The sequence below is a fragment of the Aquimarina brevivitae genome (assembly GCF_004216895.1).
GTDB classification, from domain to species: domain Bacteria; phylum Bacteroidota; class Bacteroidia; order Flavobacteriales; family Flavobacteriaceae; genus Aquimarina; species Aquimarina brevivitae.
This window is the reverse complement of the sequence record NZ_SGXE01000004.1, coordinates 140373-198043: the sequence shown is the minus strand read 5'-3', so window position 1 is coordinate 198043 and position 57671 is coordinate 140373. Positions and strand designations below refer to the sequence as shown.

Here is a 57671-nt window from a genome sequence, read left to right as displayed (position 1 = left end):
TGGTTTCCTGACTGTGTTGCTGTAGGCCCGTAATTTGAGATATATTATCAGAAACACCAATAGGTGGTATGGTTTTGGTAAGTTTGCCAGCTTTGTCATAGTAATTTAAGGACCAGGTGTGATAATTTACTTTATAACGTACAAAAGCGGGACCAGGATCGGAAGAAGATAGAACTCGGTTGCCATATTCTAACTTAAAGTTTTGATATGAAGGGGTTTGACCAGTAGATGAATATACAATCATTTGATTGTTTACTATCTTTAAACGATAGGGTGTTGTAGTAGTCACACCGGTGGAATAATCCGTGGTGGTAAAATATCCCAGCTCTAAATTATCAATCGTTATTGCACTAGTAGGAATGGTATGGCTAGGGCCAAGTTTTAAATAGGTTGAAGCATTGTTACCAGTCCAAAGCCAATTAACATATAAATTGTTATAATTATCAACCGTAATTGTGGATTGAGAATACGCTGTTGGTATGCCTGATGAATATAGAAATGCGTGATCAGAGAATGATTCATCATTAAAGACTACATATTTATCATTACCTGCATTCATGTAATCTTCTAAAGGACCGGTAAGTGTCTTGATTGTACCGTTCTGATCAAGGTATAAGTCGGTTACAGGACTCCCTTTTGATATTCTATAGACATTACCTCCTTGCATGTTTCTTCTTTGCACCGATTTATTTGTTCTGAGGTCGGTTATAATGGCATCATTAGCGTTAATTAGCTCTATGTCTAACCCTGTATACCCTTCAGGTAGATGAATGTCCAGATATCCACTTTCGTTAAAGGAATACACAACTTCCATTTCGTTTTGATGCTCTCCGTTTACTCTACCGCTTAGGGCAGTAGCTAAAACCTGGCCATTGTGATCTGTATATACTACAGATTCTTTACCGTCTGCATCTTGTACAACAGTTTTTTTAACATTTAACTTAAGTTGGTTAGACCCATCTTTATTCCAGTAGTTTTTGCCAAAAAGGTAATACATTTCCTGCGCGGCTGGCAGCTCATGTGCGTATCCATTGATCCACTCATCTTCTGCATTTTTGTTGCCCCCAATCGATTTTAGGGGTTGGTTAAGTTTGTTGGGGTCATATACGGTGCGAGTCATCGGATATTCCACTATATCATGGTAGGGATCTGGATGATTTGGTCCGTAATACTTACCCAGATCAGAATTGGGATCAACTTTTGCTAATGCGTCGAGATCAGTATTATAATCATTAATACTATATGAGTTACCATTTTCATTACGTGTAAAGTTTGTTCTATATAATAAACAATCACTATTACTATCCGGCACTGGCATGGTGGAAACTGCAGGTCTTCCACCTTCGTCATAAAAGATTTCATTAACCCAAACTTTATTAGTTAATATATCCCTGGATTGAGTTTGGATGTTTTTTCCCATAACATCGAAATAAGAAACACCTTCTCCTACTAACTTACCAGTAATATCATAAGTACGGCTGTACGAATAATTCTGATCGTTGCTCACTATATCACAGGTTAAATTGCGATCAATATATAGATGTGCTCCAGGTAAAATAGTGGCATTAGTTATTCGTATTGAAGAAGAAGCAACAACAGTTTCCTGAATATTGCCAGTTAGTTCCATATCTGATTGCGCATAGCTAATTATACTTATCAGTGATAGGAATATGGATATGATTATTTTTTTCATTTCTTAATATTGTTTAAGATAAATTAGAAGTGCTAAGTTTTTTAATTACCGTTGGCATAGTTTAACCTGTGTTCATTGATTTTTTTGAAACCACCTGTTAAACCTGGTCTATTACCCACCTCTTGCCATACTTCTGTTAATTGACCTACAGCGTTATAAAAGTACCTTGTGGCAAAACCTGAATTATTGATAATTTCCGTTAGATGATCTTTATCATCATAAACAAAACACTTTATACCTGATTTTACGGCCGGATGCATTCTAAAATCATCAATGTATCCGGTACCAGAAATTGTTACGTTTTGGCCTGAAGTCAAATCCAGATAGAAATTATTTAGCTTCCAGTTACCTGCTTTAATGGTTTCGTCAGGGTTATTATTATTTACTGTAAACTCCGCAGAGCCATAAGACCAAAATGAAATTTTATATTTACCTGTTTCATAATCATTTGTTTTTAATGCATTCCAACTTCCACTAAATGAAAAACTATTTTTTCCTGTATGAGATTGGATACCTGTTCTACCGATTGCTTGATTCATTTCGCCTGATAATCCATCATTTTGGTAATCATAATCTTCAAAACTGGCATAATAGAAATTCTTATATTCTGTATTACTTGTGGCAATAACTTTGGAGTTGTCATAATTATACTTTGTAGCGACGTAATCCCCATTTTTATCTTCAGACTCTAAAATAGCAGAGTACTTATTGTATCTTTTAATAGTATTTGTTTTTAACCAACCACTATTAGTAGGAGGTTCCTGATTATACCACCAGTTAAAAGATGTAGCACCTACAGGATCAGCTATAGTACCATCACTATTTAATCCTGTACCAGAGCCAATCCAACTATAATTTTTATGTTTTCTCCACACACTGTTAGGAGCATTAGTCTCATTACCCTTGTAATCCCTATAAATCCATTGATCATACCAGGTTTGTATGCTAGTCGCTAAAAGATCATAAGTGCCAGTTTGCTCATTTTCGATATAGGAATAAGAAGCAACTGTTTGATCTAACATATTTGCGTTTTGCGGATTTACTTTTTTACTGCCCATAGTTGGATATTTTTCCCTAGCCGGCACTACAGTGCTTTTTAGGGTAGGGTTTTGATTAACTGTAACGTATTGCGTAAGTGCAGTGCCTGTATACGGATCTAGATCTTCGAATAATTCTGTAGTTATGCTAGAGCCAGCCTTTACCTCTTTTTTCTCTAAAACGACAGGATAGTGATTCACGGTTGTAGACCATAAATCAGCATTTTTTGTACTGTTATTATTGCTGCTAATTGATTTATAAAGTTGAAAGGATTCAGAGGGAACAAAACCAGAGTTTTTATCTAAGGTTTTATAGGTATTTAATTCTTCATATGTCCTTTTACCCTTTGAAGATTTATGTACGACTGACTTTAATAAACCTGCATAGGACTGAAAATCATCAATATCAGTATGAACTGCATATATCGAGTTGTAATTTAATCTGTTTTCAAAATTTTGTACATTTTTATTTTTGTTAATCCGAGTACATCCGTTATCCTCAATACATCCTTCATCTCTATGGGTATAATACTTGTAGATAGACGTCATTTGTACTTCATCCTTAGCGTTCATTTTAGTAACAGTAACTTCAGGATACATAACAATTGGGCTAGCTAAAAAGAATTGATCTCTTACTTGCATATCGTATACTGGTTCATAAGGAATGTCTCCTTTTTGATAGGTATAGGTGGTTTTCCAGGTATTAATATTGTCTGTTAAAGCTATTTCACTAACTCTAATACCAGCAGAAGTTTTTGAGTTAAAGGATCTGAATGATGCGGCTTCCCTTTCATAATTTGAACAAGAACTTGGGGGTTGTTGGTAGTATGAATCAAAGGTATAGCCTTGCGAAATGTCTGCATCAAAAGAGGCTTCTCTCGTACCATCAGTGTTTGTTTTTACATTGGTAACCGTAGCTAAACCAATAAAATTAGCATCTTCTATATAGGCACATTCACCATCGTTGCAGACGGTACTTATGTAGCTTTGCCCACATCTAACCCTATCAAGGGTATAGGTCATTTTAACAACATCTCCCACCTGAAAATTATAACTACCTATATAAGCTTTAACATAGAGATTATTCGCGCTAGAACTATAAAAATAGGGTCGTATATCTAACCAATCTCCAGAGTCGTCCGTGGCACTCAAAGATTCGTATTCATCGGTTTCATATTGTATATTTATGCTTGAGCCTAGAGGTAATTTTATGCTACTTAAACTCCAGGCAGCTGGATTATCTTGATTGTATCCCCAAACGTTGTGAATATCGTGACTCCATTGCGGGTTATTATCATACACAAATTCATATGGCGGCACAATATCAGCTCCTCCTTCACCATGAGTATATATTTTTTTTAATGCTAGTTTCCCATTAGCATCGGTGTTAGGTGAATTAGGGGCCAAGCTATAGTCATAGTCCATATCTATTACGCTAATTGCATTGTCAATAAGATTTTGATTTATGTTTTGATCATAATTGTCTAAAATATTGTCTTGTTGATTAAGATTAAGTATGTGATTCTTATTCGAGATAGGATCGTAGAATGTAAAAGAACTTTCTGCAGCTAAAGTTTGTTGATTTTGTTTAGACACAGTGGCAGCATCTTCATTTTTTAATAATACTATTTGATCCAGTAATAACTGTTTTTGTACTGGCATTGTACTATCATACCCTGCATTTTTATCGATATAGGTTACCGGAATCCCTTTAGCATCTAGTTTTAAGTCCTTAATAAACAAAGCGGTGTGTGTATTAGTATTAACCTTGTCCAAATAATAAACATCTTTGATACCCCACATGTAGGAGTAAGAAGAGTTATCGTGTTCTATACTTAAATCCGCAGGATTGCGCCAAACCATACCATCTGACCATTTTCCATAATCAAAGTTGACCCAATATCCATAATCTCCTTGATCTACCTTTTGATTGCTGTTATAATCAAAATAATCCGGACCAGTAACTCCTGTTAGCAACCAGTGTGTAGCATATGCTGGTTTAGTGGATTCACTGTACTTGCTACGAGGGTTGTCTTTATTATGGTTGTTCCTTACTTTAGTTAAGTGGTTATATACAGGGAGCATATAATGATACGATATACCATCGGTTGAGGTAACTACAAAACCTGCAATAGAGGTGCTTTGTACACTTTCAGGTTTAGTAAATCCATCTGGCATCCTTAAATTGGGATTAGCTTCGACTTCATCAAATGTATAATATTGGATAGATTTTCCTGATTTTTCATCTCCACTTACAATTTCTGAGGGGTTGACAATAAAATTTTCCAACGAATTTGGATTTAAATTATCACTAAATATTACCGGATTGATTTGTGCCCGGTGATTGATTGATGATCTAAATGCAAATTCTGTTTTTTGAAACCTGTTAACTTGATCGTTCAAGCTATAATACCTCAATTCAGATTCAATAATATCTGAAGAATCATAAGGGGCAAGATTAGAATTACCCATAAGGTGTGGAGTCATATTCCCATAAATGCCTTGCCCTGTGACAGCATAATTGTCATATTCTGTTGCAGTTATATGATTGACATTATCCTCAAAATTATCTAGTTTTCTATAATATTCAAACCCGTTTTCTTCCGGATTTTCAATACAACGGTTATAATTACTTGTTACATAAACTGGATACAAATCTTGTCTGTCCTGTTCTGTGCAAGGAGTTAAACGACAATAATTTTCAACATCATTCCAAGCTTGTAATTCTGCATAGTTTTGGCAATAAGAAGATATTAGATTATCGAGATTAGCTGAAGGCTTATAAAGACTTCCTGTGGAAACCTGATTTTTGGATTCGTCGAGATAAACTCTAACCTTTTCATATGTATAGCTAGCCACAATTAATGGGATAGTATATCCACTTTGATCAATTGTTAGATCATCATTCTTTACTGACGAAGTGAAAGATTTAAAACCTGAACCAATTGAATATTTAGAATTTCCTATTTTAGTTGAAATACTAGCGCCTAATGAATAAGAAAATGTGCCTTGAGTTGTCAAACCTACACTTCCATAATAGTTTAATCCACCTTTACTACCTGAATAGCTAAGATTTCCATAGCCTGCTAAACCAGATTTATTATTGTAACTTAAACCTATTGAACTATTAAATCCATTAATGTTAGATCTTAGGCCAGCATTTAAGGAGAAAGAGTCTTCCATTGGGTTTAAGTTAGTACCGATGCTAAATGGACCTTTTCCATAACTGATACCAACACCGTCAGTACCTATTGTAACGTTTATATTTCCTACACCAGCAGATATAGAACCTCCAAAGCCTCGCAAATTACCCCAAGAGGCACCCAAACCTATCGTAACTCCTTTAAGAGGAATTGTAACGTTTATTGTATGTTGTCTGTAAGTTTCTCCTTCATTCCAGTAATAATCAAAGGTATTGACTTCTTTCCAGTCGTCTGGCAAGCGATTAACACTTCTGTTAATAGCACCTGGATTTAAAGACCAACCGAGTCCCACCCAAGAGGATTCCTGATCTGTTGAAATACCTGCGTGATAGGCAAGTGCTAATGGATAGCCGCCATTACTTCCAGGAATATTAACTAAAGGCATGGTGTATGTTAAATCACCTGTACTTAAATTGACCATATCCGTAGCATCTACGGGTTCAAAAGCGGCTGCTTCTGGTGCGTTAGGCCCATTGTTATTTGCCCATAGCTGATTATAGGGGACTAACGTATTTAAAAAGGTCAACACAAAGAACATTGCAATTGCTCTATGAGAAGTTTTAGGTCGGGTGACCAATGACTGATGACCATTAACGGATGACCGGCCCTTCGACTGCACTTCGACAAGCTCAGTGTGACATCTCAGGGTGACATGACGGGAGTCAGGTGACCGGTGACCGGTGATGTATGACTGATGGCCGGTGATGGCTGTTATTAATTTTTTGAGATAGGATATGCCTTTCATAGTGCTATTAAAAAAGTTAGTGTTCCTCATACTTATTTTTTGTTTTGTTGGGTGACCGGAGACGGATGACTGATGACCGGTGTCTGATGACGGGGGTCTGAGGTCTGGTGACTGTTGACAGATGTTTGATGACGGGGGTCTGAGGTCTGGTGACTGTTGACAGATGCTTGATGACCGATGTCCGGAGTCTGATGTATTATTGGATATATTGGATTTTCGTTTCATTAGGTACTAAGCGCTATTTCTTAGTGGTTCTCGATACATCCTGAAACTTGTTTCAGGATACTCGAACTGACTATTTGTTAAAATTCAATTTTGGTTCGTTACTAAATATTTTTGCAGGGATCTTAAATTTTACCTCTCCGGTATAAAAACCAAGGTCCTCTATACTAAGTGTCATAAACTCACTATTTGTTACTTCATTCTTTCTGGGATATACGATCAAAATCGTGGTTGCTCCACTCATACCATACATCCTGGGATATATAAAGTCTGCCATAGGGATGGTATCTTTTTGAGCGGTGTACAGATGCACTTTTTGATCCATACTAAAGGCTAATTGGTTAACCATAGCGCCAAATCGCTGTTTATCTGCCGCTACATTGCTCAATAGTTCCTGGTTGTTCTTGGACATTGATAGATTGAAATACAAATATTTGCTGTACTTAGCTCTTAGGCTATCAACTTTAACTTGACTTTTATCGGCTCCAAGCTCCTGATGGACTAAAAGGTCGGTGGGTTTGTATACCAGAGAAAAGTCTACTCCATTAATTGTTTTTTGATGGAGGTATTCGTTTTCGGGATCGTTCAGGTACTCCCACATGGCTTCTGTGCTATCAAAGGTTTGGGTAGTGCAGGAGGAGGTAAGCAGTATTCCTATGCTGGCCAAAAGCAAAACTTTTGTAGCTGTGTTAAGCCTTAGAGTTACATATGCCATAAAATGTTTATATGCTGTCAATATTATTTTTGTTTTTAATCGTTCTCGATACATTCCGAATGAAATTCGGAACACTCGAACTGACAATTTTAATTGCTAACTTCTGACCTCAGTCACCCGTCATCTGACTTTATTTCCCTTCAAATTCTGCATTGAGTTGTGTCAGCACCTCTTCGGTGAGATCTGCACCTTTTTCTCCATACATAATCGTTCCGTTACCGGTAGCGCCAAAGATGACTTTATAGCCTTTCTTTTTGCCATATTCTTTGACAAAATCATTGATGTCGTTGATTACCGTTTGGGTCACTTTTTTATCTTCTTCTACCAATTGCTTCTGAACCGCTTGTTGGTAATTGTTAATTTGTTGCTGTTTATTAGAAAGCAATTGCTGCTTTAGCTCTAATTCTTTTTTAGAAAGCTCGCTACGTTCTTTTTCATAGGCTTTCAACTCATTTTGCCAGTCAGCCAGTAAACTGTCAACATTGGCTTTCATGGTTTTGGCTTTTTCGTCGAATTCAGCTTTTACAATTTTTGTTCTCTTATATCCATCTAATAATTTATTGACATCTACGTATACCAGGTCTGATGAAGACTGCAGGTAGAAAAATGAAAATATGGATGCCGCTAAGGCTAGTATTGAAATGGGTAAAGCTAATTTGTTCATAGTTGTAGTTTTGGTCTGATGTCCGATGACGGGTGACGGATGTCAGAGGTTTATTGTTTGGTTATAAGTTTTTCTAATTTTGCTAAGCGTTCTTCTAGCTCTTTATTTTTATTACGTTGCGCGTTTAGTTCTTTTTCCTGTGCAATGGTATAGAGTGTTAGCTCCTCAATCTTTTCTAAAAGTTTCATATTCATCACCCCTAATTCTACGCCATTGGTTTCTAGCTCTTTGGCAGATGGGATATTTGGTAAGTGCCCTTTTTCGGTAATGTGTTGCTGTACTTCTTCAATAGTCAACAAATCATATTCTTTGGTAAATACATAATCTGGTGCAGGTACGGATAAGTCGATTTTTACCTCTTCTGCGTGGATATTACCTTTTACCGTGAGTTTAGCGTCTGGGTTGGTGGTACCGATGCCTAGATAACCATTTGTTTTGAGATACATATGGTTTTTATCAAATCCACCAGTAGCAGAAAAAATAAGACCACCTCTAGTAGGATGCTTTATAGCAGCATTGGTATGACCTGCTCTATGGAATGATAGTACAACATCACCAGCGTCTCTATTTTGTAGTTCTAATGTATGTTTACCTGGTTGCCAATGTGCTCCGCTAGTTATCTCTCCAATGTCACCGTCAATACTTGTCGTTCCCTTAACATGTAATTTTTCTTCAGGAGCATTTGTGCCTAAACCTATAAATTCATTGGCAGTATTTATAGTCATAGTGTTCCAATTACTCCCTCCGATATTTGGGTTTTTTACTCCTATACCAAAAATATTCTCTCCAAAGTTTTCAGAAAAACCAATATTTACTCCAACGAGGTTACCATCCTGCCTCATTTCAATTAGGGGGTTATCAGATTCATTATTATTGTCTTCATCTGCTTCGATGCGTAGTATTGCATCGCCAGAATTTGCTGCACTCACCTCTAATTTAGCTTCGGGGGACATTGTCCCAATACCAACGTTACCATTAGCCTCAATGACCATTTTATCACTGGTTGAATTTTCTGTAATCGTTCTAAATCGTACAATTTCTCCACTTTTAGATCCAATATGTAAAGTACCACTCCCATAAATCTCATTGGAGTCCATGATCAAAGAGGAACTACCGGTATCTGAAATGGTGAAAAAGCTATTTTGAGGTTTCCAGTTACCACCTAGGGTACCACTTTCTTTGACTTCTAATCTTGCACTAGGCGCATTGGTTCCAATCCCTATATTACCATCAGGATTTAAATTCAACACTGAGTTGGCACCGTACGAAAAATTAAATGGTTCATTATCCGGAAGGTATAATCCATTACCGAAACTGCTAACACTGAGAAATAATTTCTTATTACCAGATACTAACCCTAATAAAGAAGATCCAGTAGTAGGGCTTACTAATTCTAATACCGAAGCGTCGGAGCCATACGTACCCTGTACAGCATTTGCTCCTATGCTTACTAAGTCCTTATTAGCATAGATCATATTGCCGTTGGTGGTCCATTCTTGCGCAAAGGAAGATAAAACGGAAAGGAAAAATAGGGCTAGAAATAAAGGCTTTTTCATAATTGATTTTTTTGGGTCTTTTAAAGAGTTATTGCTCCTACTGGTGATCACCAAATTTTATTTTGATTTTAATAGCGTGTTTAACTTTTGTTCTAATTCTTTAATTTTTTCCTCTTGTTGCTCCAATTTCTCAATCTTTTTTTGCTGCTCAATAGTATATAACGTCAGTTCCTCAATCTTTTCTAAAAGTTTCATATTCATCACCCCTAATTCCACGCCATTGGCTTCCATTTCCTTTGCTGATGGGATATTAGGGAGGTGTCCTTTTTCGGTAATGTGTTGCTGTACTTCTTCGATAGTCAACAAATCATATTCTTTGGTAAATACATAATCTGGTGCAGGTACGGATAAGTCGATTTTTACCTCTTCTGCGTGGATATTACCTTTTACCGTGAGTTTAGCGTCTGGGTTGGTGGTACCGATGCCTAGTGCACCATCGATATGTTGATTACCAACGCTATGGACTACCTTTGCCCAGGTACCCACACCATCTTTATTGGTGCTTCTAAAATACATTTTAGGAGCTGTAGCGTGGTTTTTGATAATTAATTGTCCATTATACCTGTAGTCGGGGTTATTAGAGCCGTGGTTCATATTGATACCCCAAAACCATTGATTGGATTCGGGTACATTGGCCCCATCAAAGCTTTGATAAAAACCGCTTTGCCAAAGGTTATTCCAATCTGTTGCATCATTAGGATCATCTACAAGTAATTTTCTACTTCTTGTAGTTCCTAGGACATCTAGTTTTTCACTGGGGTTATTGGTTCCGATTCCTACGTTAGTATTATTAGCGACTAAGGTGTTGTTATACAATTGAAATTCGGGTCTCCCTGAATTGGATCTCGATAATTTTAATACCGCTTCTTCGGTATCGCTATTATCAGAAGCAGTTATATCTAAGTCGATTCCATCCCCACGGTCATAAGTATTAAAGCGCCATCTGAATTTATCTTTATAGTTTGCAGATAGAATAAGATTATTTGAGCTTGAATTAGCACCATAAATATCTAATTTAGCTTCGGGGGACATTGTCCCAATACCAACGTTACCATTAGCCTCAATGACCATTTTATCACTGGTTGAGTTTTCTGTAATCGTTCTAAAACGTACAATTTCTCCACTTTTAGATCCAATATGTAAAGTACCACTCCCATAAATCTCATTGGAGTCCATGATTAAAGAGGAACTACCGGTATCTGAAATTTTCAAAAAGCTACCAGAAGGATTCCAATTGCCGCCAATTGTGCCCGCACTTACTATGTCCAATTTGGCTTGAGGGCTATCAGTACCAATACCTACTTTGCCATTAGAAGTCATAGACATAATATTGCTCCAAGTACCACTGTTATGTCTTCCTTGAAAGTTTAGTAAGGTTTGTCCTCCAGGATCGGAATTGATTATTCTATGACCAAATCCTGAACCGTAACTTGAGCTATACCAGAGAATAGACTTGCTGATGCCAAAATTTGCATTAAGATTATCAAAGGAAGTGTCTTGCCCAAAAACTGAGATTGAGACGAACACCATTAATAATGAGAAGTATTTTTTCATTCAGATAATTATTTTGATTTTAACAGCGTGTTTAGTTTTTGTTCCAATTCTTTAATTTTTTCTTCTTGTTGCTCCAGTTTCTCAATCTTTTTTTGCTGTTCTGCTATTTTTTGCTCTTGGGCAATGGTGTACAACGTCAGTTCCTCAATCTTTTCTAAAAGTTTCATATTCATCACCCCTAGTTCCACGCCATTAGTTTCTAGCTCTTGGGCTGAAGGGACATTTGGTAAATGACCTTTTTCGGTAATGTGTTGTTGTACTTCTTCGATAGTTAATAGATCGTAGTCTTTGGTAAATACATAGTCCGGTGCTGGTACGGAAAGGTCTATTTTTACCTCTTCGGCGTGGATGTTTCCTTTTACGGTGAGTTTGGCGTCTGGGTTGGTGGTGCCGATGCCTAAATAACCATTTGTTTTGAGATACATATGGTTTTGATCAAACCCACCAGTCGCTGAAAAAATAAGACCACCTGTAGTAGGATGTTTTATAGCAGCATTGGTATGCCCTGCTCTGTGGAATGATAGCACAACATCCCCAGCATCCCTATTTTGTAACTCCAAGGTATGCTTGCCCTGTTGCCAATGTCCTCCTGTAGTTATTTCTCCAATGTCACCATCTATACTAGCAGTCCCCTTTAAGTGTAAGTTTTCTTCAGGGGTAACGGTTCCAATTCCTATAAACCCATTGGTGTTAATGGTCATATGAGTATTAGAAATACCTGAACCAAAATTCATTTTATTAACTGACCAAAGTCTAAAATCAGAATTATTTTTTTCTAAAGCACCTATCCCAGTTACTACAAATTTAGAACTACTACGCACATTACCAATGACCTCAAGTTTATCATTTGGTGAAGTAGTACCAATACCTACGTTACCCATATTTTTAAGTGTCATAATACTCGTTGCACCTACTGTACCGCCTTGAGAAAAATGAAGGTCATTGTTTAACCCGTGGTTGATATGAAAAATAGAGTTACCATTATTCGGTACAAATGATATGGAGGATTGATTATCTCTGTTCATCCAAATCCGTAGATTGTTAGATGAACGTACTTCTAATTTAGCTGCAGGGTTAGAAGTACCAATCCCTACGTGTCCATTGGTTTTTATTTTAAGCAAAGACTCGTTAAAATCATTTTTTCCAAAATCAAAACCGTATCCGTCGCTAATCCTAAATCCAAAGGTATTTTCTTCAGTATTGTTTCCTCCGTGCTTTAATGTAAAGTAATCTCCTATTCCGCTAACATATCGTGATTCAATGAGTGGTCTATTCCACGTTCCATCCTGAATTTTAAATATAAAATCCGTGGTGATTTCATCTACTCTTCCCGTAGAAGTGTTATTGCTTACTTGACCAAAAGTAGGGGTTAAGATTAAAAGCGTTAGTAGTGTTAAAAATTGTTTCATTTGAGATGGAAATTGTAACTGATTATTTATTATTAATAGTTTTAGTATTATGTGTCGCGACATCAAATAACGTTACCCCGATTTTTAAAATTTAACATAGGGTTCTTGCCTTTATGTACATATAAAGTTGATTTTGAAGCTGTTTTTGTTACAAGAAACAGGGAAGTTTTACTTGCGTATTTCATCATTCCGGGGCGAATTAAGAAAGGCGCAAAAATAAAACAGCGAGGGTAAAACCGCAACTATTTAGCGGGTTTGTTAAGGAAATATTAAAAAAAATCGATAAGTAGCCAATTATAATAGATGTATGGTAGGTTTTTGTCTGTTTTTAGAGTAAGCTTAGGTAAAAGTCTTACGCTTTAATTAACGCGTTGCACTAACAGCTTGCATTGCAAGTAAGTAACTCGGGTGCGATAGTTTTTTTGTTTTTCAAAATGTGCGTGGATGATATTACCAAAACTGTATTGTTGCTCTAAGGCGTAAATTACATTTCGCAAGGATTTGTAATCGCCCTCTAAGGTAAACTGATAGGTAGTAGTCACTTTGTTGGTCTCAGTATCCGTAAGGATATGGGGGGTGTCAAAATTTACCACCATAACCGATGTCGCTTCTGATACCTCCTGCAGTGTTTTGAGCAAATTATTTTGGATAGAGCTGCCGGCTACCTTGTTTTTGGCCAAAATCGCATCGAGCTGCTTTTCTTTTTTAGCTAAAGCAGCCAATTGTGCTGGCGCTGATTGATGGATTTTTTTTTGCTGTTGTAACTCATTGATATGAGTACTCAACGCTATGGTTTTGGAAAAACCAAATATATAGGCAATTCCCCATAGTAGTAGTAGCCCTGCAACTAGTAGTATATTTTTATTCTTCTGGGTCATCTTTTATCCTTATCTCAATGGCAAAGGAAGCCTTGTTCGTACTATTTTCGCTATATTCTTTGGTGATGAGCTGATCCACAAAAGCTAATTGTTCGATTTGATGAAGCCAGCTGGTAAATGATTCTTTATCGATGGTACTACCTGAAATTTCGATAGTATTGTTTTGCACCGTTATCGACTTATCCGGTCGGATGGTTCTTAACAGCGGTTGGTAGTTAAAGGAGTTTAACTGAATCGTAGTTGGTAATCGTTTGATCACCTGATCCGTGTACCAGGAACTCTTGGAGTATCCGGTATTTAAAATACTGGTTACAATGGCTTCTTTTTTGGCTACGGCTTCTTGTTGCTGTTTACTGCTTTTGGTTTGCGATGTGATTACCTGTAATTCTTCTTGTAACGCCTGGGATTTTTTGTACTTGGCATTGAACATTAAAAAATTGATGGTGAGCGCCAGTAGTAATGCCCCAAGTCCGAATTGTAATGCTTTTTTAAAAAAGTTTTTTTCTTTGGTTTCTTTTGCTAGCGCCTGATTTTTTTCAATAAGGTTGCCACTAAATTCAATCTGTTGGGTGAGACCGTTGAGCAAGGTAGCAAAGGGTAGGGCGTAGGTAGCATCTAAGTACATTCCTTGCAATCTATAAATTTTCTCAGCCTTGAGTTCCTGAGGTTGTAGGGTGACTAGTTCTTCATTGTCGAATAATGCAATTTTGTTATAGGATGCAACTGTTGTTTCATTAAGATGCTTTCCTAACACAGCTAACTGCAACGCACCGAGATGAACTGCCGTTACGGCAACCCCAAACTCCGCAAAATGGGCAATGAGTTCATTGACATAGCTTTTGCGGCAAACGGCAACAAAGGCATTATCCGCAGTACGAAGCACCTGAACATAAAAATCTTCGGTATTTAAATTAGGGTAGGTTTGTGCAACACTATCCTGATCATCGTCATTAGAGGTAACGGATTTAGAAAGGATATTATCGTCATCTATGATCAATTCGATTTCTTGTCCCTTTAAGTGCTTAGCAGCGATATCCTTTGCCTCAAAAATAAAGGTATCGGTGATATCAACCTCGTCTTTTTTCAACTGAATTTGCACGCCAATACCTATAGGTGTTCCTTCCGGACGGCGGGTATAGGCCACAGCGGTATACTTTTTCTTTAGTATGTTGTTAAGAAAGGGTATTTTCATACATGTTGGTTGAATAGCATTTCGCTAAATTCTTAATAGAATACTGTGGGTTTGATTATTACGTTCAGCCTTCTTTTGGTATCCTCGCGTACGCGTTTGCTAAAAAACCATTTGATGATCGGTATTCTTGCTAAGAAAGGGACACCGGATCCGGAGTCGTTTTTTATTTTCTGTTCGATGCCGCCCAGAATTGCTACATCATTAGCCTGCATCCGCATAATAGATGAAAATCGTCTACTGTTGATATCTGGGGGAGCGCCTTCTGCTATACGCTCGCCACTAAAGTTTGATTGGATAACCTGTATATCCAGAGTAATTTGTCCATCACCTGCTACAAAGGGTTTAAATTCCAAGGCTAGCTCAGCATCAATTGGCTGGTAATTAACGATCTCAGAAGTTTGTGGATTTTGAGAGCCAAATATGTTTTGACTGACTACCTCGTAATAGGTCGTTTGTCCACTTGACAAATAGGCTTTATGGCCATTTAAGGTACTGAGCTTTGGTGTGGATAATATTTTTACATTCCCATTAGCTTCCATGGCTTTGATATCTAAATAGAAATTGGGCACTACATTTCCAATATTTAAAGATCCAAATCCATCAAACCCACCAATGATGCGGTTAACGGTTTCTGCACCTAATCTAATATTTGAATCAGGGAAAGATACGCCCTCTGTCTTAGATGGCTCGCTACCAATTCCGAATTCTACTCCAGTTTCCAAAGTAGCAGTTCTGTTTACCTCTAAGATCATTACCTCAATAAGAATCAGAGGCACGGGTTTATCGATATACGAGATGAATTTTTTGAATTTTTCTACTCGGGCTCCAGGTCCACTGACTACAAAACTATTAAGCTCGGTATCTATTTTTATATCTAATCCGGCAATCACATCTGCAGGAAAAATATCCGATATCGACCCTACTGAGGTATCTGCAGTATTGGAGCTTCTGGTATTTTGAGTAAATCTGGAATTGGTATTAGTGGTGTTTCTGCTATTGGTTAATCCACTGGTTTGGTTAATTCCGTTGGTTGGTCCATTACCAAAGAAATTAGTGCCGCCTGAGTTGAAATTTTGCCCTCCAAAACTATTGCCATAAGAGGTGGAAGGATTAGCGTCTCCTAACATTGCTATGGAACGGTGCATCATTTGTACGAGTTCAATTTTTTTGACCGTTAATTGGTCTTCCGTACCAAAATAATATACGTTGTTCTCTTTTTTGAAAGTAAAAGCATTGCTTACTGCACTTGTGGGCACTCCAGGTTGAGTGGTATTTCTAGAATTTTGTGGGGAATTTGTAGGGCTTGATGCAGTACTATTACTTTCAAACATTTTTATCAATAGGTCATCAAAACTGATGGCTTCTGCTTTAACGGTTACTGTACCCGCATTTTCTAAGGGAGAAGCTGTAAACACATCCAAATCCAGATCCTCTGTAAGGTTTTCAATGACTTCACTGATTTGGGTGTTTTTAAAGTCGACCGTAATGACTCGGTTTATCGTGTCGATTACCTTGTAATAAAAATCAGATCGGTTTCTTCGGATACGTGTATTGGCAGTACCTTCCGTCATACCAGGAAATGAACTGAACTCATAAAATCCATCCCTGGTTTTTGTATAATCCAGATTATTTGCCTCTGCTAATTTCTTCATCGCAATATCAAAAGGAACCTTACTAATAAATAGGGTTAGCGATTTGTTGCTTAATTCTGGGCTGAATAAGAGATTTTTCCCGGATGTTTCCGTGATTTTCCGAAATACTTTGGGTAGAGGATCGTTGCGTAAGTCTGTAGAAAGTAACTCCGCTGTTAGATCATATTCAACTTGTATATCTTTTTCAACTGGATCGGGTGTCGGTGGCGTGTAGCGTTTTATACTTATGATATTACCAGTAGTCTCTAGAGCTAATTGATGTTCCTTGGCTAAAAACACTAAAAGTTCCTTAATCGTTACATCATTAAAGTTGTTAATGAAGTTGATGGAATTCAACTCGTTGGCAACATTTAAATTAATTTGATGCAATTGTGCTACCGCTCTTAGAAAATTAGTTAGAGAGGTGTTCGAGATTTTTACATTCAGCTTTTCTCCCAATTGTGGAATATCCACGATCAAGGATTCGAGCTTGTTTTCTATGTTAGCTATCCTAGTGGCTTCCTTATTAGGGTCGTATTGACCTTCTTGACCGTAAGCTCCGATTCCAAGAAGTAGTAGGGTTAGCAGTATAAGTGTTATTTTTTTCATATATCGTTGTATCATTGGTAGGGTTAATCCCGGGCTAATAAGGGGTATACTTCCTCTGCAGAGGTAATTCCTTGTTTGACTAACCTTATGGCATTTGCCTTTAGTGTTTTTATATTATGCGTTGCTATATAGGCATCAATTTCAAGCTCATTATGGCGTATAGCTGTTTCTAGTGCATTAGTGATCGGTACCAGCTCATATATTGCTTTTCTGCCGAGATAACCGGTATGGTAACATTGGTTGCAGCCTTTTGCTTTATAATGGGTTTTTAAATCTTCGGGTATCTCAAAATTTAAAGGAAAATCATCTGGTAGCGCTGGAGCCTCGGATTTACACTGCGGACATAACTTTCTTACTAATCGTTGTGCAATGCTCATGGTAAGCGTACTAGCGATCAGGAAGGGCGGTACATTCATATCAATCAGACGAGAAATTGTGGCCCAGGCAGAATTAGTGTGTATCGTTGAAAGCACCAAATGACCTGTTAGTGCTGCTTTAATCGCCATATTTGCAGTTTTATCATCGCGTATCTCACCGACCATGATTATGTCTGGGTCCTGCCTTAAAAAAGCACGTAATGCAGCAGGAAAATCAAATTCAATATCTTCTCTTAGTTGAACCTGGTTGATGCCTTCTAAGGTATATTCAATAGGGTCTTCTATGGTTAAAATATTCGAAGTTTCTTTATTGAGTTCCTTTAGTGTAGCATAGAGCGTTGTGGTCTTACCTGATCCTGTAGGTCCCGATATTAAAATAATACCCTGAGGTTTTTTAACTGCTTCTTTATATAGTTGAAGTTCTTGATCTGTAAACCCCAAATCGGTTAGGGTTACATCTTGAGTGTCTCGGTTTAATAATCGCAATACTATTTTTTCGCCATATAGGGTAGGCATCGTAGAGACCCGGATGTCGAACTCTTCATTCTTTAATTTAAAGGTAATTCTACCGTCTTGTGCCAATCGTTTTTGCGAAATATCAAGTCCTGATTGGATTTTAATTTGATTTACTAATTGAGGGTATTCTTTTTTTGATACCGTATATTGTTCTTTTAATTTTCCATCTAACCTAAATCTAACCCTACAAAAGTTATCATAAGGTTCCATATGAATATCACTACTTCCAAAATCTTTGGCAGTAGTAATTAATTTTTGCAAAAAGTTAGCTTCGTAGTTTAATTTTTCCTGATTTGCAGCTGTCTTCCGATAATTATAAGTAAGATAAGAATCTATATTTTCTTTTGTATCCAGCTCTAATACAATCTTTTTGTTTAGTACTATAGTCAATTCCTTGACCAAGGGTTCTTTTTCTTCTGCATCTGTTTTAAATACAATAGTATCTCCTTCTTGCCTAATAGGCACAATCCTGTAATGAAACGCCTGGTTTGAACTTACCAACTGTTTAAGATTTACTGCTATGTCGTAGTTCATATTACTCATTAGATCATATATAGATTACCAGTTTTAGTTAACCAGCTCATTGTATATACACCGGTCAAAAACAAGGCCATGTACCCAGCAAGGGGTACCGTATTATGTTTGGCTTTTTTACGAAAAATTAACCAAACAAGCATACTAAAGAATAATGCGAAACAAAAGATAATAATAAAGGTAATTGTTGGAAAAGCTACTGCAAGTGCCACAAAAAATAAGACATCCCCTAAACCAAATACTTCTTTGAAAAAAGATTTTTTAACTATAATTCGATTATATAGAAACAGTATGGTTAGTATGCTAAGTACTAATATACTATTTAATAATGTAGATGTATAGAAGTAGAAATCCATCGTATGGGTATAATGAAGAATTCCTGATCCGATGATAATAATAGGAAATAAAAACCAGTAGACTGCTCGGTATTGAATATCTTGATAAACAATACAAAGCAAGCTTATTACTACAACGGTATGTAGTATGTTGTCCATTTAGTCCTTGGTGATTTGTTTTGGTGATCCATTCTCATCAATTTCCCATACATTAAAGACGCCGTCGCCATCAAAGTCTACTACAGCAGTCGCTCGTACTTTAAAATTGGATAATCCAGCTTCTATAATTTCATAACTATAATTGGCAGAACCACCATCTTTAACAGTAGTGGGAGCTTCGTAGTTTATGTCATTAAAATCTAAACTGTATTTTGAATTTAAATAGCGATATTGGGTTTGCATATTGCTAATCGTTTTGAGCTGTATTTTAGCCTCTTGCGCTTTAGTTTGTGCGATCAATGGCAAAAAATTAGGTAAGGCAATTAATAATAATATTCCAATTATCGCCAAAACAAGTAACATTTCCTGAAGGTTAAATGCCTTAAGTTTTACTATCTTATTATTCATAACTCTTTGATATTTTGGGATAAGGGTAGAGTGCAAAAATATACTTTTTTAGAAAACTGACTAAAATAAATCTATTTTTAACCATTAAAATTCTGAATACCTATCGATTGCAAAAACAGCAGATGATCTTGAATAAAAAAAGCGGCAAAGTTCATTTGCCGCTTTCTCACCCTAATCAATAAATAATATAGCAATTAGCTATACTGCTTTTAAATTCGTTGTAGTACTTACACTTTTATTCAGAAATGGAAGTGCAAGTACGTTTGTCTTTTATTACGATTGCCACTGTGGGAGCGTTGTTGTGCTACCAATGAAGTGACTAGTAAATCGTCAATTCTTATAGATGAATGGTTATTGCATCACTAAGTAGTCATTCAGTGATTTCTTAAGTGCAAAGTTTGGTGCAACAGTATTCTCTGGATCGGTGAATAAATCATCGTAGGCAACAAAGCCTTCTGTAAATCTATTGAATTTTAAAACTTCCATGGTACTATCAAATGGTTTGAACTGTACCTTGACACCTTCTCCGTGAATATTGTAGAAACTATGATCCATATTGAAAGATTGCTCTATAACAGCTAAAGAAGTATAAGAGTCATCAAATTCAATCACATCGGAGAAACCAGATATCTTACATTTGTGTAAATATAGTCTTCCTTTATTCTTAGCTGAGATTGCAGGGGAAGTATGTTCGTAATTACGTTTGTCTGCTAAGTTTACAAAAATCGCATCTGAGAATACTACATCTGTTAACTCTTGTTCATTAATGTAACCAAACTCTTTGGTGTTCCCTTCAATTTCTATAGCATAAGACCCTTTAGGACTATTCACTAAGGGATGTCTAACCGCCATTACATTGGTAATATCACCTTTAAACCCTTCAGCAAATTGAAAATCATCATCTTCTGCTTTATAGGAGATTAGGTTTTTCATATTATGGATACCACCAAACCAACTAAACGAGTCTTGTGCAGAATAACTAACCTGAATGTTATCTATTATCGAGTATCTTCCTAAACCATATAGGGATAGTCCGTTAGTGTCTTCTGTACCCTTTGCTTTATTTCCGCTAAACTCTACACGAACGTATTGTAAAATAGTAGTTTGCTCTATATCATTAGTACCACCATAAATGGTATACCTTGGATTAAACTTACCTTTAAACGTTCCGGTTCCTGTTACGGTATTCACTGTACCTGATCCTGCGATTTTAATTCCTCCCCAGTCTCCTGCAGCTCTCGACTTAGCTTCTTTGTTGGAAGTAAATACAATTGGTTGCGTCGCAGAACCCGATGCTATTAATTTAGAACCTTGTGTAACGATTAAATTAGCAGGTTTCAAATGATCGCATCGTATAACGGTTCCTTGCTCAATAGTCAATGTAGCATTTTCTACTACATATACATCTCCAGTCATAAAGTAAGTGACTTCACTACTTAAATACGTGTCTTCGGTGATTAAATTGGGTAACTGTTCTTCAGCTTTAGGATAAACGGTCTCATTTGGATTAAAATTAGTCCATTCTTTGGCCCAACCAAGAGTGTTTTGATTAAAGCTTTGTGGTTTAATTGAAGAAATTGTAATAATAATCAGTAAACAAAAGCATAATAGTTTTTTCATCTTATAGTCTATTTTGGGGTTCGGGGGGTAGAAAGAATTTTCTTTCTTGTTCGTTATTAGATGCTAAATTATAATACTTTCGCCAAAGTTGGTTACGGGTTTTCCGCAAAATTTATACGTTTACCGATATTTTGGCATTTTTTAGCATAAATTTTGTAGTATAAATACTACAAATATGAAATTATTAAATTGTATTTCAGGATTTTAACTGCAGAAGACTATTTTAGAGATTATTATCGAGTTCATTAAAAATAGTACACTTTTGAGTGCTTTACCTTAATTGTTTGGCTGATTTATGTATGTTTTTTGGCGATCTAAAATGCTTTTAATCTATATATTTTGATGTACCGTTTGTTTGTAGCTAAAAAAAACCTCACTTAGGAGGTTGTTTTGTTGAGTTTAGTGGAAAGCTAAAAACCTTCGTCGACACCAATTCTTACCTTTTTAATAATTTCTTCGAAATAAAGAATAGAAGAGACTATATTTTCGGTATCTGCATAGGGGATCAATTCTGTTACTAACTCCTGCGTATTTTCAAAGGCATCGAGAACAGCGTCGTGGTGCTTGTCCAATACTTTAATATTGTCTGACTCTTCTTTGATACCTACATCTTGTAAGGAAACTCCAGCTTCATTGGTTAGGGCAATGTAGGGTAGTACAATCATTATTTCCTTTACACGCTCCGAATACAGTTTAATAAGTTCCCCTTTTTTAAGATTTTCAAGCTCACCAATAGTGTGAAATTTGGTGATTAATGTTTTTTGATCAAAAAAAATATTTTTTTTGGATTGTGAAAAAGCTGAAAAAGAGATTATAACTAGTAAAAAGGAAAATAATTTGATTTTCATTGTATGTAGGATTAGTGTTTTAAAAATTAGATTAATGCATTACGGTATAGTTGCCAAGATTATCTTTCAATGAAAAATCTGGCAGGTGTTTATTCATTGGATCCGAAAAGAAATCGGTAACTTCTTTAAAATGATTGGTGTACATATTATACTTTACTAAATTTTGTAAGGTTGCATTATTGCCTAAAGCGGTTTGGATGGCTTCACCGTGTACATTAAAGACGCTGTTTTCTAAGGTAAATGCGTTTTTTATTTCCGTGGCATTACTATAGCTTGCATCAAATGCTACAATATTGGCAAATCCTGATATTCGGGAGTTTGTCAAGGTCAACTGACCACGATATTTGGCAGAAATGGCGGCAACTGTGTATTGATAATTATCTTGTTCAGATAGGCTGATGAGATAACCTCCATCTATACTTACCTTGGATAAGCTCGATATGGAACGAACACCTTTGCCTTCGGTATATCCATCGATTTCAATGGCATAGGATCCACTGGTGTCAGAGATATACGGATGACGAATGGCTACTATATTAGTAAGATTACCTTGAAACCCTTCTGTAAAATCAAAATCATCATCCTTAGCTTTAAAAGAAATAAGATTACTTAGCTCTGCATTGCCACCAAAAAATTCGTAGGAGTCATCTGCCGAATAGCTTACCATAATATTACTGATTATCGAATTTTTACCGAGAGCGTATAAGGAAAGTCCATTGAGCTCCTTGGATCTGTTTATTTTTTTACCTGCATACTCAATACGTATATACGACAGAATAGTGGTTATCTCATCCGCAGTATTTCCACCATAGCCTGAGAGTATCGGATTAAAATCACCTTCAATGCGCCCCATACCTGAAAGGGTGTTTGTGGATCCTCCCCCTGCAATGCTAATACCACCCCAATCTCCCGGTTTCCTTGATTTTTCAGTTTGATTGGAGGTGAAAACTATCGGTTTGGTATAGGAACCTCTCGCTATCAAGGTTGCGCCTTTGGTTACAATTAAACTGCTAGGATTGTCGCGATCACATCTAATGATGGTACCTTCTTCAATGGTTAGTTTAGCATTGTTGGTTACATAGGTATTTCCAGATAAAAGATATACAGAACTGTTATTGAGATACGTGTCTTTATCGATGACGTTAGGTAATTTTTTATCTGCTTCTGGATAATAAGTCTCACTAGGGTCAAAATTTGTCCAGTTTTTCATCCATTTTAAATCATTAGTTGCCATCTCACTTTGTGAAAAGATCAAAACAGGGAATAAAAAGACAAGAAGTGCAATCTGAAGGGAAATAGATAGCTTCATTTTTATGGGGTATTAACGGTTAGGGTATAAAATTATTAACTAAAAACAATTCGCTTTACAGTAATAGTTTTACTAAAAAGTTAACTCAACTTAAACAAATCTATTGCACTAATGATAAGGTTTTTACTGTATTTTTTAGATTTTATGGTTAAGCCGTATAAACAAAAAAAGGAAGCCGTAAAAACAAGCTTCCTTTTTGATTTATAAAATAATCAATGATTTAATTGCCGCTTTTTGTAGTATCTTTTTTCTTCTTTTTCTTACCTAATAATCCTCCTAATACATCTTTTGCTGCATCTTTTATAGCGTCTTCGGTAGTATTTTTTGTAGTGGTAGTATTTGTGCTATCCTTTGTTTGTTCCTTGTTGCCACCAAGTAAACCGCCTAGCACTTCTTTTCCTGTTTCTGTGATTTTATCTTTAGCTTTTTGTTTTTGAGTAGCGATAATTTGTTGGCTAAGGTTAGCAATAGCAGCTTTTGTTTGCACATCAATCTTGGGATTGGTATAGTTACCAGAAATATTGATGGGTAAGGGTACTGTGGTGTTTTCTATTTCCTGACTGCTAAGTTTTGCCAACAAAGAGCTGGCTTCATTACCTAAATATTTTGCAGGAACATCTAAAGAAACCTTATAATTCATTTCGCTAGAAAAGCTATGGCTACCACTAGTAGTTACTTTAATGTCTTTAACATTAAATGAAAAGGGCTGTACATTGATGTTGCCGTTTTCAAAATTCAATTTGGTTTTGATATCTTTAAGATCAAGATTATCGAGATCTAAGAAGTTTATGTTGTTATTCAATTTTGAAATTAAAGGTGTAGCATTGGCATTTACCTTAGCGTTTAACAACTCAGCCAGTGCGTTTCCTTTTAAGGAGGTAAGTACTGGGGTTAGGTCTTTTGATAAATCTCCATCCAGCGATAATTGAGTACTTAGTAATCCAGTAAGTCCTCTTGCAATTGGGGCTAGACCTTTTAGCAATTCCATCTGATTGAAGGATTGTACAATATCAATTTTAGATAGGTCTAAATTCATCCCAAAGGTAGGTGTAGCTGATTTCGTGGATACTTTTCCGCTAAACCCTAATCCTCCGCCAAAAAGATCAGAAGTAACATTAGTTAGGTAAGCAGTTTCATCCTTAATTTTTACGCTACCCTTAGTGTTTTGTAATTCGATATTATCGTATTGTACTTTCTTAGCATCGAAAGCTAAGTTTGCATCCAAAAATGATGGTATTTTTATGGATTCTTCTGCGGTGCTTTCCGTTTTGTCAGTTGTAGTAGTATTCTTTTCAGGAGTTTCAGCTGTAGCAGTCATAAAATCATTAACCACAAATTTATTGGAATTAGCTACAAAATCTCCTTTGAGGTTTTGTTTAGCAAAAAGAAACCCCATAAAATTGGTAATTTTTCCTTGGGCCGCGATATCGGATTGTCCAGTAGTAGCTTTCATTTCTTGCAGGGTAATTGTACCAGGCTTAAAATCAACTCTAGCATTGCTTATCTTTAGTTCGTTGGGCAATTCTGGTGTTTGATAACTAAAATTGGTGATGCTTGCTACTCCTGTGCTTCTTACATTTTGGTATTGTTCTTTCTCTAAAGATTCTAAATCAAAATGTGTGTTGATATTTGCTTTTAGAATACCGTTTAGCTCTTGTTCTAAATCGATAGGGTATGCTTTTTTTAAGTTGGCTAGATTTAATGTACCATTAATTGCCAAGTCAACAACGGTATTGCCTGTAAGATTTTTGAATAGACCTTTAGCATTAAAGACGTCCTGATCGATTTTAAAATTTAGATTTTCTATTTTTAAGTAAGTGTCATCTACTAAGCCAGTTTCATTTTTTAGCGCGGTATTGATGACAATCTCAGATACACTTTTAGGCAAATCTGGATATTTAAAGGAAGCATTGTTTGAACGCACATTGATATCCATTTTAGGAATATACGTATCATCGACTTTGCCTTGTATTTTACCATCTACCATAAAGTTACCTGTCGTTTGTACGTTTTCGATATTTTTAGAATAGGCCGCAGGTATAACGGCTAAAAAGTTTTTGAAATCAGAGTCTGGTGTTTTAAAGCTGAGGTCTACATCCGTGTAATCTTCAAAAAGTTGTACATATCCTTGAAACTCTAGCGGGAGCTGATTTACTAAGGCTTTATTATCTAAAAAGGAATAGCGTTGCTGGTCGAGATCCAATTCTAATGCTGCATCCAAGGCAAGTTTGTTTTTATCCAAATAATTGGTTCCGTTAAACACAAAAGTAATTTCAGTATCTGATTTTGTATTTAAGATCACTTTTTCTCCGGATACAGTACCGTCACCAGTATGGTTGAGTCCGGTAAGTACTAAAGTCATTTTACCAACATCGTCTTTATATAGAACTTTACTATTGTTGATTTCATAATGTTCTAGGGCAAAAGTAAATGGATCGGATTCTTCTTTGCTTGAAGAACTTTTTGTATCACTTTCGGATGTTTTAACAATATCATAATTGCTATTGCCTAAGGAATCGGTTTTTATTGCAACGTAAGCCTGGTCAATAACGAATTTTTCGACATTGATGGATTCTGAAGCATCTTTAAAAAATTCGTTAATCGACATATCCAGCGTTACTTTTTTGGCGTAAGCTAAAGTATCCCCTTCAAATGGGGCTTTATTTAGTATAGATAAGTCGTCGATAGTAACCGTAGCATCCGGAAAACTTCTAAATAAGCTAATCCCTATATCACTAAAATCTACAGTGGCTTCTATGTGTTGATTGGCTAGGTATTTTATTTTGTCTTTTATAGTTCCTTTAAATAAAAAGGGAACGGCTATAATCACAATAACAAGAATTACGATCAGTATTCCGAAAATTTTTAGGGCTTTCTTCATTGGTTGTTTGATTTGTTATAAAAGGAGTTTACAGTATAGATACGGAGAATTCCGTTTTTTTTGAGTTAAGAATATGTTAGATTTTAAAAGTTTAGAGGGAGCTCACCCCCAGTAGCTAATTTAAACTTTTTGCGAATAAAAAATACGGCTAAATACAATATAGGAGTGTCCAAAGCAGCTACTAATACTTTAAATAAGAACCCGTTTAATAATAGTACGCCAAATTTATCCCAATTGATGATCCCTGCGGAGCATAGGAGTAATAAAACGGTCATCGTATCTATAAATTGCGAAGAAAATGTAGAAAAGTTATTTCTTAGCCATAGATGTTTACCTTTTGTAATTCGCTTCCAAAAATGATAAATCTGAATGTCAATATACTGAGCAAAAAGATAGGCCATCATTGAAGCAAAAACGGCGATGGCAGTAGCTCCAAATACTCTGGTAAAGGTTTGGTCATTGATAGGAGACCAGGGAGTGGCGGGTACTTCTGAAGCAGTATAAATAATCAGTAATGAAAACAAGGAGGCAAAGATACCTGCGGTCACCACCTGGTTCGCTTTCTTTTTACCGTAAACCTCACTGATAATATCTGTAATCAAAAAAGTTACTGGGTAAGGAAGAATTCCCACCGAGATTTCAAAAGTGTAAAGGCTGAAAAAATCCCAATAAAAGAATTTTTGAAAAATCAGATTAGAAGCAACCAGTGAAGAGATAAACAATGCGGCCAAAATAAGATAAAGTCTAAATGCTATTTTATTTTCTTCAGTAGTTAGCGCCTTTGCTGTGGACATGTAATTTGTTTATAATACTTCGCACAAAAATAGGAGGAAGTGTTTTTGTTTTACTTAATTTGCTCTTAAAATTAACAACTTCTGGTAAGAGTAACCTAATTTAATTTTGCAAACCAAAAATCACGTATACATTTCATTAGGAAGTAATGTAGGGGATAAAATCAATTTTCTACAACAAGCCGTAGATGCTATTTTTGAAAAAATAGGCGATATTGTTCGTATCTCTTCGGTTTACCAAACACCATCCTGGGGTTTTGAAAGTGAAGACTTTTACAATGCGTGTATAGAAATTGCTACTTTTTATAGTGCACAAGAGGTGCTGGACTTACTGTTGACTGTAGAAAAACAACTAGGACGAACACGTGCTCAGGGCAAAGGATATCAGGCCCGAACTATAGATCTTGATATTCTACTGTCATCAGAAGGTGTCATTGCAACCGATACACTAAGAGTACCACATCCTGCAATGCAGGATAGAATGTTTGTTCTAAGACCTTTACTGGATATTGCGCCAGATGTAATACATGATACTTTACAACTAAAGATCAGTGATTTGATAAATCGCACCAAAGATGAAGTGACGCCGGAAATCGTTAGAACGGATTTAGTAAATCCCGAAGCAAAATATCCGATCTCAGCCTTTCAATACCTTACCCTTGAAGGTAATATCGGAGCAGGAAAGACAAGTTTAGCACATATGATTGCCAATGAGTTTAATGGCAAGTTAGTGTTAGAACAATTCGCGGATAATCCATTTTTACCCAAGTTCTATGAGGATATGGACCGCTATGCCTTTCCTTTAGAGATGTCTTTTTTAGCAGATCGATATCAACGCTTGCAGGATGATATTGGGCAATTTGATCTGTTTACCGATTTCGTTGTTAGTGACTACGATGTGTTTAAATCCTTGATTTTTGCTAAAATTACACTTCAGCAAGAAGAATTTAAGCTCTATAAAAAGGTCTTTGACTTAATGTACAGCAAATTACCGAAACCTGGTTTATATGTTTATCTCTACCAAAGCACAGAACGCTTGCTTCAAAATATAAAAAAAAGAGGTCGCGATTACGAGCAAAAGATATCTGAGGATTATCTCGAAAAAATAAATAAAGGATACTTACAGTTTATAAAATCACAAACTGAATTTAAGACCAAAATTATTGATGTTTCTGATTTGGATTTTATAAAAAATCGCAGTGATTATATTACCATTCTACAGACATTGGTTGCGCAGCAATAATGAATCCAAAGCACTAGCGTACTCATTTGGGTTTACTTTTGCAGCTTGCAAAACAGATCCCAGATTACAACCCCAGTACTTACTGAGATGTTTAATGAGTGTTTGCTGCCGTACTGTGGTATCTCGATAACCGCATCACTAGCGGTAACGATACTCTGTTGCACTCCTTTTACTTCATTTCCAAAAACTACTGCGTATTTTTTTTTAGCTTCAGGTCGAAAATCATTTAGCATAATAGCGTCTTCTGCTTGCTCTATAGCTATGACTTGCACGCCTTCTGCTTTTAATTGTTCAATCAATGATGCGGTATCTTTTTGATATTCCCAAGAAACGGTATCTGTAGCGCCCAGGGCTGTTTTTTGAATATCCTTATGCGGTGGGGTTGCGGTGATACCGCATAAGTAAATTTTTTCGATCAAAAAGGCATCAGCAGTTCGGAAAACCGAACCAATATTATTCAAGCTTCTAATGTTGTCCAAAATGATCAGTATAGGCGTTTTCTTGGCGTCTTTAAATTCTGCAATGGTTTTACGATCTAATTCGCTGTTTTTTAGCTTCCGGTTTTTCATTGGTACAAAGGTATAATTTCTAACGATTACTGGGAGCAAACTTAAGACTGTTTGTACGTTACTAACAAGAAATAATTGTGAATAAATATGAATAACTCTTGATGCGTAGGCTTCTTCAAAAAAAGAAGAATAATTACTTTAGCCTGTTATTAAATTGTAGTGCATATGGCAGGGAAGAAAGATAAAAAAGTGACTCCGTTAATGAAGCAGTACAATGCAATCAAGGCCAAGTATCCTGATGCATTGTTATTGTTTAGAGTAGGAGATTTTTATGAAACTTTTGGTAAGGATGCGATACGCACAGCAAACATTCTAAACATCGTATTAACTAAGCGTGGTAACGGAAGTGATCAGGAAACAGCCTTGGCTGGATTTCCACATCATTCCTTAAATACCTATTTGCCAAAATTGGTTAAAGCAGGGGAACGCGTTGCTATCTGCGATCAGTTAGAAGACCCTAAGCAAACAAAAACTATTGTAAAGCGTGGCGTCACCGAATTGGTTACTCCTGGGGTAGCGCTCAATGATGAGGTATTGCAAAGTAAATCTAACAATTTTTTATGTGCAGTGCACTATGGCAAAAGAGAGGTCGGAGTTTCTTTTTTAGATGTGTCTACTGGAGAGTTTCTTACGGCCCAGGGTGATATTGCTTATGTCGATAAACTGCTTCAAAATTTTGCGCCTAGTGAAGTGTTGGTCTCTAAACCAAAGCGTAAAAACTTTACGGAAGACTTTGGTTCGGACTTTCATATGTTTTTTATGGAAGACTGGGTGTTTAAAGCAGATTATAGTAATGAAACCTTAACCAATCATTTTGGAACGGTCTCCCTTAAAGGATTTGGTGTAGATCATCTAGAGCAAGGTACTATAGCAGCAGGGGTGATTTTGCATTATTTAAGCGAAACGCAGCATCATAAATTGCAGCATATTACTAATATTCAGCGTATAGCTGAGGATCAATACATCTGGATGGATCGATTTACGATGCGTAATTTAGAGTTATATAATCCTAATGCACTCAATGCAGTAACGTTATTGGATGTGATTGACAAAACCATTTCCCCAATGGGAGGAAGAACTCTAAAAAGATGGTTGGCACTACCACTAAAACATATTGCTAGTATCCAAAAACGACATGAAGTAGTGCAATATTTGATTGAAGAGGAAGCAACTCATCAAAAAATCCAGCAGCATATCAAGCATATCGGTGATATTGAGCGATTAATTTCTAAGGTGGCCACAGGTAAGGTCTGCCCCAGAGAGGTAGTGCAGCTCAAAAATTCATTAGAAGCAATAGTGCCGATTAAAGCGATAGCATCTGGTAGTACTAATGATGCCTTGAAAAAAATAGGAGATACGCTGCACGATTGCGAATTGTTGCGTACTAAAATTAAAGAAACCCTCTCTGAAGATGCACCGGTTAATATTTTGAAAGGGAAAACTATTGCCGATGGCTACTCCAAAGAATTAGATGAGTTAAGATCGATAGCCTATTCTGGAAAAGATTATCTGGATAAAATGCTAGAGCGCGAAACTGAAGCTACAGGAATTTCCTCCTTAAAAATAGCTTCAAATAATGTTTTTGGCTATTATATAGAAGTCCGAAACACACACAAGGATAAGGTGCCAGATACCTGGATCAGAAAGCAAACTCTGGTCAGTGCAGAGCGGTATATCACTGAAGAGTTAAAAGAGTACGAAGCCAAAATATTGGGTGCCGAAGAGAAAATAGTGGAGTTAGAGCAGCAACTCTTTGCAGATCTCATCCTATGGATGAATGATTATATCCAACCTGTACAATTGAATGCAGCGCTGATCGGACAGATGGATTGTCTATGTGGATTTGCCCAGTTGGCTCAAGAAAATCAATATGTACGACCTTTAATTGATGAATCCTTTGATATTGAAATCAAAAATGGACGTCATCCGGTGATCGAAAAACAATTGCCACCTGGCGAGCAATATATTGCCAATGATGTTTCCTTAACCAAAGAGGAGCAGCAAATTATAATGATTACAGGGCCTAATATGAGTGGTAAATCAGCCATATTAAGGCAAACCGCTTTAATAGTTTTATTAGCTCAGATGGGTTCCTTTGTCCCGGCTGAAGAGGCTGAGATTGGAGTCGTCGATAAGATTTTTACCAGGGTAGGGGCGAGTGATAATATCTCTATGGGCGAATCTACGTTTATGGTCGAAATGAATGAAACAGCAAGTATTCTGAATAATATTTCTGATCGTAGTCTGGTATTGCTAGATGAGATTGGCCGAGGAACCAGTACTTATGATGGAATTTCTATAGCTTGGGCGATTAGTGAATTTTTACACGAGCATCCTGCCAGACCTAAAACGCTGTTTGCTACGCACTATCACGAATTAAATGAAATGTGCGAAACCTTTGATCGGATCAAGAATTATAATGTTGCCGTTAAAGAATTGAAAGATAATGTGCTATTTCTTCGAAAATTAGTGGCTGGTGGGAGTCATCATAGCTTTGGGATACACGTAGCAAAAATGGCTGGTATGCCACAACAAGTAGTGCATCGTGCTAATAAAATGCTCAAAAAGCTCGAAAAATCACATAGTAGTGAAGAGTTAACGGATAGAATTAAAACTTTGCAGGAAGAAGAGGAACTACAACTGAGCTTTTTTAATTTAGATGATCCCTTGCTTCAGGAAATTAAGGAAGAAATTCTCGATATTGATATCGATACTTTAACTCCGGTGGAAGCATTGATGAAATTAAATGAAATTAAACGTATGTTAACCAGGAAGAAAGCAGCGCAACTCGAAAAAAAATGATTCTTTTTTTGAAAAAAGCTTTGCTATTAGTGGAATTGTTTTAAATTTGCATCCGCAATAAACAATTGCACGTTCATAGAAAAGACGCGAAAATAGCTCAGTTGGTAGAGCGCCACCTTGCCAAGGTGGAGGTCGCGGGTTCGAATCCCGTTTTTCGCTCTGTATATAAATCCATGCTGAAGTGGTGGAATTGGTAGACACGTTGGACTTAAAATCCAATGAACAGTAATGTTCGTGCGGGTTCAAGTCCCGCCTTCAGTACATAGAAAAATCCCGGAATATAATTCTGGGGTTTTTTGTTTTATAAAGTTTTTATCCGTTATACGGTTGTTATACTTCAAAAGTGCTATACAAATTAAGTGGTAGCACAGTTTCCCTTCATACGTTACTCGGCTTTTACTACTTATATGTGTAGTTTGTCATTTGTTGCCTCTATTTGTGAATACCATAGTAAACTTATTAAGACAATTTTTACAAAATTCTATTTAGAACTGGGTAGTTTTAATGTTCGAACTTAGACTGTGCTTCTCTACAAGCAATATTTTATGACTGCATCACAACAAAAAAAATGGAATTGGAAGAAAAAAATAGGGATACTTTTACTTTCACTATTCGTTTTGTTTGTTCTAATCGTTTTGTTCATCAGAAGTCCTTGGGGGCAAGGTATTATTGTGGACAAAACAGTATCCTATTTAAAAGATAAAACCGGTACAGAGGTACAAATTGATAAATTATACCTCAGTTTTTCTGGTAATTTGATGCTGAAAGGATTTTATGTTGAAGATCAAAAGCAGGATACTTTAGTGTACTCTAAATCTTTAGAAGCTTCTATTAAGATATATCCGTTAATCAAGGCTGAAGGACTGCACCTGCAATTTTTAGATTGGGAAGGGGTGGTCGCCAATATAGAAAGGAAGTCCAACTCGGACTTTAACTATCAGTTTATCATTGATTCCTTAAGTACACCTACAGACAGCACCAAAACTGAAGAGAATGGTTCTTTTGAAATCGTACCTGGAACTATTGAGATTAAAGATGTAGCATTGAAATTTCAAGATGAGCAAACAGGAAGTTTAGTAAACCTATCTTTAGGAAATTTAGCTACTAAAGTAGAAAGCTTCTATATTGATAAACTAGATGTGAGCATAGCTTCATTTAGCCTTAGGGATACCAAAATCACCGTTCAGCAATCTAAGGCTTTTAACAATCAACCTGAAGCCAATAGCACCTTGCCAAACATAAATGTAGAAGAAGTAAAGCTTTCTAATGTTTCACTTGATTTTAAAGATGCTTCAGAAAAGATAGTGTTTACTAGTTTTGTTGAGCAAGCTGCAATGGAGGATACCAACCTGGATTTGCGTACGCAAAATATAAGCGTTGAGTCGTTTGAACTTCATAATTCTACTGTTTATTTTAAAAATATACCTTCAGGAACAGCTAATCAAACACCATCTGAAGGCTTAGCGGAAAATATAACAATACCGTTTACGTGGCCAGAATGGAAAGTGATTGTGGATCACTTTTCAGTTACCAACCAATCAATTACGTATTTAACTAAATCAATCAATAAAAAGAAAGATACTATTTTTGACCCTGAAGCTTTTACGATGAAAAGCTTATACGTTAATTTTTCAGATTTAAAATATGAGCCCCAGGCGTTAGGAGTTAAATTAAATTCGATCTCTTTTCAAGAAAGTAGTGGTTTTCAACTCAAAAAATTGAGTGCGGAGGTGTCGGTAACTGACACCTCTTCACAGCTGAGCTCTCTAGTTTTTAAAACGAATCAAACTTCGGTACAAGGTGCTTTTGCTGCAAAATACCATACGATACAGGATGTATTCAATGCGCCAGCTGCAACCAAGATAGATATTAAGCTACCGGCATTAAAAATTTCGTTACGAGACATACAATATTTTATTCCCTCCATATTGGATAATTGTAGTATGGCGACAATAGCAAAAAGACCTGTAGAAGGCACTATACATTTAGACGGTGTTGTGGATGATCTTGCAATCCATAACACTTCCTTAAAATGGGGCGACAGTACAAGTGTGGCTCTAAAAGGTCATATCAAAAACAGTACACAATTTGATTCTTTATATGTCGATTTGCCGATGGTATCATTTGAAACCTATTCGACTGATATCGAAAAGTTTATAAGTACAGATACTTTGGGTTTAAACCTACCAGATCATGCAATTTTACAAGGTGCAATTGTCGGTAATTTGAATCAACTCAATACAGATGTAGCTCTTCAAACCACTTTGGGTTCGATTACAGGAAAAGGACTAGTAAGTATGGGTACCAATTATGGCTTTAAAGGAAAGGTAGCAGGTAATCAAATTCAGCTCGGAAAATTGTTAAACACCCCTCAGCTTGGAACGATAGAATTGTTGACCGAAGGCTCGTTGCAGGGTAATTCTCTTGCTGATTTAGATATGGATGTACAGACCTCGTTTCAAAAATTAGAACTTTTTGGATACGATTATAAAGCACTTCAAATAGATGCTGCAATTTCCAAAGGCAAAGGGAAACTCAAAACTAGCTTAAAAGACAAAAACCTCAATATGCAGCTTGCGGCTCAGTTCGACTTAGACTCAATTTCTCCATCAATTGATCTCACTGGCAAAGTCATAGGAGCGGATTTAAAAGCCTTAGGGATTACTGCAAGAAATGTAAAAACTCAATTTAATAGTACCGCCAATTTTACCGGAAACCTAGAAAGTTTTACTGCCTCTCTAGCAACTACAAAAGCTACAGTAGTATATCAGCAAGAACCTTTTTCGATTCGCGATATCAAATTGCTTGTAAACAATAAAAAGGATAAAACTGAGGTCACTATGGATAGTGGATTCCTCAATGGGTCATTAAACTCTAACAGTAGTGTGCCGCAAACTTTGCTAGCCATTAAGGCATATCTATTAGACTATATCAATCCAAAACGAGTAACGCAAAAAAAAGATCAATTTGTTAATTCTTCCTTACAATTTACATATCGCGATTCCCCAATAATCAGTAAAGTATTTGTTACTGGTTTTAAACCAAAAGATACTATAGCGATAAAAGGAACTTTCCAGGAAGAGAAGAATTTGTTAACCTCTCGAATTGAAACGAGTAGAGTAGTATATGGTTCCAGTAGTATTAATAATTTAAAAGTGGTCCTTGATGGTTCGAGCGAACGATTAAAATTTGATGTCGCCTGGGACTCTATTGTGGCGGACCCTTTATTTATCGAAAACACCGCAATTAGTGGTGTGCTTAAAAACCAGCAATTGAAACTTAATTTCGATAGTTTTGATGTTAATAAGAAAAACACTGCCCATCTGTTGGCAGAAGTAGCTTTTACAAAAGATACCTTGAATCTTCATATAGATCCTACTTCTTTAATCCTGGATCGAACACCTTGGCAGATCAATCCGAATAATAAAATGATCATAGCTGCAGATGATATTATAGTGAATGATTTTACCATTGCGCGAGATCGTCAATCTTTAACTATAGCTACACAAACGAACAAGACCCAACAAAAAGAATTAAATTTTAATTTTAAAAACTTTAAGCTGAATACCTTAACTAGTTATTTTAATGAAAACCAACAGTTAATTTCTGGTGAAGTGAATGGGGAGGTTAGTATTGTGGAGCCCTTTGCCAAAACAGCCATTGCAGCGGACATTGCTATCGATCAGTTAGCGATCACCGAGATTCCACTGGGTAAATTAGATTTAGAAGCCAATAGTACAAACACTAACGACTACACCCTTAACCTCAAACTAAAAGGAGATGATATTGATTTTAACCTCAAAGGAGCGTATACCGCAAGCCAAGATTTTCCAAAGGTTGATTTGGTTTTTGATCTCGAAAGATTGAATATCAATATGGTAGAAAAGATTTTTGATTCATCAATCTCTAATGCTTCAGGCAATCTCTCTGCAAAAGGTGAAGTAACCGGCGATCTAAACGCACCCAACTATATGGGTGATTTAACGTTTAATAATACGGCTTTTTCTATTAATTCTTTGAACACTAAGTTCATTTTGCCTAAAGAAAATATCCAAATAACTAATGATGGAATTTTTTTAGATCAATTTACAATTAAGGATAGCAAGGAGAATTCCTTTACCTTGGATGGAGCTATTATGACTGATAAATCGATAAATAACCCAGAGTTTGATTTAAGGTTATCGGCTCGCGATTTCCAGATTCTAAGTTCCACAAAAGAGGATAATGATCTTTTTTATGGCGATGTAAGCGTAGCTACTGATTTTACCATAAAAGGGAGTTTAGAAGTACCCAAAATCAGAGGGGACCTAAAACTTGATAGTGATTCTTCGTTTACGTTAGTGGTTCCTGAGTCTGAGTTGGAAATAAAAGAGAGGGAGGGGGTCGTTTTGTTTGTGAACAGAGAAAACCCAGACGCAATTCTAACAAGAGTTGATGAAACCAAATCCGAAATTCCATTTTTACAGGGTTTTGATATTCAAGCAAGAGTTCAGGTAGGTAAGCAATCTGAGTTTAAAGTGGTTATTGATAAATCGAGTGGGGATTATATAACCGTACACGGAACCGGGGATCTTGTGTTTGGCATAGAGCCTAACGGAAGGACTACATTATCCGGAAGGTATGAAATCAGTGACGGATTGTACAAGGCAAGTCTTTATGATATTATCAGTAGAGAGTTTAAAATTAAACCCGGTAGCAGTATTGCTTGGAATGGTGAACCGCTTGAAGCGGACATTGACGTAACAGCCATCTATTCAGTAGAAGCCTCTCCGCTACCTTTGGTCAAATCATTAACGGATCTAACTGCTAGGGATGTAGAGGTTTTGGTATATCTAAATGTTGATGGTGAACTCCTAAAACCAGAAATATCTTTTGAGTTGGATATGCCCGAAAGTGATAGAGGAGTAATGGGAGGGGCTATATACGGACAGGTAAAAAGGTTAAATAATGAGGAATCTGAGTTAAACAAACAAGTGTTTTCATTACTAGTCTTAAAAGGATTTTATCCAGATTCAGGTAGCGATGGTAGCACAGGCGGGGTGGCCAGTTTGGCAAAGGATAATGTAAATAGTGTTTTAGCAGGTCAATTAAATACATTTGGAGATAAAATCGTAGGAAAATCTGATATTGATCTTAATTTTGATCTGAATACATATGGTACCTATAAGGGTAATACTGCTACGGAGGCAACAGATTTAGAGATTAACGCCCAAAAATCTTTCTTAGATAATCGACTGATTGTTAGAGTGGGAAGCGAAGTTAATATTGAAGGCAATAATCAAGCAACCGAGACCGGTAACCCAATAATTGGTAATGTAAGTGTAGAGTACTTACTTACTGAAAATGGTAGGTTTAGGGTAAAAGGATTTCGAAAAAATAAATTTGAAAGCGTTATTGACGGTCAACTTGTCGTTACTGGAATTGCATTAATTTTTAATCGCGAGTTTAACAAGTTTAAAGACCTGTGGAGAGACTCGGTAGCAAAAGAATTAAAGCGAAAGAAAGAGCTCGAAAAATTAGAACGTAATAATAAATAAACTACTCTTGAAAATTAAACTAGTTATAGGTACTTTACTTTTGATAGGCTGCTCGTGTAGCGTAGAAAAATATATACCCCAACATAAAACACTATATACGGGATCTGAATTGAGTTTACAATCCAATGATACTGTAGCTGAATTACAAGAAGTAGAACGTAACCTTTCTAATTTATTATTCAAAGAACCTTATGCTAAGTTTTTAGGAACTAAGCCAGGGCTGTTTTATCATTACAAAGCAAAACAGGAAAAACCAGGGTTTTTGAATAAATTTCTGAACAAAAAAATTGGGGAGGAGCCTATATACCTTTCTGATATTGATCAATCAAGAACAATTGATTTAATTGATAATCGATTGAAGAATAGAGGATTTTTTAAAAATCGCATTTCATCAACCATAGTACAAAGTCAAAAAACAGCAAAGATCGTTTATGATGTAGACGTCCAAACTCCTTATCGAATGGCAACCTATCAAATAGACACTATGCCAAGTATGATTAAAAAAGATGTAGCTACGCTAATGGGCGATGCTCTAATACAAAAAGGAGATCGTTTTGATTTGGACCTTTTTAAAAATGAAAGAGAGCGCATTGAAGAAGACTTAAAAAACAGAGGATATTACAATTTTAGACCTGAATTTTTGATTTTTGAAGCGGACACCAACCAGTATAAGAGTAAACAATTTGATCTATTTCTTAGATTAAAAAGAGAAACGCCTAAAAAAGCTATAGTACCTTATCAAATTAACGAGGTGCTCGTATATCCTAATCACTCTTTAGACACCATATACACTTCCAATGATACTACATTGTACAAAGGTGTCAAATACATTCAGGACACCTTGTTTTTTAAACCGAAACGTTTAGCCCCTTTTATTCTCTTTGAAAAAGGTCAGTACTATAACTCGGACCAATCTCGATTAACCAGTAAAAGGCTTTCAGCTATTGAAACTTACCAGTTTGTCAATATCCGTTATGATGAACTTGACACTATATCTGATGGTGTTACGCCTAAAAGAATGAGAGCACGAGTATACCTGTCGCCATTAAAGAAAAGGGCAATTCGATTAGAACTTCAAGCGGTTTCAAAATCTAACAACTTTGCAGGACCACAGTTATTGGTAAGACTTAGTAATCGTAATTTGTTCAAAGGCGGCGAAAGTTTAGATATTACCAGTACCTTAGGGTATGAAACGCAAATAGCTAGTGGAGATAATGCAGGTCTTAGTAGTGTTCAGGTTGGTTTGGGAGGTGATTTAACGTTTCCCAGGATTTTATTTCCTATCAAAATTGATCATGATTTTAAATACAAAACCCCTAATACTAAGATAAGTGTATCGTTTGAGCACTTAAGGCGTAGTCAACTCTATGGATTGTATTCATCAACTGCCTCTTATGGATACAATTGGAACGCTAATAAGTTTGTGTATCACGAAATTAATCCGATTAACATTAATTATGTAAACCTATCAGATACATCCGAAGAATTTGATGATATACTCGAAGGAAATCCTTTTTTAAATAATAGCTTCCAACAACAGTTTATTGCAGGAATTACCTATGCTTTTTTTTACAATGAACTTAATAGTACTTCAAAGAGGCACCCAATATTTTTTAATGCTAATGTGGATATTGCGGGCAACACACTTAGTTTGTTTCTTAATAATTCTGACAGCGATTCCGCTGCTAATACCATTTTTGGCTTGGAATATGCACAATATGTGAAGGCGGATGTGGATTTTAGGTATTATAGAAATTTAGGGAACGGACAAAAACTGATATCGCGTTTATTTGCAGGATGGGGTTATGCCTATGGCAATTCAGAAACCATGCCTTACTCTAAACAGTATTTTTCCGGAGGACCTTATAGTGTCAGGGCTTTTAGAATACGTTCGCTAGGACCGGGTACGTACACTACAGCTGCGGATGATAATAGCGCCTTTTTTGATAGAAATGGTGACATTAGGTTAGAAGCGAATCTTGAGTATCGTTTTCCTATTGCTGGTTATTTCAATGGAGCTGTTTTTGCGGATGCAGGTAATGTTTGGCTTACTGAGGAAAATGCATCACTACCTGGCGGTGCTTTTTCAAGTGATTTTATAAGCGAATTAGGTGTCGGAGCTGGAGTAGGACTACGGGTAGATATTCAAAATTTTGTAATACGATTAGATCTTGCAGCTCCACTAAATGATCCCTCTAAACCAAAAGCAGATCGTTTTAAGTTTGATGTGGCCAATCCTGTTTTGAACTTTGGTATCGGATATCCTTTTTAGTTAAAATGTAAAAATGGACTAAGTGTTATTGTTTAACCACTTAGTCCATTTGTGTATAAATCATGTTGCTAATTGATTAGCAGGCAAACATAGAACATCTACCAAAGAAGTTTCTGCACATTGGCCATCCGCATGGTTCTGGGTCTGGTTCTTCCCATAGATAACCTGCCTTAACGGTTTTTTGTTGTTTCTTGCTCAGCAATTTAATGCCTGGTAAGTTTTTTAAACTTTTCATGTGTAATGGTTTTAAAAGTATTGATTATTCTTGATCATTTAAAAGACGTTCAAGAAATACGTCTTTCGTAAAAATAGCAATAAAGTAATAGGATGCCTTAGGTATTTAAATCTTTTTTTAGCAATAATCGAGATGCAGATATAGGATTGAACAATTCAATCTCAAGGAATTCATGGTTTATTTAGTTTTAAAGCATTGGCAATGATACAATAATCAATGACATATATTCTTATAACGCTCTGATAGTTTTAGTCTAGTAAAGTTTCAATATGGTTGGCAAACTTCTGTTTTTGATCAACGTGCAAGGCTATAGTTTTGTATTGCTTTTTGATACCATAGGGTCCAATAAGTGTATTTTTTTCTTTTAAATAGATAATGATATTATGACTGCTTAATGACCCTAAAAATGAAAGCTTTCGTGTTTCTTTATCTAAAGTGATGTCTTTAGCACTAACTTCAACTTTTTCAATATTGCTGATCTCGATGCTTGTTTCGTTCATCATACCAAAGCGAAGCAATAGCTTATCTTTTTCGATACATATAGGTCTGTGATAGATAGATTTCAAAGTTCCAAAAAGTTGAAACCCGGAGTACACGCTTAGAAAAGTTACAACCCAAGCTATGATATCATTCCATTTTGCAATCAAATTATGAAGTACTACGGTTTCTACAGCTACAATAAGGAGTATACCTAGCAATAGGGAAATAGTTTCACTTTCTTTATGGTAGGAGTATTCATTTTCTTTTAATTTTCTTTTTTTCCAAATAACAAAACCGTAATAAAAGACTGCAATTTCTGTAGCTACTGCCATAGCTGCTTTTTTAGGTAATAACTCATAACAGGTGTTTTTTAAAGCAGTAAAGAAATCAATAGATTCATTCTTTGTGATTTTAAATCTTTTTATGGCCTTATTTACATTATATAGTACATAGCCGACTATGGATAGTTCAATTACAGGAAAAACCCATGTCTTAAAAAGATCAAGGTAATATTGCTGTTGCACCGGCAGTATAACGGTGCATATAATCATTCCTAAAACTAAAACAGGAACAACCGTGGTATTAGGAATACTCGTTTTTCTGATGATCAAAAAATAGATAAGAGGTATCGTTATCAATAAATCGGCAGTAACCCCAATGGCAAGTTGACTGGTATTTGTGGTAAACAAAGGAGATTTTACCAGTACTACCAATGCTGTAATAAGTAAAAGTGGTATGCTAAAAACTACTAGGTTTTTCTGAATATTTACGGGGTTACTCATGGGGTTATAAGTTTACTTGGGCTTTCATTTACACTATTTTGTTCGAGAAGCAAAGATAAGAAATACAGTAAGTTTTCTGAAGTCTTGACGGATATTAAAATCTCTTTTATACTTCTATGCCCATTGCTGAATCTCATTGTTTTTAATTTGAACATTTGTTTATTAAAAGTGGCTATCTTTAAAAAAATGTTCACCTAACCTTAACCCTTAATAGCGCCAACTCTTTAAATCAGCACCCTCGGGCGCAATTTTTGCAACTTTATCTGTATATTTTTTGATAAACATACGGTGATAGCGCAATCTGCTAATATGGTTAGGGTTGTCGTGGTCTCCATTCCAGCAATGTTCGGCTCGGTCTCCGTAATCCACTTCGCCATTATAATAAGGCCCAGTAGTTTCTGATAAGATGTCTTCGGCCAAATAGACCGCATTATTAAGGTAGTAGTTATCCATATCCCCGCAATAGATATGAATTTTATTTTCCCAATCTTTACCGTGTTTAGCCCAATCTCGTTTCAATATGTCCGCTAGATCATAATTTTCTTTCCAATACTCCGCGACTTCTTTGTCGATTTCACCCGTAAGACGGTCCCAGATTCGTTTTGGATAGCCCTCTTTATCAATTGGCGAATAGGTGGCTTCCCATATATCCCATTGCTGTCCGGATCTTCCTTTGGATCCTAAAACCAATTCTCGATAATTCATATCCTTCAGGGTAGCATCAACGTTGCCTAAATAGTCCCGATGACCGGGAACTAATGTTTTTCTAAACGTACCTTTTTGATAATAGGCGTTTTCATCTTCGTAGATGTTTACCAAACAATAGGCTCTAAAATCTATAGGATCAGGACAAGCGGCAAAACACATCCCATATTCTTTGGGATATTTTACCTGAACTGCTAGCGACTCCCAACCGCCGGTACTTCCACCATAAACAAATCGAGACCAGCCTTCGCCGATTCCTCTAAATTGTTTTTCGATATGCGGAATCAATTCATAGGTAATTGCATCTCCATAGGGTCCTTGAGCAGCACTGTTTACAGCATAAGAATCGTCATAATACGGAGTAGGATGTTGAATTTTAATAGCGATAACACGCGGAAAGTCTGGCCCCGTCCAGGTCTTGTAAAAATCATAAGCTTCTTGCTGAACGATTCGATTATAGCCTTCTACGTCAAAGCGTTCGCTATATTCCGGTTCTAGATTTGGATCAGGCGGTGTAGTACGAAATCCATCAAAATCTTTTGGGTAATGGCCGTGCATTATTGCCAGTGGGTATTTTACATCCGGATGGGTTTCCCATCCTTCGGGTAAGAGTACGTGGGCTCCTAAGTACATATCCCTACCCCAAAATTCACTCAATAATTTACTTTTTATCTTTATGTGTTTGATGTATTTGGTGTCTTCAACTGCTGCTATCGGTGGTATTTTTTGATCTAAGACTATGCTCAGATGAGGTAATTTTCCGTTGGTTATGGTTACTTTTTTGGGAGTGGAGTATAGGTTGCCGGGTGCTTTGTTCCATTGTTGCCCTTCACCTCTGTCCATAGGCAGCTTGACTACCAATCCATCAGCACGATTGAAGGTTTCGTATTTGTGAAAAACAGCTTGCACATAAAAATCACCAGATGGTAACCCACTAAAATTTTCAATAGGATAGCCGAAGGCTTTTGCATCAAACTGTAAAGCCGTATTGGGGTTCCAGTTTTCTACATCCATTCCAAAGGCCTGACAGGTTTTGGCATCATCTCTAAGCTGAAATCTAGGTTCTGTATCTGCTTGTTCTGCAAGTAATAAAATGAGTCTTCCGTCTAAATTCTTATCCTCTGCAGCACTGGGGTACTCAATTTTAATATCCACATTGCTGGCGGTTTCATTTTTTTTGGTGTCAGAACAAGACCACAAAATTGAGATGAATAAAACAGGCATTATTAATTCTAATAGGGAGCATTTTAAACGTATTGTTTTCATAAGGATATGGATGGTTTGTGTTTCAAATCTGTAGCAGCATAAACTGCATTAAAAGGATGATGAAGATACGCAAAAACATCCTGAGGCCAAAGTATAAGCTTTATACCTGGCTAAACTCTAGTATATGTAAAAATGGATTATGATTTAAAATTACCTTCTTTTTATAAAAAGTAACGAAATCCAGTAAAAGATAAGGATCGTAAGTGTCATAATCGGGATGCCATAACTTAATCGCCAAAACCATCGCATAGCCGCTTGACCCCCTTGAAATGTTGCTTTATTAGAAAAGGAGAAAGAAAAATTACCTGCAAGTACGTAAGACAAGGGCACCCATAGGATTCCGAGTACGATTGCAATCCGCAATAATAAAGAAAGGATTTTATGAAATGAGGGTGTCGGTTTTCGTAAGGCTCGGATTCCAAAATATAGGGTAGCGGGTAACCCTATCATACCTGCCCAGGTTATTATGGTTCCTAAGGGGAATTGGTTATTCGCGTCTACAGACCAATTAAGTACAGGGGAACCCGTAATCAATAACGTTAGGGCTGCTAAGGTTATAAGTAATGCACTATAGAAGTAAGATTGGTTTCTTTTCATATCAACTAATATAAGAAACAAAATTTATTGGCAGTTGTTGACTTGATAAAACTGGAGTTGCAAAAACCAATAGTACAGTTGAATTATGGAGATAAACGAAAAAATAGGGTATGATAGCTCAAACCTTTTAAGAATTGAATTAGGTGTAAAATAATACAAATATGAAAACTAGAATACACCAGAAGATTATACCTAATACCCTTACTCTTTTGGCCTCTTTTGCTTTTTCTTCAAAGCCATATTTTTGAAATCGTTCAATTTCTGAAGCTGTAAAATGATCATCCTTTCTCCAATACGGTTTCGGAATAAAAAATGGAAGAAAGAATAATGGAATCCACTCACTTGGTTCTAATGGTGCTGATTTCCTTTTTTGTTGAAAACGTTTATAAGTTTCGTATTCAATATTTAACTGAGTTAGTTGACTCGAGTTAAGATTCCTCGAATTTAACACAGCTTTTGCCTGTTTTAGGGTGTCAGGATCATTGGTGTTTTTAATTAGGTCAACTAGTTCAATATTTGAGTATTGAAATATGTTTTTATTGTGCTGCATTCGTAGTGTTTTTTTCCAAAAAGATAAACGTAAGCTTATCGTTTACCTTCTTTTTATCAAATATCTTATAACCCAGCTTTTTGTACAGATATAGATTTCTTTCGCTTTTATGACCAGTAAATAATTCAAAACGCTTTGCCGTTATAAATTCTGATTCTATCGCATTCATCAATTGCTTTCCCAATCCTTTATTTCTAAACTTTTTATCCACTATCAGTCTACCGATTTGACAGCTGTGCTGTAGTAATTGCCCTCGCACAGAACCGATTATTTTTCCTTCAGACTCGATTTTGATGATTTTTTCTTTACTGTAATCGGTTTGAAGTTCTTCCAAGGTTTGGGTTAAAGGAGGAATATTGAAATCTTCATATAACTCAGCTTCTTCAATATAGCATTCCTTTTGTAAACTTAGTATTTCTGGAAGGTCTTCAAATTTTGCGAAGGATATTTGCATAAGATTAAAGTAGGAGATATTTGAATATTATTTATTAAAATGATTAGTTAACCCTTTAGTCATTTTTAGAGTCTTTAAAATAACCATCTAAAAATAAAAGTCGCTCTTGTAGCCAATTTTTAATATAGTCAAATTCTTCTTCCTTTGTTTTCTTAGTTGGCCAAACAGCATATTCCCGTTCATAAATTTGCTCGTTCTCAAAGCGTTGGTATTGGTTTGTAATCATTTTCAATAAGCTATCGTTGCTAAAAGTAGTGGCCCGCAATTGTTGCCACCGCTCCGCTAATTTTTGATTATAACCCTTAGGATTCTCTTTTGACAAGCGATCGAATAATCCATTACTCAAAATATCGTTAGTAGTGGGGATGTGCCTGCCGTCGATAATCGTGCCCAATACCCCATCTAAATCCCAGGGGATAATAAAAAAAGGACTGGCTTTTTGCGCAGTGGCGATGTAATAGTTTTTACCTAGATTATCTGTTGCGCGGAGTAGGTTTACAAATAAAAAATAATCGATAGCATTATTCAGCTGAATTTGTTGATCGATTTTATTTTTAAAATCGTCTTTAGAAGCGTTGATCACAATATCCGTGAGGTCATATAATGGTTCCCAGTGGCTGGTATAATCTCTAATAGGAAATTCCATTTCAAAACCTCCCCAGTGTGGAAAAAGGTTGTCATAATCTGTGAGTTTAGTAAAGTCGGTCCCTCCACTATAACTAGAGGCTTTGTATAAAACACCTTGTACTGCATTAACCACAGGCTTTTGCAATTGCAATAACTTATCGTCTACCTGTTCGCTAAGCGCAAAAACTCCTTGATAGCGCCCATTGATAAACACCTCGGTAAAACATAGATCAAAACCGCTTTTAGCATTAGGATTGTTTCGGTAAGTAGGGGAGTGTAGTTGTAACCATAGTTTGGCAGCAAAATAAGATCGTACCCGTAGTGGTTCATTATACAATCCATCAAGTATCCAGTCGTCATCCTTTCGTAAGCCTCCAAAAGAAACATCGCGATTTTCTTTACCTGATTCATCTTTCCAGAACTCCAGATCATAGGTTTTTTTTGGAAAAGTTTGAGAAATATTGCCGCGTAACTCAATACCCACGATACTACTAATGGATGTGCCTTTGTGATAGTAGGTCAACTTACTGGGCCTTTTAGGTTCGTCTACGATTGACTTCGATATAGCAATGGTAATTACCGGAAGTCGTGTTACGTAGAGTTTATATCCTTTTGCCTCAAACGATGTGTTGTATTTAGTACTATCGGTAGGGATGGTAAATTGTAAGTCCGAGTTAAAATGTAGCGTAACATTTTTGATAGTCTTGGATAAACTATCAGTTAGGGCATCACTATAAACGATTAGTCGATGCTTGTAATCAATTCCATAACTTAGGCTGTCTACCTGGATTACCTTAGGATGTTGTCCATATAAGGTCAAACTGGTCGAACACACTAGGAAGAGAAGCCGATAAATGAGTATATGGTGATTCACGATACTAGCTTTAAACATTAAAAATACATTATTTATAAAGGAACTGTAGTAAAGAAGCGATAGAAAATCATCCTAACTATTCTATCTCTTATTAATAATATCTTTTATATCTTCAGCGTTTTAAATCCAAATCCATAGTGCAACGTGAACGAAAAAGAACAGATTGAACGGTTAAAAACCGAAAATAAAATCCTTCAGGATAAGTTAGATCGGTTGGCAAAAGGAAAAAAGCGTAAAAAACGTTTATTTGGTTGGCTCTTTAAAAAAGCCAGTACTCCAATTATTGGTTCCAAATTAAAACGTAGTATTAGTAATGCGATCAATGAGTACAAGGAGTACAAAACGGTTTCTGTCGACACCGTATCTGATGTATCCTCAAATGTGGTTTGGCGATTAACAAGAATCGGACTTTTTGCATTCTTCTTTGCCATACTACCTTCGACTATCATGCTAATACAAACCTGGTTGGTGGTCAACCAAAATGCTTTAGTCCAAAATCAAAATACTCTAGTAGAGTCCCAGCGAAAGTCATCCTTGGTTTTTGTCATGGATAATGTGCTATCTGATCTTACGTCAGAAATTAGATCAAACCCAAGCCGTAACATAAGTAAACCGTTAGAGGCACGGGTAATAAGCCTTGCAATGGCGATGCAACCCTATGAATATGAGGATGTGTTTGATGGGAAAAAGAAAAAAGGTAGCCCGGAACGAGGTCAATTGTTATTTAATTTATTGATGGGAGATCTGGGAGATCGTTCTACCATTGACATACTCAATGCAGCGGATTTTACCTATTCTGATCTCAAAAAAATGTTATTGGGTAATGGCGTCAATCTCAAATATGCTCGATTAAATTATTCGGATTTTAGTCAGGTGTATATGCCACAAGCTAATTTACAAAGTGCGGAGTTAAAATATGCGGATTTGGAAGGCGTAAATTTATCCGAATCTAATTTAAAACGAACTTCATTTGTTGGTGCCAATTTAGAAAATGCAGAGCTGCTTAGTTCAGATCTTACCAATGCCAATCTAAGAGGCGCCAATATGAGAGGAGCCGACTTATCGGAAGCCATCTTATGGAATGTGAAATTAGAAGATACGGATATACGAGATGTGGTGTTGGATAATGCAATAGTACACAGAGAAGATTGGTTGTCCTATGTCTCAGACTCACTTGATCTTAAAGGAAGCTCAACGGTTGTAGATAAGTATCGACTAAAAAAAGAAGGTAAACAGCAGTTTGTATTGGTTAGGAGAGAGTAGGGTTATTTTTGAAAAGCATATGGTATATTTTGGATACCAACCAATTTCCGGCAGGGAAATATAATGCAAAAAATAAGGCCATTCCCAAACTAAAATTTAGAGGATTGAAGACCTGGGCTAAGATATTGTCTGGATAGGCGTATGAGGTTTGTAACCAATACCCCATAAATTCTAAGATTCCCATTGCGACCAGTCCATAGGCATATTGATCAAAGAAGGGTTTATTGCGTAATAGTAAGGATATGGGAACCATATATAAAATATAACAGGTGATCACTTGCCACCAGTTAGCAAATCGGGCAATTTCCATAAACTTACCAAATTCATTCATCCCTAAACCCCAAATAAAATAGACAACTACGTAGGTTAGTAGTAAAGTAGTTGGGTGTTTTTGAAGCGCTTTGAGCTTTACGGATAGTAAGGTGTACATTTTGATACGGTTTATGGGTTGCCAATATAAAAATAAAAGTCACTTATTTAATTAAAACCTTACACGACCTATTTTGTTTTTTTAACTAGCATCGAACAGTTTTGTTTTATGGATAAAAGAAATAATCTAATCAGACATCTGATTTTACGTTAATTTTGTCTAAAACGCTAAGGTTTTTAGCGATATCGGTTGTAAACTAGAAGTTCGATAAATTAAGGTAAACGCAAAACAAATAGTTATAAAACCCACTACTAGTTTGAATTTAGAAGATATTACCCAGCTGATTAAAAAGCGCAGGTCTATTTTTCCTGCAAGTTATACCGGGAAACCAGTTTCAAAAGAATTCCTGACCACCTTGGTAGAAAATGCCAATTGGGCTCCTACGCACCGTATCACAGAACCTTGGCGTTTTAAAATCATACAGGGAGAAGCCTTGTCTCGATTAGGGGATTACCTGGCAGACACTTATACTGATATTACACCGGATGAAAAGTTATCCCCGTATAAGCTCAAGAAAATCAAAAATAACTGTAAGGCTGCCAGTGCTGTTATCGCAATCTGTATGCAACGTGATCCTAAAGAACGAATCCCGGAGTGGGAGGAGGTGGCCGCTACAGCCATGGCCGTTCAGAATATGTGGCTGAGTTGTACAGCCGCTGAGGTAGGCTGCTATTGGAGTTCTCCACCTATGATCAATTATATGCAAGATTTTTTTGAATTAGAAGAAGGAGAACGTTGTTTAGGTTTCTTTTATATCGGAAGCTATGACACTTCAGAAGAGTTTGCCTCTAGACGAGGAAAAATTGAAGAAAAAATAGAATGGATATAAAAAAAACCTGTGGAATTTTCCACAGGCTTTTTTTGTTTGCAAAATGTTTAGCTGTTTACTGCGTCGTCAACAGCTTTTTCGGTATCTTCTTTAGCTTTCTTTAATGCTTTACCAGCATCATCAAGCGCTTTTTCTGCTTCGTCAATGGCCTTTTCAGTAGCCTCGGAAGCATCATCTCCTGCTTTTTCTAAAGCATCACCAGCTTCGTCTAGTGCTTCGTCAGCTTCGTTGATTGCAGTTTCAGCAGCGTCAGATGCTTTTTCAGTAGCTTCTTGTGCTGCTTCTGTTGCATTTTCTGCAGCTTCTTCTGCTTTGTCAGTGGTTTCTCTACAGGATGTAATTGAGGCTACTAATAATAATCCTAAAGCCCCTAAAAATAATTTTTTCATAATAGTTTAGATTAGTTACTTGTAATAACGTACAAAATCTTGAAATCGTATAAAGGATAAAAAAGGATACTAAAGTGTTGGGTTCTTTTCTGTCAAATATTTCCAATAGCGCTTCGGGAGATGTTGAAGGTGCAGTTTATTGTTTTTTCTTGAGGAGATATTAACGCCATCATAGTACGTTTTCCATAGTTTTTGAAACGCTAGTTCTTCCGATGCAAATAATGCGTTATTCGAAAGCAAGATTTCCTGATCTTCAAGGGCTATGATTTCAGTAGTGTTCTTGTCATAAAAAATACCATAAGCACGTTTCATATCGTAGATTAACCATTGCTGATCCGCATAGCGATCCTTAAAATGGGAAGTAATAAGCGGTAGTACATTAAAATCAGGTTCAATTGTGGCTACGTAAATGTGATCTTTAGTTAATTTAAAGCGCACAAAAGCTTCCATACGATGCTTTTCGCGCCCGACCATCTTTACAATTTGAGCAACACGTAGGGCCGTGTTCTCACTAAAATCTTTGGGGCTTATTTCTTTAGCAAAAAGTTTTTTGATAAAGGTGAAAAGTAAATCTTCAATTCCTTTAATTTCACTCAAAAACGCCTTAAAAATAGCAGCACGTTGCTGTGGTGTGGTTACGTTAAGCAACCCTTTCCATACTCGATTCGCTTGGCTAGTATGGGTGATAATAGTTTGATTATTGGAGAAAATCTGGGGTGTGGTAGTGCAGCTGTGTTGAATTGTAAGATGTTCTAGCTTTTCTTCGTAAGCGATAAAAATAGCGGTCAAGAATCCGTCAAATGTGCCGTCATAATTTAAAATATGATGATCGCTATACTCCATTTTAATTAAATAAACTAAGTTGATTCGTAAATTGATTATGGTATTTCGATGAGGAGTTACTCATGATTTTAGTTTTGAGCTGTAAAGGAGTCAAATCTTGACTATAAAACTGTTTCGAATAACAGGTGATAAAATATTGTGCTCGATTTAAGGCAATCCCCATTGCTCTTAAGTGATCCCAATCTAGTCTTCTATATTTTCTTGCTTGTATTATTTTGTAAACGGATTGCATACCTATACCCGGAACTCTAGCTATCATTTTTTTGTCGGCCTTGTTGATATCGATAGGAAATAATTCCAGGTGTCGCAAAGCCCAACCTAACTTGGGGTCAATATCTAACTCTAAGTTAGGGTAAGTGTCGTTAACGATTTCCTGCACAGAAAAACCATAAAAACGCATAAGCCAATCGGTTTGATACAATCTGTGTTCTCTTACAATTGGAACAGCAGTTCCTATAGCAGGTAATCTATGATCTTCAAGTACGGGAATGTATCCTGAATAATACACCCGTTTCATCTGGTATTTTTTGTAAAAAAAATTGGCGCTATACATGATATCTCGATCACTCTCACCAGTCGCACCAATAATCATTTGAGTGCTTTGACCAGCCGGAGCATAGGTGGGCGTACTTTTCAATACTTTCTTTTCGGATTGATATTTTATGATTTCGTGTTTAACCTTTTTCATAGGCTTCATAAAATCTTCGTGCTTCTTGTCTGGGGCTAGTAATTTAAGTCCTGATTTTGTAGGGATTTCAATATTAACACTTAAACGATCTGCATATAGTCCGGCCTGCCGCATTAATTCATCACTAGCGCCTGGAATTGATTTTAAATGGATATATCCGTTGTAATTTTCTTCGAGCCGAAGTTTTTTAGCGACTTGGATGAGACGCTCCATAGTATAATCTGCATTCTTAAAGATACCAGAACTTAAAAATAAGCCTTCGATATAATTTCTTCTATAAAAATTAATGGTCAAATCAACCACCTCCTGTACCTTAAAAGCTGCACGCTTTATGTCATTACTTTTTCTCGTAACACAGTAGGCACAATCAAAAATACAATGGTTAGTAAGCAGGATTTTTAGTAAAGATACGCATCTCCCGTCTTCTGTATAACTATGGCATATCCCAACACCAGTATTATTACCAAGACCCTTGTTGCTGTTTTTTCGTTTACCACCACTACTGGCACAGGAGACATCATATTTTGCAGCATCAGCCAAAATGGAAAGTTTCTCTCGAATGCGATCAAAGGACATGGGCGTTGCTGTGTATTTTAATATAATGCTTTAAGGTTCTGCTCACTTCTTCCATATCAGTAAGGATTTGATAATCGGTAAAGCGAAATACGTGTACACCCAGCGAATAAATGGATAGTTTTTTGAGTTGATCAGTATTAAAAACAGGATACGATTCATTGACGTAGCTGTCGATTTCAATTGCCATTTTATAGGTAGGGCTGTAAAAGTGAAACCTATAGTTTTCTATGCTATAATCTTTGATAAAAGGTAATTCCTTTAGTTGAAGATGAGCTTCTAACAAGGCAATAGCTTGATGGGTATTCGTTAACACGTGTCTAATAGGTTTAGGGTTAGTGTTTATGGTATCTTGTAACATGAGCTTGTAATTTTTCCAAAAATATGGAATAATTCCATTAAAAAAGAAATTTTAATATGTTAAAATTGGAAATATTCCATAAAGATGTATATTTGTTAGGAGTTAGAGCGTTTGCTCGCTTGGGATAAACCTAACCAAAATAGTATACATCATGGATGACGCTGCAGATCAAATTATTAAACGATTTAAACAAATTCGAGAAGAAAACCATTGTACACAATCTGAATTTGCAAAGCTGCTGAATGTTAATAATTCCACTGCAGATATTGAGCGTGGTAAAACAAAAATTTCTGGTGAGGTAGTAACTAAACTCTTGGAAGAGTTTGGAATAAATCCACTATGGCTTTTTGGTAAGAGCAAGCAAAAAACCATCCTCCTAAATGATAAAGATGTGTCTCCCAAAGTGGTTACGGTAGATTCCTCAGGAAACGACAATATTGTCCTCGTTAATGTAAAAGCTGCAGCAGGTTACCCACATAATATACAGGATGTAGATTGGTACCAAAAATTACCAGCCTTTGATATTCCTTTACCAGAATACCGTAATGCAACCTATCGGGGTTTTCAAATCGAAGGGGATAGTATGCAGCCGCTATTCGAACCAAAGGAGTGGGTAATTGGTAAGGCTATTGGTAATTTATCGGAATTAGGAAACAACTCCGTTTGTGTAGTGGTATTAGAAGATAGTGTAGTCGTAAAAAAAATCAAAAAAGGAGATGACCCTACCTCCATCACTTTAGTTTCACTAAATCCAGAATACTTGCCCTATACCATACAGGTGCATCAGATCAAAGAATTATGGTTGGTAAATAGCAAGCTCAGTTTTAATATTGATGCTAATGCGGATAATGCAAGTATTAAACAATTACAAGAGGCGATGGCAGCCTTGACTACAGAAGTACGTAGTTTAAAAAACTAATCAATATAACCGTGTTTCTTGGCGTGTTTAAGTGCTTCTTGTGCACTTTCCATCAATAGAATGGGGGTAGCATTGTAGTTATCAATAATCCGCTGAATTCTTTTGGTTTTTCTTTTATGGTTAACATCCCGGAGGTAAATCGCTAAAATACGTCCTGGATGCTCTAAGGCAATTTTGGTATAGATATCCGCATCTTTTTCGCCGCTATCTCCAATCAAGATAAACTTGAGTTTAGGATAGGTAGCGAGTAAATTTAAAATCTCGGACTGCTTGTGGGGTAACTTCGGCTTTGGGGTTTTATCAAAAGGAGTTCTAAAATCTCTAAGCAAAATAGGTCCGTTTGGAAAAAAATGTTTGTTCAAAAACGCGCTTAAGTAGTCGTAGAGATTCCAAGGACTATTGCTAACATAGAAAAACGGATTAACCGGCTCTCCGTTAAATCCTAAATGTAATTTTTTGTAAAACTGACTAACCCCTTCAATAGGAATTCTCTTGTCATAGTTTTTGAATAGCGTATTAGTAATTACTCGCCATTTAAAAAAAGAGGCAACCCCGGTATGTAGAATGGTATCGTCGATATCACTAATTACGCCAAATTCAGCATTTTTAGATGGGATCAACATTTGACTTTCAAAGGAATTGTGATCGCTAATTTCTCGTTTGGTAAATTCCTTTGTATACGATACCGTGTAGGTAACCCAGCCTTCTTGATCTGCAAGTGTTTGTAACTCATCCACGGTTGTAGCAAAGTGATAATAGCCTTCTTTATCGGTCATAGTTTCAAATTTTTGACCATTGGATAGCTTAAGTGTTAACCGTGCATTTTTTATTTCGTCACTTTCCAGTTGTTTGTAGATGTTACGAAGCGTTTTAAAGGTACTAAGGTTGGATCCAAAATCTACATTTTCATCTTCTAGCGCACGACCAGAAGCTCTAAACAGATTTTCGGAACCATATCCTCTATACGTATTAATGCGTAAAGCTTTTTTTCGAAACACAGGCTGGTTTAACTTTTGTATAAAAATAATCAACCTCGCCGAAAGAGCGAGGTTGAATTGTTAATTTTTTATGGAAGACTACAATGATTTTCTTAATTTTTCGATTTGGGCTTTAATCTCTTCTTCAGGCCCCTCGAGCATTATCTTTTCTGAAACTTCCTTACCATCTTTGATACTGGTAGTAGTGATGACCGCAGTAACGTTACCGTCATCCACTTTGGTCATTTGAACCTCGATTTGTTTTTCTTTATTCGCTGAAGCTTCTTTAACAACTTCAACCTTGACAGCCATGGCTTCTTCTACACCGTGTCCTCCTAGTATTGGTGCAATTACTAAAGCAACAAGACAAGTCAGTTTTATCAAAATATTCATAGATGGCCCAGAGGTATCTTTAAAGGGATCTCCTACGGTATCACCAGTTACTGCAGCTTTGTGGGCATCAGAGCCTTTGTAGGTCATTTCTCCATCGATTTCCACTCCGGCTTCAAATGATTTCTTGGCATTGTCCCAGGCTCCACCTGCATTGTTTTGAAAGATGGCCCACATTACACCAGAAACACAGACACCAGCCATATAACCTCCCAGAGGTTCAGCTCCGAAAAGTAAACCAATGATGATAGGAGTAATGATAGTAAGTAATCCTGGAATTATCATTTCTCGTAAGGCAGCCTTAGTTGAGATATCTACACATTTGGCATATTCAGGTTTACCAGTTCCTTCCATGATTCCAGGGATTTCTTTAAACTGTCTGCGTACTTCTTGTACCATTTCCATAGCGGCTTTTCCTACGGATTTCATTGCTAGTGCAGAAAATACTACCGGGATCATACCACCAACAAATAACATGGCGAGTACATCTGCTTTAAAAATGTTAATTCCATCGATACCGGTAAACGTTACGTAGGCGGCAAAAAGAGCTAATGCTGTTAATGCTGCTGAAGCAATGGCAAAACCTTTACCTACCGCGGCAGTGGTATTACCAACCGAGTCTAAAATGTCAGTACGTTCTCTTACGTGATCTTCTAATTCACTCATCTCTGCTACACCTCCTGCATTATCCGCGATTGGTCCAAAGGCGTCAATAGCCAATTGCATCGCTGTAGTAGCCATCATTGCAGAAGCTGCTAATGCTACTCCATAAAATCCGGCTAACGCATAAGATCCAAATATGGCGGCGGCAAAAAGGATTACCGATAGGAAAGTAGATTTCATCCCCACAGCTAAACCGGCAATTATGTTAGTGGCCGCACCTGTAGAACTATTTTGAACAATGTCCATTACCGGTTTTTTACCTAAACTCGTATAATAGGCTGTAACCACTGAAATCAATGCCCCCACAGCTAACCCTATTAAGGAAGCGTAGAATACATTCATTGACGAAACTTCCTTGATGCCTTCTCCAAAGAATTTCATTTCCATCGTTTCAGGTAACATATATTTGATCAAAAAGAAACTGGCAATAACGGTAATAATAATAGCTACCCAGTTCCCCATATCTAAGGCTTTTTGTACTTGAGCTTCTTTGGCTTCGTTGTTTTTTACACTAACCAAGAACGTTCCAATAATCGATGCTAATATTCCCACCCCGGCTATAACTATAGGGAGTAATATCGGTCCCATATTTCCAAAGCTATCAGTAAAAGCTGTAGTGGTAGACATATCTCTAATCACGTAATTACCTAATACCATTGCAGCAAGTACGGTAGCTACATAAGAACCGAATAAATCGGCTCCCATCCCGGCAACATCACCAACGTTGTCTCCAACATTATCTGCAATAGTAGCAGGGTTTCTTGGGTCATCTTCTGGGATACCAGCTTCCACTTTACCTACAAGATCTGCGCCTACATCAGCCGCTTTGGTATAAATTCCGCCCCCTACACGTGCAAAAAGCGCAATCGATTCGGCACCTAGTGAGAATCCAGCAAGTGCTTCTAGCACTACGGTCATATTATCATAAAAACTCCCTTCATTACCCATAAATTGAGTGGTAAAGAAGAAAAAGAATAAACTTAATCCTAACACAGCCAATCCAGCAACACCAAGACCCATTACTGTTCCACCTCCAAAAGAAACTTTTAAGGCTTGGGGTAAACTCGTCTTAGCTGCTTCTGCAGTTCGTGCGTTGGCCTCTGTGGCAATTCGCATACCGATATTACCTGCGAGTGCAGAAAAGATCGCTCCAAATATAAAAGCAGGTACAATCATCCAGTGTGTAGTATCTACAGCTATGGAAATACCAAATAGGGCAACTGAGGCGATAACTACAAAAATTAATAAAAGTCTATATTCTGCAGCCAGGAACGCCAGAGCACCTTCTTTAATACTTTTAGAGATATTCTGCATTTTTTCACTACCCGGAGCTTGCTTTTTTACCCAGGACATTTTAATGAACATAAAGATAAGCCCTAAAACTGCCAAAGCAATTGGCACTAAGATCATGTTTGATTCCATATATGTTTTTTTAGTTAATTAGCGCTAAATGTAGTAAAAATACCCTAAATAGAAAAAGCGCAATACTTTGGTAAAAATATTGCGCTTTTGATAATGTATGGATTAAAATTTAGTAAATGCTAAATAATCCTTTAGGTTTATCTTCTAGGTTTTCAAAACGATCTACACAGGCTTTAATGATTTCTCTGGCTTCATCTACATTGCCCCAGTCACCAACGTCCACTTTTTTCTTCTCTAAATCTTTATAAACTTGAAAGAAATGTTCTATTTCTTGAATAAGATGTGGGTTTAATTCTTTTAGATCAGAAATACGGTTGGCAATTGGATCAGAAACGGGAACACAAATAATCTTTTCATCTGGTCCTTTCTCGTCCGCCATATGGAATACTCCAATAGGTTTAACTTCCATTACGCATCCAGGAAAAGTGGGTTCAGTAACTAGCACTAAAACATCAAGCGGATCTCCATCAAGCGCCAGAGTTTCAGGGATAAAACCATAATCAGCTGGATACATCATTGATGAAAATATCATCCTGTCATAACGTATTTTTTTGATATCAAAATCGTATTCGTATTTGTTTCGGCTTCCTTTTGGAATTTCTATTAGTACATCAAAGCTTTCCTTTGTAGCTGCGCTCATAATTTTTGTTTTCGTTTTATGGGCGGCAAATATACGTATTCAAGGGGGTTACGGAAAGTTTATGCTTAAAAAAAGCAAAGATTTAGATAAAAATTAAACTTTTGGTAATGTTAGACTTTTAAAATCATCAAATAGTTAAAAAATAACATAAAACTTTTTAGAAATAAAAGCCAAATGCACCGGTTACTCCAAACTTTCGGGCGTCGGGGTTGTCAAAATAATTTCCTCTAAAGTGAAAGTCTATTCTAAATACTTTAAAAATATTACCCACACCAAAGCTATACTCCCAATAGGGGTCAATATCAGGCGCTAAAAGTGTTTCTCCGGATGGGGCGCTAAGTAAAATATTTTCATCTGATAACTCTCCGAAAACTGCTCTAAAACCAACAAGTTCTCTTAAATTAAGTTTTCTTAATAAGGGTATTCTTGAAAATATTCGTCCATTGAAATTATGCTGAAGATGTAAGGAAGCGTAAGTGTCGGTTACAAACTCATAAAAGTTCAAAAGCGGAAAAGTATTGTAAATTGAAATATACGTTTGGTTTCCTGGTACTACACTGAGTAACCCTAAAGGCACTTCACCATAAATTTTACCTAACTCCAAGGAGGTGGTTAATCTTCCGAATCCACCGATGTTCCAGGGTTGTCCGTAGAGAAATTGTATTTTTTGATAGTCAAAATCACTCTCTAATATTCCTTTTACCCCCACGCCATAATTGAGAAATAGCGTTGCATAATCCCCGTCATTGACAATAATCCTATCTACTCCATAACCTGTTGTTTTTCGGTTAGGGGTATATGCTAATTGTGTGGCGATTTCAGTTTGTGTGATCTCTGTTTTGAGTTCACCTGTATCAGGGTCAACAAAGTCAAGGCTAAATAAACCGCGATCGGCAGGTTTAAGTGTTCTAAAGGAGGTAGTAACGCCCAGGGTTAAATTTTTTCGCGGCTCGATCTGCATCGAAAAAGCCGTAAGATTTATGGAGGTTAATCGCGTGTTATCTCCTGTGGTGATAATAGCGGAGGAGGCCAGGCTTCTACCTTCTACATCATTGGTATTGGTTAAACTGGCTCCTAATTGTTCCACGTCTCTTCGATTTCCTAAAGAAACCATTAATCTCGATTTTCGATCAATCAAATATTTACCGGATATGCCGTATTTAAATTTATCGTCCCTAAAGCCATAGGCGCCATAACCTTCAATTCGCCAACGGTCATTAGAAGTAAAATAGGTTCGGCCACCTGCACGTAGTCGCCACCCTTCGATATCATTAAAACCAACTGTAGAAAATAAGGGTCCAAAATCCCACCCGTCAAACTCAATATAACCAGAGGCTAATATCGTTCCGATATTGTAGAGGCGTTTAAAAGCTTTTACGGTTTTTAGGGTGTCCAGAAGTTTATA

At 36.6% G+C, this 57671-nt stretch carries 41 protein-coding genes and 2 tRNA genes (2 of these 43 cut by a window edge); 9 read left to right on the top strand and 34 right to left on the bottom strand.

All coding sequences use genetic code 11. The features are described from left to right. The 18 genes from EV197_RS14345 to EV197_RS14255 form a co-directional block, all read right to left on the bottom strand. Window positions 1-1693, bottom strand: partial view of an RHS repeat domain-containing protein gene (locus tag EV197_RS14345; RefSeq protein ID WP_130287483.1) — the beginning only. It extends 2579 nt beyond the left edge of the window; only the first 1693 of its 4272 coding nucleotides appear in the window; it begins with the start codon at window positions 1691-1693; its stop codon lies beyond the left edge, outside the window. Between the two features lie 41 nt (window positions 1694-1734). Continuing rightward, window positions 1735-6903: an RHS repeat domain-containing protein gene (locus EV197_RS14340; protein WP_130287482.1), complete on the bottom strand. Its 5169-nt coding sequence runs from the start codon at window positions 6901-6903 to the stop codon at window positions 1735-1737. A 70-nt stretch (window positions 6904-6973) separates the two neighbouring features. After that, on the bottom strand, window positions 6974-7636 hold the full coding sequence (locus EV197_RS14335) for a hypothetical protein (protein WP_242610745.1): 663 nt from the start codon (window positions 7634-7636) through the stop codon (window positions 6974-6976). 109 nt (window positions 7637-7745) lie between these two features. Further along, window positions 7746-8279: an OmpH/Skp family outer membrane protein gene (locus EV197_RS14330; RefSeq protein ID WP_130287481.1), complete on the bottom strand. Its 534-nt coding sequence runs from the start codon at window positions 8277-8279 to the stop codon at window positions 7746-7748. A gap of 50 nt (window positions 8280-8329) precedes the next feature. After that, window positions 8330-9835: a tail fiber protein gene (locus EV197_RS14325; protein ID WP_130287480.1), complete on the bottom strand. Its 1506-nt coding sequence runs from the start codon at window positions 9833-9835 to the stop codon at window positions 8330-8332. Window positions 9836-9892: 57 nt separating this feature from the next. Beyond that, a complete protein-coding gene (locus tag EV197_RS17205) occupies window positions 9893-11389 on the bottom strand; it encodes a hypothetical protein (protein WP_242610744.1) in 1497 nt (498 codons plus the stop codon). 8 nt (window positions 11390-11397) lie between these two features. Continuing rightward, on the bottom strand, window positions 11398-12798 hold the full coding sequence (locus EV197_RS14310; RefSeq protein WP_130287477.1) for a tail fiber protein: 1401 nt from the start codon (window positions 12796-12798) through the stop codon (window positions 11398-11400). A 359-nt stretch (window positions 12799-13157) separates the two neighbouring features. Next, window positions 13158-13676: a hypothetical protein gene (locus EV197_RS14305; RefSeq protein WP_130287476.1), complete on the bottom strand. Its 519-nt coding sequence runs from the start codon at window positions 13674-13676 to the stop codon at window positions 13158-13160. Continuing rightward, window positions 13660-14868: a hypothetical protein gene (locus EV197_RS14300; protein WP_130287475.1), complete on the bottom strand. Its 1209-nt coding sequence runs from the start codon at window positions 14866-14868 to the stop codon at window positions 13660-13662. The genes EV197_RS14305 and EV197_RS14300 overlap by 17 nt, the downstream gene beginning before the upstream one ends. A 32-nt stretch (window positions 14869-14900) precedes the next feature. Continuing rightward, window positions 14901-17108: a type II secretion system protein GspD gene (locus EV197_RS14295; RefSeq protein ID WP_130287474.1), complete on the bottom strand. Its 2208-nt coding sequence runs from the start codon at window positions 17106-17108 to the stop codon at window positions 14901-14903. 23 nt (window positions 17109-17131) lie between these two features. After that, window positions 17132-18535 carry a GspE/PulE family protein gene (locus EV197_RS14290; protein WP_423190651.1) on the bottom strand — a complete coding sequence of 468 codons (1404 nt, stop codon included), beginning with the start codon at window positions 18533-18535 and terminating at the stop codon, window positions 17132-17134. An 8-nt stretch (window positions 18536-18543) separates the two neighbouring features. Continuing rightward, the gene (locus EV197_RS14285) at window positions 18544-19029 is read right to left on the bottom strand and encodes a hypothetical protein (RefSeq protein ID WP_130287472.1); all 486 of its coding nucleotides are present in this window, start codon (window positions 19027-19029) and stop codon (window positions 18544-18546) included. Next, a complete protein-coding gene (locus EV197_RS14280) occupies window positions 19030-19437 on the bottom strand; it encodes a prepilin-type N-terminal cleavage/methylation domain-containing protein (protein WP_130287471.1) in 408 nt (135 codons plus the stop codon). 351 nt (window positions 19438-19788) lie between these two features. Beyond that, window positions 19789-21057: a hypothetical protein gene (locus EV197_RS14275; protein ID WP_130287470.1), complete on the bottom strand. Its 1269-nt coding sequence runs from the start codon at window positions 21055-21057 to the stop codon at window positions 19789-19791. A 410-nt stretch (window positions 21058-21467) separates the two neighbouring features. Further along, window positions 21468-21905 carry a hypothetical protein gene (locus EV197_RS14270; RefSeq protein WP_130287469.1) on the bottom strand — a complete coding sequence of 146 codons (438 nt, stop codon included), beginning with the start codon at window positions 21903-21905 and terminating at the stop codon, window positions 21468-21470. A 31-nt stretch (window positions 21906-21936) separates the two neighbouring features. Beyond that, window positions 21937-23214: a hypothetical protein gene (locus EV197_RS14265; protein WP_130287468.1), complete on the bottom strand. Its 1278-nt coding sequence runs from the start codon at window positions 23212-23214 to the stop codon at window positions 21937-21939. A gap of 220 nt (window positions 23215-23434) precedes the next feature. Continuing rightward, a complete protein-coding gene (locus EV197_RS14260; protein ID WP_130287467.1) occupies window positions 23435-26095 on the bottom strand; it encodes an AsmA family protein in 2661 nt (886 codons plus the stop codon). A gap of 83 nt (window positions 26096-26178) precedes the next feature. Next, window positions 26179-26889: a queuosine precursor transporter gene (locus tag EV197_RS14255; protein ID WP_130287466.1), complete on the bottom strand. Its 711-nt coding sequence runs from the start codon at window positions 26887-26889 to the stop codon at window positions 26179-26181. 106 nt (window positions 26890-26995) lie between these two features. Between EV197_RS14255 and folK the strand changes: the two genes are divergently transcribed. Then, window positions 26996-28129 carry a 2-amino-4-hydroxy-6-hydroxymethyldihydropteridine diphosphokinase gene (folK, locus tag EV197_RS14250; RefSeq protein WP_130287465.1) on the top strand — a complete coding sequence of 378 codons (1134 nt, stop codon included), beginning with the start codon at window positions 26996-26998 and terminating at the stop codon, window positions 28127-28129. A gap of 32 nt (window positions 28130-28161) precedes the next feature. Here folK and EV197_RS14245 read toward each other — a convergent pair whose 3' ends face one another. Further along, window positions 28162-28698, bottom strand: a complete 537-nt coding sequence (locus tag EV197_RS14245; RefSeq protein WP_130287464.1) for an RNA methyltransferase — start codon at window positions 28696-28698, stop codon at window positions 28162-28164. A 165-nt stretch (window positions 28699-28863) separates the two neighbouring features. Between EV197_RS14245 and mutS the strand changes: the two genes are divergently transcribed. The 5 genes from mutS to tamL all read left to right on the top strand — a co-directional run bounded on the left by mutS (window position 28864) and on the right by tamL (window position 39309). Beyond that, on the top strand, window positions 28864-31500 hold the full coding sequence (gene mutS / locus EV197_RS14240; RefSeq protein WP_130287463.1) for a DNA mismatch repair protein MutS: 2637 nt from the start codon (window positions 28864-28866) through the stop codon (window positions 31498-31500). A gap of 86 nt (window positions 31501-31586) precedes the next feature. Further along, a tRNA-Gly gene (locus EV197_RS14235) sits at window positions 31587-31659 on the top strand. Window positions 31660-31675: 16 nt separating this feature from the next. Next, window positions 31676-31761 (top strand) — tRNA-Leu (locus EV197_RS14230). A gap of 284 nt (window positions 31762-32045) precedes the next feature. Beyond that, complete coding sequence (locus EV197_RS14225; RefSeq protein ID WP_130287462.1) at window positions 32046-37037, top strand: translocation/assembly module TamB domain-containing protein; 4992 nt, start codon at window positions 32046-32048, stop codon at window positions 37035-37037. A 7-nt stretch (window positions 37038-37044) separates the two neighbouring features. Continuing rightward, a complete protein-coding gene (gene tamL, locus EV197_RS14220) occupies window positions 37045-39309 on the top strand; it encodes a translocation and assembly module lipoprotein TamL (protein ID WP_130287461.1) in 2265 nt (754 codons plus the stop codon). 483 nt (window positions 39310-39792) lie between these two features. On the opposite strand, the gene EV197_RS14215 is transcribed toward tamL, so the two are convergent. The 6 genes from EV197_RS14215 to EV197_RS14190 all read right to left on the bottom strand — a co-directional run bounded on the left by EV197_RS14215 (window position 39793) and on the right by EV197_RS14190 (window position 45879). Then, window positions 39793-40806: a hypothetical protein gene (locus EV197_RS14215; RefSeq protein ID WP_130287460.1), complete on the bottom strand. Its 1014-nt coding sequence runs from the start codon at window positions 40804-40806 to the stop codon at window positions 39793-39795. A gap of 207 nt (window positions 40807-41013) precedes the next feature. Beyond that, entirely contained in the window at window positions 41014-42777 is a 1764-nt protein-coding gene (locus EV197_RS14210) for an alpha/beta hydrolase-fold protein (protein ID WP_130287459.1), read from the bottom strand. A gap of 150 nt (window positions 42778-42927) precedes the next feature. Next, on the bottom strand, window positions 42928-43374 hold the full coding sequence (locus tag EV197_RS14205; RefSeq protein ID WP_130287458.1) for a hypothetical protein: 447 nt from the start codon (window positions 43372-43374) through the stop codon (window positions 42928-42930). 139 nt (window positions 43375-43513) lie between these two features. Beyond that, window positions 43514-43924, bottom strand: a complete 411-nt coding sequence (locus tag EV197_RS14200; RefSeq protein WP_130287457.1) for a hypothetical protein — start codon at window positions 43922-43924, stop codon at window positions 43514-43516. Then, window positions 43911-44378 carry a GNAT family N-acetyltransferase gene (locus EV197_RS14195; protein ID WP_130287456.1) on the bottom strand — a complete coding sequence of 156 codons (468 nt, stop codon included), beginning with the start codon at window positions 44376-44378 and terminating at the stop codon, window positions 43911-43913. Before EV197_RS14195 ends, EV197_RS14200 begins: the two co-directional genes overlap by 14 nt. 55 nt (window positions 44379-44433) lie before the next feature. Then, window positions 44434-45879 carry a CotH kinase family protein gene (locus EV197_RS14190; RefSeq protein WP_165389065.1) on the bottom strand — a complete coding sequence of 482 codons (1446 nt, stop codon included), beginning with the start codon at window positions 45877-45879 and terminating at the stop codon, window positions 44434-44436. 144 nt (window positions 45880-46023) lie between these two features. Here EV197_RS14190 and EV197_RS14185 point away from each other — a divergent pair, with 144 nt between their 5' ends. Continuing rightward, on the top strand, window positions 46024-47142 hold the full coding sequence (locus tag EV197_RS14185) for a pentapeptide repeat-containing protein (RefSeq protein ID WP_130287454.1): 1119 nt from the start codon (window positions 46024-46026) through the stop codon (window positions 47140-47142). On the opposite strand, the gene EV197_RS14180 is transcribed toward EV197_RS14185, so the two are convergent. Beyond that, window positions 47129-47572 (bottom strand): hypothetical protein, encoded by a 444-nt coding sequence (locus EV197_RS14180; protein WP_130287453.1) that lies wholly within the window; start codon window positions 47570-47572, stop codon window positions 47129-47131. The two genes, EV197_RS14185 and EV197_RS14180, sit on opposite strands and share 14 nt — an antisense overlap. 256 nt (window positions 47573-47828) lie before the next feature. Here EV197_RS14180 and EV197_RS14175 point away from each other — a divergent pair, with 256 nt between their 5' ends. After that, a complete protein-coding gene (locus tag EV197_RS14175; protein WP_242610743.1) occupies window positions 47829-48401 on the top strand; it encodes a nitroreductase family protein in 573 nt (190 codons plus the stop codon). A 47-nt stretch (window positions 48402-48448) separates the two neighbouring features. Here the strand turns inward: EV197_RS14175 and EV197_RS14170 are convergent, their stop codons facing one another. From EV197_RS14170 to EV197_RS14155, 4 genes are all read right to left on the bottom strand, one after another. After that, entirely contained in the window at window positions 48449-48790 is a 342-nt protein-coding gene (locus tag EV197_RS14170; protein ID WP_130287452.1) for a hypothetical protein, read from the bottom strand. Window positions 48791-48859: 69 nt separating this feature from the next. Beyond that, window positions 48860-49633, bottom strand: a complete 774-nt coding sequence (locus EV197_RS14165) for a TIGR03915 family putative DNA repair protein (RefSeq protein WP_130287451.1) — start codon at window positions 49631-49633, stop codon at window positions 48860-48862. A gap of 1 nt (window position 49634) precedes the next feature. Next, window positions 49635-50897 carry a putative DNA modification/repair radical SAM protein gene (locus tag EV197_RS14160; RefSeq protein ID WP_130287450.1) on the bottom strand — a complete coding sequence of 421 codons (1263 nt, stop codon included), beginning with the start codon at window positions 50895-50897 and terminating at the stop codon, window positions 49635-49637. Further along, entirely contained in the window at window positions 50887-51255 is a 369-nt protein-coding gene (locus tag EV197_RS14155; RefSeq protein ID WP_130287449.1) for a DUF559 domain-containing protein, read from the bottom strand. The genes EV197_RS14160 and EV197_RS14155 overlap by 11 nt, the downstream gene beginning before the upstream one ends. Before the next feature lie 151 nt (window positions 51256-51406). Here EV197_RS14155 and EV197_RS14150 point away from each other — a divergent pair, with 151 nt between their 5' ends. After that, window positions 51407-52174, top strand: coding sequence for an XRE family transcriptional regulator (locus EV197_RS14150; protein WP_130287448.1), 768 nt, complete (start codon window positions 51407-51409; stop codon window positions 52172-52174). Here the strand turns inward: EV197_RS14150 and EV197_RS14145 are convergent. The 4 genes from EV197_RS14145 to EV197_RS14130 form a co-directional block, all read right to left on the bottom strand. Beyond that, entirely contained in the window at window positions 52171-53172 is a 1002-nt protein-coding gene (locus EV197_RS14145) for an App1 family protein (RefSeq protein WP_242610742.1), read from the bottom strand. The genes EV197_RS14150 and EV197_RS14145 overlap by 4 nt on opposite strands. 78 nt (window positions 53173-53250) lie before the next feature. After that, window positions 53251-55626 carry a sodium-translocating pyrophosphatase gene (locus EV197_RS14140; protein ID WP_130287447.1) on the bottom strand — a complete coding sequence of 792 codons (2376 nt, stop codon included), beginning with the start codon at window positions 55624-55626 and terminating at the stop codon, window positions 53251-53253. A gap of 109 nt (window positions 55627-55735) precedes the next feature. Beyond that, complete coding sequence (locus EV197_RS14135) at window positions 55736-56266, bottom strand: inorganic diphosphatase (RefSeq protein ID WP_130287446.1); 531 nt, start codon at window positions 56264-56266, stop codon at window positions 55736-55738. A gap of 157 nt (window positions 56267-56423) precedes the next feature. Beyond that, window positions 56424-57671 carry the end of a DUF5686 and carboxypeptidase-like regulatory domain-containing protein gene (locus tag EV197_RS14130; protein WP_130287445.1) on the bottom strand. Its footprint extends 1248 nt past the window's final position, so the window shows 1248 of its 2496 coding nt (coding positions 1249-2496); its start codon lies off the right edge, out of view; its stop codon occupies window positions 56424-56426.

Coding starts and splice junctions, on each gene's coding strand:
- EV197_RS14200 (WP_130287457.1), bottom strand. CDS start 43,924: ATGCAGCACAATAAAAACATATTTCAATACTCAAATATTGAACTAGTT.
- EV197_RS14310 (WP_130287477.1), bottom strand. CDS start 12,798: ATGAAACAATTTTTAACACTACTAACGCTTTTAATCTTAACCCCTACT.
- EV197_RS14160 (WP_130287450.1), bottom strand. CDS start 50,897: ATGTCCTTTGATCGCATTCGAGAGAAACTTTCCATTTTGGCTGATGCT.
- EV197_RS14165 (WP_130287451.1), bottom strand. CDS start 49,633: ATGGAGTATAGCGATCATCATATTTTAAATTATGACGGCACATTTGAC.
- EV197_RS14325 (WP_130287480.1), bottom strand. CDS start 9,835: ATGAAAAAGCCTTTATTTCTAGCCCTATTTTTCCTTTCCGTTTTATCT.
- EV197_RS14305 (WP_130287476.1), bottom strand. CDS start 13,676: ATGACCCAGAAGAATAAAAATATACTACTAGTTGCAGGGCTACTACTA.
- EV197_RS14330 (WP_130287481.1), bottom strand. CDS start 8,279: ATGAACAAATTAGCTTTACCCATTTCAATACTAGCCTTAGCGGCATCC.
- EV197_RS14255 (WP_130287466.1), bottom strand. CDS start 26,889: ATGTCCACAGCAAAGGCGCTAACTACTGAAGAAAATAAAATAGCATTT.
- EV197_RS17205 (WP_242610744.1), bottom strand. CDS start 11,389: ATGAAAAAATACTTCTCATTATTAATGGTGTTCGTCTCAATCTCAGTT.
- EV197_RS14270 (WP_130287469.1), bottom strand. CDS start 21,905: ATGAAAATCAAATTATTTTCCTTTTTACTAGTTATAATCTCTTTTTCA.
- EV197_RS14155 (WP_130287449.1), bottom strand. CDS start 51,255: ATGTTACAAGATACCATAAACACTAACCCTAAACCTATTAGACACGTG.
- EV197_RS14150 (WP_130287448.1), top strand. CDS start 51,407: ATGGATGACGCTGCAGATCAAATTATTAAACGATTTAAACAAATTCGA.
- EV197_RS14195 (WP_130287456.1), bottom strand. CDS start 44,378: ATGCAAATATCCTTCGCAAAATTTGAAGACCTTCCAGAAATACTAAGT.
- EV197_RS14265 (WP_130287468.1), bottom strand. CDS start 23,214: ATGAAGCTATCTATTTCCCTTCAGATTGCACTTCTTGTCTTTTTATTC.
- EV197_RS14260 (WP_130287467.1), bottom strand. CDS start 26,095: ATGAAGAAAGCCCTAAAAATTTTCGGAATACTGATCGTAATTCTTGTT.
- EV197_RS14245 (WP_130287464.1), bottom strand. CDS start 28,698: ATGAAAAACCGGAAGCTAAAAAACAGCGAATTAGATCGTAAAACCATT.
- EV197_RS14275 (WP_130287470.1), bottom strand. CDS start 21,057: ATGAAAAAACTATTATGCTTTTGTTTACTGATTATTATTACAATTTCT.
- EV197_RS14210 (WP_130287459.1), bottom strand. CDS start 42,777: ATGAAAACAATACGTTTAAAATGCTCCCTATTAGAATTAATAATGCCT.
- mutS (WP_130287463.1), top strand. CDS start 28,864: ATGGCAGGGAAGAAAGATAAAAAAGTGACTCCGTTAATGAAGCAGTAC.
- EV197_RS14170 (WP_130287452.1), bottom strand. CDS start 48,790: ATGAAAAAATTATTTTTAGGGGCTTTAGGATTATTATTAGTAGCCTCA.
- EV197_RS14340 (WP_130287482.1), bottom strand. CDS start 6,903: ATGAAACGAAAATCCAATATATCCAATAATACATCAGACTCCGGACAT.
- EV197_RS14280 (WP_130287471.1), bottom strand. CDS start 19,437: ATGAATAATAAGATAGTAAAACTTAAGGCATTTAACCTTCAGGAAATG.
- EV197_RS14215 (WP_130287460.1), bottom strand. CDS start 40,806: ATGAGTAACCCCGTAAATATTCAGAAAAACCTAGTAGTTTTTAGCATA.
- EV197_RS14180 (WP_130287453.1), bottom strand. CDS start 47,572: ATGTACACCTTACTATCCGTAAAGCTCAAAGCGCTTCAAAAACACCCA.
- EV197_RS14225 (WP_130287462.1), top strand. CDS start 32,046: ATGACTGCATCACAACAAAAAAAATGGAATTGGAAGAAAAAAATAGGG.
- EV197_RS14205 (WP_130287458.1), bottom strand. CDS start 43,374: ATGAAAAGAAACCAATCTTACTTCTATAGTGCATTACTTATAACCTTA.
- EV197_RS14300 (WP_130287475.1), bottom strand. CDS start 14,868: ATGAAAATACCCTTTCTTAACAACATACTAAAGAAAAAGTATACCGCT.
- EV197_RS14140 (WP_130287447.1), bottom strand. CDS start 55,626: ATGGAATCAAACATGATCTTAGTGCCAATTGCTTTGGCAGTTTTAGGG.
- EV197_RS14290 (WP_423190651.1), bottom strand. CDS start 18,535: ATGAACTACGACATAGCAGTAAATCTTAAACAGTTGGTAAGTTCAAAC.
- EV197_RS14135 (WP_130287446.1), bottom strand. CDS start 56,266: ATGAGCGCAGCTACAAAGGAAAGCTTTGATGTACTAATAGAAATTCCA.
- EV197_RS14295 (WP_130287474.1), bottom strand. CDS start 17,108: ATGAAAAAAATAACACTTATACTGCTAACCCTACTACTTCTTGGAATC.
- EV197_RS14285 (WP_130287472.1), bottom strand. CDS start 19,029: ATGGACAACATACTACATACCGTTGTAGTAATAAGCTTGCTTTGTATT.